56 protein-coding genes and 1 pseudogene (1 of these 57 only partly in view) are annotated in these 55,122 nt (G+C 62.6%); 31 read left to right on the forward strand and 26 right to left on the reverse strand.

Annotation, left to right across the window (positions count from 1 at the left end; genetic code table 11):
- The 9 genes and pseudogenes from ACF8ME_RS24280 to ACF8ME_RS24320 form a co-directional block, all read left to right on the forward strand.
- Nucleotides 1–378 (forward strand): annotated as a pseudogene (locus ACF8ME_RS24280) (hypothetical protein); the annotation flags it as partial.
- Between the two features lie 7 nt (nt 379–385).
- The gene (locus tag ACF8ME_RS24285) at nt 386–457 is read left to right on the forward strand and encodes a hypothetical protein (protein WP_392418623.1); all 72 of its coding nucleotides are present in this window, start codon (nt 386–388) and stop codon (nt 455–457) included.
- Nucleotides 454–642 carry a hypothetical protein gene (locus ACF8ME_RS24290; RefSeq protein ID WP_392418510.1) on the forward strand — a complete coding sequence of 63 codons (189 nt, stop codon included), beginning with the start codon at nt 454–456 and terminating at the stop codon, nt 640–642. Before ACF8ME_RS24285 ends, ACF8ME_RS24290 begins: the two co-directional genes overlap by 4 nt.
- Nucleotides 643–645: 3 nt before the next feature.
- A complete protein-coding gene (locus tag ACF8ME_RS24295) occupies nt 646–948 on the forward strand; it encodes an ankyrin repeat domain-containing protein (protein ID WP_392418625.1) in 303 nt (100 codons plus the stop codon).
- Nucleotides 949–1,272: 324 nt separating this feature from the next.
- The gene (locus ACF8ME_RS24300; RefSeq protein WP_392418512.1) at nt 1,273–1,896 is read left to right on the forward strand and encodes a hypothetical protein; all 624 of its coding nucleotides are present in this window, start codon (nt 1,273–1,275) and stop codon (nt 1,894–1,896) included.
- Nucleotides 1,897–1,906: 10 nt separating this feature from the next.
- The gene (locus ACF8ME_RS24305; protein WP_392418513.1) at nt 1,907–2,485 is read left to right on the forward strand and encodes a hypothetical protein; all 579 of its coding nucleotides are present in this window, start codon (nt 1,907–1,909) and stop codon (nt 2,483–2,485) included.
- 60 nt (nt 2,486–2,545) lie between these two features.
- Nucleotides 2,546–2,965 carry a hypothetical protein gene (locus ACF8ME_RS24310; RefSeq protein WP_392418514.1) on the forward strand — a complete coding sequence of 140 codons (420 nt, stop codon included), beginning with the start codon at nt 2,546–2,548 and terminating at the stop codon, nt 2,963–2,965.
- Between the two features lie 14 nt (nt 2,966–2,979).
- Complete coding sequence (locus tag ACF8ME_RS24315; RefSeq protein WP_392418516.1) at nt 2,980–3,852, forward strand: hypothetical protein; 873 nt, start codon at nt 2,980–2,982, stop codon at nt 3,850–3,852.
- Nucleotides 3,853–3,969: 117 nt separating this feature from the next.
- The gene (locus ACF8ME_RS24320; RefSeq protein ID WP_392418518.1) at nt 3,970–4,683 is read left to right on the forward strand and encodes a hypothetical protein; all 714 of its coding nucleotides are present in this window, start codon (nt 3,970–3,972) and stop codon (nt 4,681–4,683) included.
- A 46-nt stretch (nt 4,684–4,729) separates the two neighbouring features.
- On the opposite strand, the gene ACF8ME_RS24325 is transcribed toward ACF8ME_RS24320, so the two are convergent.
- From ACF8ME_RS24325 to ACF8ME_RS24345, 5 genes are all read right to left on the reverse strand, one after another.
- A complete protein-coding gene (locus tag ACF8ME_RS24325; protein WP_392418519.1) occupies nt 4,730–5,395 on the reverse strand; it encodes a molybdate ABC transporter permease subunit in 666 nt (221 codons plus the stop codon).
- Between the two features lie 35 nt (nt 5,396–5,430).
- Nucleotides 5,431–6,171, reverse strand: a complete 741-nt coding sequence (gene modA / locus ACF8ME_RS24330; protein WP_392418521.1) for a molybdate ABC transporter substrate-binding protein — start codon at nt 6,169–6,171, stop codon at nt 5,431–5,433.
- A gap of 195 nt (nt 6,172–6,366) precedes the next feature.
- A complete protein-coding gene (locus ACF8ME_RS24335) occupies nt 6,367–7,095 on the reverse strand; it encodes a DUF4198 domain-containing protein (protein ID WP_392418522.1) in 729 nt (242 codons plus the stop codon).
- A gap of 194 nt (nt 7,096–7,289) precedes the next feature.
- Complete coding sequence (locus ACF8ME_RS24340) at nt 7,290–9,206, reverse strand: AMP-binding protein (protein WP_392418524.1); 1,917 nt, start codon at nt 9,204–9,206, stop codon at nt 7,290–7,292.
- Nucleotides 9,207–9,210: 4 nt separating this feature from the next.
- A complete protein-coding gene (locus ACF8ME_RS24345) occupies nt 9,211–10,227 on the reverse strand; it encodes a Bug family tripartite tricarboxylate transporter substrate binding protein (protein ID WP_392418525.1) in 1,017 nt (338 codons plus the stop codon).
- Between the two features lie 123 nt (nt 10,228–10,350).
- On the opposite strand from ACF8ME_RS24345, the gene ACF8ME_RS24350 reads away from it, so the two are divergent.
- The 7 genes from ACF8ME_RS24350 (at nt 10,351) to ACF8ME_RS24380 (ending at nt 17,378) form a co-directional block, all read left to right on the forward strand.
- Nucleotides 10,351–11,319 (forward strand): LysR family transcriptional regulator, encoded by a 969-nt coding sequence (locus ACF8ME_RS24350; protein ID WP_047219795.1) that lies wholly within the window; start codon nt 10,351–10,353, stop codon nt 11,317–11,319.
- 35 nt (nt 11,320–11,354) lie between these two features.
- Nucleotides 11,355–11,936 carry a TetR/AcrR family transcriptional regulator gene (locus ACF8ME_RS24355; RefSeq protein WP_016447017.1) on the forward strand — a complete coding sequence of 194 codons (582 nt, stop codon included), beginning with the start codon at nt 11,355–11,357 and terminating at the stop codon, nt 11,934–11,936.
- 115 nt (nt 11,937–12,051) lie between these two features.
- Nucleotides 12,052–13,152 carry an alkene reductase gene (locus ACF8ME_RS24360; RefSeq protein ID WP_047327287.1) on the forward strand — a complete coding sequence of 367 codons (1,101 nt, stop codon included), beginning with the start codon at nt 12,052–12,054 and terminating at the stop codon, nt 13,150–13,152.
- Nucleotides 13,153–13,370: 218 nt separating this feature from the next.
- Nucleotides 13,371–14,003: an NAD-dependent dehydratase gene (locus ACF8ME_RS24365; protein WP_392418527.1), complete on the forward strand. Its 633-nt coding sequence runs from the start codon at nt 13,371–13,373 to the stop codon at nt 14,001–14,003.
- A 47-nt stretch (nt 14,004–14,050) separates the two neighbouring features.
- Nucleotides 14,051–14,635, forward strand: a complete 585-nt coding sequence (locus ACF8ME_RS24370; RefSeq protein WP_016453351.1) for a flavin reductase family protein — start codon at nt 14,051–14,053, stop codon at nt 14,633–14,635.
- A gap of 158 nt (nt 14,636–14,793) precedes the next feature.
- The gene (locus ACF8ME_RS24375; RefSeq protein WP_139223832.1) at nt 14,794–15,561 is read left to right on the forward strand and encodes a hypothetical protein; all 768 of its coding nucleotides are present in this window, start codon (nt 14,794–14,796) and stop codon (nt 15,559–15,561) included.
- A gap of 320 nt (nt 15,562–15,881) precedes the next feature.
- Nucleotides 15,882–17,378 (forward strand): hypothetical protein, encoded by a 1,497-nt coding sequence (locus ACF8ME_RS24380; protein WP_392418529.1) that lies wholly within the window; start codon nt 15,882–15,884, stop codon nt 17,376–17,378.
- Nucleotides 17,379–17,450: 72 nt separating this feature from the next.
- Here the strand turns inward: ACF8ME_RS24380 and ACF8ME_RS24385 are convergent, their stop codons facing one another.
- Entirely contained in the window at nt 17,451–18,572 is a 1,122-nt protein-coding gene (locus ACF8ME_RS24385; RefSeq protein ID WP_047327290.1) for a helix-turn-helix transcriptional regulator, read from the reverse strand.
- A 4-nt stretch (nt 18,573–18,576) separates the two neighbouring features.
- Nucleotides 18,577–19,716: a helix-turn-helix transcriptional regulator gene (locus tag ACF8ME_RS24390; protein ID WP_392418531.1), complete on the reverse strand. Its 1,140-nt coding sequence runs from the start codon at nt 19,714–19,716 to the stop codon at nt 18,577–18,579.
- Nucleotides 19,717–19,834: 118 nt separating this feature from the next.
- Here ACF8ME_RS24390 and ACF8ME_RS24395 point away from each other — a divergent pair, with 118 nt between their 5' ends.
- A complete protein-coding gene (locus ACF8ME_RS24395; protein ID WP_046239085.1) occupies nt 19,835–20,635 on the forward strand; it encodes a SprT-like domain-containing protein in 801 nt (266 codons plus the stop codon).
- A 66-nt stretch (nt 20,636–20,701) separates the two neighbouring features.
- Here the strand turns inward: ACF8ME_RS24395 and ACF8ME_RS24400 are convergent, their stop codons facing one another.
- From ACF8ME_RS24400 to ACF8ME_RS24430, 7 genes are all read right to left on the reverse strand, one after another.
- Nucleotides 20,702–21,139, reverse strand: coding sequence for an OsmC family protein (locus tag ACF8ME_RS24400; RefSeq protein ID WP_016447025.1), 438 nt, complete (start codon nt 21,137–21,139; stop codon nt 20,702–20,704).
- 243 nt (nt 21,140–21,382) lie between these two features.
- The gene (locus ACF8ME_RS24405; RefSeq protein ID WP_392418532.1) at nt 21,383–21,703 is read right to left on the reverse strand and encodes a type II toxin-antitoxin system RelE/ParE family toxin; all 321 of its coding nucleotides are present in this window, start codon (nt 21,701–21,703) and stop codon (nt 21,383–21,385) included.
- On the reverse strand, nt 21,675–21,938 hold the full coding sequence (locus tag ACF8ME_RS24410; RefSeq protein ID WP_192366814.1) for a plasmid stabilization protein: 264 nt from the start codon (nt 21,936–21,938) through the stop codon (nt 21,675–21,677). The genes ACF8ME_RS24405 and ACF8ME_RS24410 overlap by 29 nt, the downstream gene beginning before the upstream one ends.
- 243 nt (nt 21,939–22,181) lie before the next feature.
- Nucleotides 22,182–23,585, reverse strand: coding sequence for an MFS transporter (locus tag ACF8ME_RS24415; RefSeq protein ID WP_392418534.1), 1,404 nt, complete (start codon nt 23,583–23,585; stop codon nt 22,182–22,184).
- A gap of 120 nt (nt 23,586–23,705) precedes the next feature.
- Nucleotides 23,706–25,004, reverse strand: a complete 1,299-nt coding sequence (locus ACF8ME_RS24420; RefSeq protein WP_392418535.1) for an RICIN domain-containing protein — start codon at nt 25,002–25,004, stop codon at nt 23,706–23,708.
- Nucleotides 25,001–27,454, reverse strand: a complete 2,454-nt coding sequence (locus ACF8ME_RS24425; RefSeq protein ID WP_392418537.1) for a hypothetical protein — start codon at nt 27,452–27,454, stop codon at nt 25,001–25,003. Before ACF8ME_RS24425 ends, ACF8ME_RS24420 begins: the two co-directional genes overlap by 4 nt.
- A gap of 65 nt (nt 27,455–27,519) precedes the next feature.
- Nucleotides 27,520–28,851, reverse strand: a complete 1,332-nt coding sequence (locus ACF8ME_RS24430) for an alpha-xenorhabdolysin family binary toxin subunit A (RefSeq protein ID WP_392418539.1) — start codon at nt 28,849–28,851, stop codon at nt 27,520–27,522.
- Between the two features lie 292 nt (nt 28,852–29,143).
- Between ACF8ME_RS24430 and ACF8ME_RS24435 the strand changes: the two genes are divergently transcribed.
- From ACF8ME_RS24435 to ACF8ME_RS24450, 4 genes are all read left to right on the forward strand, one after another.
- Nucleotides 29,144–29,581, forward strand: a complete 438-nt coding sequence (locus ACF8ME_RS24435; protein WP_392418540.1) for a hypothetical protein — start codon at nt 29,144–29,146, stop codon at nt 29,579–29,581.
- A gap of 85 nt (nt 29,582–29,666) precedes the next feature.
- Nucleotides 29,667–30,059 carry an Ltp family lipoprotein gene (locus ACF8ME_RS24440; RefSeq protein ID WP_198821566.1) on the forward strand — a complete coding sequence of 131 codons (393 nt, stop codon included), beginning with the start codon at nt 29,667–29,669 and terminating at the stop codon, nt 30,057–30,059.
- 128 nt (nt 30,060–30,187) lie between these two features.
- Nucleotides 30,188–30,520, forward strand: coding sequence for a restriction endonuclease (locus tag ACF8ME_RS24445; protein ID WP_392418542.1), 333 nt, complete (start codon nt 30,188–30,190; stop codon nt 30,518–30,520).
- A 208-nt stretch (nt 30,521–30,728) separates the two neighbouring features.
- Nucleotides 30,729–31,241 (forward strand): hypothetical protein, encoded by a 513-nt coding sequence (locus tag ACF8ME_RS24450; RefSeq protein ID WP_198821568.1) that lies wholly within the window; start codon nt 30,729–30,731, stop codon nt 31,239–31,241.
- Nucleotides 31,242–31,449: 208 nt separating this feature from the next.
- Here ACF8ME_RS24450 and ACF8ME_RS24455 read toward each other — a convergent pair whose 3' ends face one another.
- The 3 genes from ACF8ME_RS24455 to ACF8ME_RS24465 form a co-directional block, all read right to left on the reverse strand.
- Complete coding sequence (locus tag ACF8ME_RS24455; protein WP_392418543.1) at nt 31,450–31,671, reverse strand: hypothetical protein; 222 nt, start codon at nt 31,669–31,671, stop codon at nt 31,450–31,452.
- A gap of 285 nt (nt 31,672–31,956) precedes the next feature.
- Nucleotides 31,957–32,355 carry a YkvA family protein gene (locus ACF8ME_RS24460; RefSeq protein WP_392418545.1) on the reverse strand — a complete coding sequence of 133 codons (399 nt, stop codon included), beginning with the start codon at nt 32,353–32,355 and terminating at the stop codon, nt 31,957–31,959.
- Nucleotides 32,352–32,492 (reverse strand): hypothetical protein, encoded by a 141-nt coding sequence (locus ACF8ME_RS24465; protein ID WP_279495333.1) that lies wholly within the window; start codon nt 32,490–32,492, stop codon nt 32,352–32,354. The genes ACF8ME_RS24460 and ACF8ME_RS24465 overlap by 4 nt, the downstream gene beginning before the upstream one ends.
- A 449-nt stretch (nt 32,493–32,941) precedes the next feature.
- On the opposite strand from ACF8ME_RS24465, the gene ACF8ME_RS24470 reads away from it, so the two are divergent.
- The 3 genes from ACF8ME_RS24470 (at nt 32,942) to ACF8ME_RS24480 (ending at nt 35,183) form a co-directional block, all read left to right on the forward strand.
- Nucleotides 32,942–33,883 (forward strand): hypothetical protein, encoded by a 942-nt coding sequence (locus ACF8ME_RS24470; RefSeq protein WP_392418546.1) that lies wholly within the window; start codon nt 32,942–32,944, stop codon nt 33,881–33,883.
- Nucleotides 33,884–33,894: 11 nt separating this feature from the next.
- Nucleotides 33,895–34,404, forward strand: coding sequence for a hypothetical protein (locus tag ACF8ME_RS24475; protein ID WP_392418548.1), 510 nt, complete (start codon nt 33,895–33,897; stop codon nt 34,402–34,404).
- A 266-nt stretch (nt 34,405–34,670) separates the two neighbouring features.
- Nucleotides 34,671–35,183: a hypothetical protein gene (locus tag ACF8ME_RS24480; RefSeq protein ID WP_392418550.1), complete on the forward strand. Its 513-nt coding sequence runs from the start codon at nt 34,671–34,673 to the stop codon at nt 35,181–35,183.
- 170 nt (nt 35,184–35,353) lie between these two features.
- Here the strand turns inward: ACF8ME_RS24480 and ACF8ME_RS24485 are convergent, their stop codons facing one another.
- The 5 genes from ACF8ME_RS24485 to ACF8ME_RS24505 form a co-directional block, all read right to left on the reverse strand.
- Nucleotides 35,354–35,662: a hypothetical protein gene (locus ACF8ME_RS24485; RefSeq protein ID WP_392418552.1), complete on the reverse strand. Its 309-nt coding sequence runs from the start codon at nt 35,660–35,662 to the stop codon at nt 35,354–35,356.
- A gap of 229 nt (nt 35,663–35,891) precedes the next feature.
- The gene (locus tag ACF8ME_RS24490) at nt 35,892–37,334 is read right to left on the reverse strand and encodes an iron-containing redox enzyme family protein (RefSeq protein ID WP_392418553.1); all 1,443 of its coding nucleotides are present in this window, start codon (nt 37,332–37,334) and stop codon (nt 35,892–35,894) included.
- Between the two features lie 298 nt (nt 37,335–37,632).
- A complete protein-coding gene (locus ACF8ME_RS24495; RefSeq protein WP_392418555.1) occupies nt 37,633–37,920 on the reverse strand; it encodes a type II toxin-antitoxin system RelE/ParE family toxin in 288 nt (95 codons plus the stop codon).
- Nucleotides 37,913–38,155 carry a type II toxin-antitoxin system ParD family antitoxin gene (locus tag ACF8ME_RS24500; RefSeq protein ID WP_047219915.1) on the reverse strand — a complete coding sequence of 81 codons (243 nt, stop codon included), beginning with the start codon at nt 38,153–38,155 and terminating at the stop codon, nt 37,913–37,915. The genes ACF8ME_RS24495 and ACF8ME_RS24500 overlap by 8 nt, the downstream gene beginning before the upstream one ends.
- A 118-nt stretch (nt 38,156–38,273) precedes the next feature.
- The gene (locus ACF8ME_RS24505; protein WP_392418556.1) at nt 38,274–39,308 is read right to left on the reverse strand and encodes a LacI family DNA-binding transcriptional regulator; all 1,035 of its coding nucleotides are present in this window, start codon (nt 39,306–39,308) and stop codon (nt 38,274–38,276) included.
- A 169-nt stretch (nt 39,309–39,477) separates the two neighbouring features.
- On the opposite strand from ACF8ME_RS24505, the gene ACF8ME_RS24510 reads away from it, so the two are divergent.
- The 4 genes from ACF8ME_RS24510 to ACF8ME_RS24525 all read left to right on the forward strand — a co-directional run bounded on the left by ACF8ME_RS24510 (nt 39,478) and on the right by ACF8ME_RS24525 (nt 44,297).
- Nucleotides 39,478–40,443: a Bug family tripartite tricarboxylate transporter substrate binding protein gene (locus ACF8ME_RS24510; RefSeq protein WP_392418558.1), complete on the forward strand. Its 966-nt coding sequence runs from the start codon at nt 39,478–39,480 to the stop codon at nt 40,441–40,443.
- A gap of 59 nt (nt 40,444–40,502) precedes the next feature.
- Entirely contained in the window at nt 40,503–41,342 is an 840-nt protein-coding gene (locus ACF8ME_RS24515) for an HpcH/HpaI aldolase/citrate lyase family protein (RefSeq protein ID WP_392418560.1), read from the forward strand.
- Between the two features lie 14 nt (nt 41,343–41,356).
- Nucleotides 41,357–43,084, forward strand: coding sequence for an L-arabinonate dehydratase (gene araD, locus ACF8ME_RS24520; RefSeq protein WP_392418562.1), 1,728 nt, complete (start codon nt 41,357–41,359; stop codon nt 43,082–43,084).
- Nucleotides 43,085–43,184: 100 nt separating this feature from the next.
- Nucleotides 43,185–44,297: a glycerophosphodiester phosphodiesterase family protein gene (locus ACF8ME_RS24525; protein WP_392418563.1), complete on the forward strand. Its 1,113-nt coding sequence runs from the start codon at nt 43,185–43,187 to the stop codon at nt 44,295–44,297.
- Here ACF8ME_RS24525 and ACF8ME_RS24530 read toward each other — a convergent pair.
- A complete protein-coding gene (locus ACF8ME_RS24530) occupies nt 44,287–45,411 on the reverse strand; it encodes a phosphatase PAP2 family protein (protein WP_392418565.1) in 1,125 nt (374 codons plus the stop codon). The two genes, ACF8ME_RS24525 and ACF8ME_RS24530, sit on opposite strands and share 11 nt — an antisense overlap.
- A gap of 617 nt (nt 45,412–46,028) precedes the next feature.
- Between ACF8ME_RS24530 and aspT the strand changes: the two genes are divergently transcribed.
- Together aspT and ACF8ME_RS24540 are read left to right on the forward strand one after the other, a co-directional pair.
- Entirely contained in the window at nt 46,029–47,720 is a 1,692-nt protein-coding gene (gene aspT, locus ACF8ME_RS24535; RefSeq protein ID WP_034398603.1) for an aspartate-alanine antiporter, read from the forward strand.
- 64 nt (nt 47,721–47,784) lie between these two features.
- The gene (locus ACF8ME_RS24540; RefSeq protein WP_047327311.1) at nt 47,785–49,380 is read left to right on the forward strand and encodes a bifunctional aspartate transaminase/aspartate 4-decarboxylase; all 1,596 of its coding nucleotides are present in this window, start codon (nt 47,785–47,787) and stop codon (nt 49,378–49,380) included.
- Between the two features lie 41 nt (nt 49,381–49,421).
- Here the strand turns inward: ACF8ME_RS24540 and ACF8ME_RS24545 are convergent, their stop codons facing one another.
- Nucleotides 49,422–50,360 carry a DMT family transporter gene (locus tag ACF8ME_RS24545; protein ID WP_392418567.1) on the reverse strand — a complete coding sequence of 313 codons (939 nt, stop codon included), beginning with the start codon at nt 50,358–50,360 and terminating at the stop codon, nt 49,422–49,424.
- A 75-nt stretch (nt 50,361–50,435) separates the two neighbouring features.
- Here ACF8ME_RS24545 and ACF8ME_RS24550 point away from each other — a divergent pair, with 75 nt between their 5' ends.
- Entirely contained in the window at nt 50,436–51,338 is a 903-nt protein-coding gene (locus tag ACF8ME_RS24550) for a LysR family transcriptional regulator (protein ID WP_392418569.1), read from the forward strand.
- A 29-nt stretch (nt 51,339–51,367) separates the two neighbouring features.
- Here ACF8ME_RS24550 and ACF8ME_RS24555 read toward each other — a convergent pair whose 3' ends face one another.
- Together ACF8ME_RS24555 and ACF8ME_RS24560 are read right to left on the reverse strand one after the other, a co-directional pair.
- Entirely contained in the window at nt 51,368–52,636 is a 1,269-nt protein-coding gene (locus ACF8ME_RS24555) for a TolC family protein (protein ID WP_209669114.1), read from the reverse strand.
- Between the two features lie 77 nt (nt 52,637–52,713).
- Nucleotides 52,714–55,122, reverse strand: partial view of an efflux RND transporter permease subunit gene (locus tag ACF8ME_RS24560; protein WP_392418571.1) — the 3' portion only. It continues 708 nt past the right edge of the window; only the last 2,409 of its 3,117 coding nucleotides appear in the window; the start codon falls outside the window, past its right edge — the gene reads right to left on this strand; it ends in the stop codon at nt 52,714–52,716.

Consider the following 55,122-nt stretch of genomic DNA (forward strand, 5'->3'; position numbering starts at 1 on the left):
GGGTTTGTCCATCAAGACCCAATTGGGTTGGAAGGAGGATTGAATTTATTTAGATTTGCACCAAACCCTCTTATTTTCCTTGATCCACTTGGATTGCATTGGACATCACAAGACAGAAAATCAAATGGGCAATTTGGAAATAAGCCTAGATGCGAGTGTGATGATTCTTGTCCTACACTACACAGGCCTTACATTAGAGCAGATGTAAGGGCAACCGTTGAGATGAAAGCCGCCAAAAATGCAGCAGGAGAGTTTTTAGATGCAAACGAGCTGACGCCAATTAAAGGAGCTTATCATCTAGGTCATAAACGCGGCCATGAATTTTGGAGAGAGAAGGCGGCAGCAGAAAAAAAAATGCATGAGTCAAGCCCTGTTTAATGATCATATGAACAACGCCAACTTCTATCAAATAGAAGATCCTAAACTAAATATGAACCACAAATACGAACTGCCATGAAAAATAGTACCAAAATTCACTCAGAAATGATGGATGCATTTGTTTCAGATGATTTTGAAGCAATGAAGAAACTAATATCATCAGGTTTGGCAAGTGTAAATTCTGCCGATCCAAGGAGAAATTGTCAGACAACGCCCTTAATGCGCGCAGCCATGAGTGATGAGAATAATAATTTTCTTAAATAGCTCATAGCTAATGGTGCCAACGTCAATCAAAAGGACAGTGCCAACTGGACGGCTCTGCATTTTAGTTGCGAATACAAATGCAAGAGAAATATAGAATTTCTCATCCAATCTGGGGCTTCCGTAAACGAAAAAAATAGCACTGGAGCAACTCCACTCCTAAGATTGCTCGCTCAAAATACGTCAGATAATTTCGAACTGGCAAAAATTCTTATAATTAATGGAGCCGATCCATTTCTACAAAACAATGCTGGAGTTTCTCCAAATGACGTTAATCCGGACCTAATAAAAAGCCTGATTAATAATTGAGCAAAATATTAGCCACTGAAGCTTGGTGTAATAATTTTCGAGGTTATTCTCATAATAATTCTTGAGCAAAATACAATCTATTATTAAAAACTTTTTAACAATTTCAAACCAATATTAAACATAAACCGTTTACTTATGATATTAAGTTAGCTCTACCGTAGCATACGGCTGACTCCTACGCGGCCGCAGGACTTCCGCTACGGCTCCACGGGCCGCATCCTAGCCAGCCTGCCCGCACAAGGCAGCCCGCTGGCCCGCGAACTGTTTGCCTTCGACCCCGCCGGCAACCTGCTGGACTCCCTACCCGGCAAAGACGGCTAACCCGTGGACACCACCCTGGGCGTGGTCGGCGACAATCGCCTGCGCTTCTACCAGGACCTGCATTTCGAATACGACGTGCACGGCAACGTCACCCGCCGCACCCGGGGCAACCAGAAGGCCGGCAGCCAGGAAGTGCTAGACCTGACCTGGAACGCAGACCACCAGCTCATCGAATCGAACACCACGCGCCACGGCGTCACCCAGGCCACCCGCTACGCCTACGACCCCACGGGCCGATGTGTCGCCAAAAGCGATGCCTTCTGCAGTACCCACTACCTTTGGGATGGCGACCTCATGGTGCACAGCCAGCGAGGTACAAGGCAGGCGCTCTATATTTACGAGCCGGGGGAGCTTTGTGCCACTGGCCACCATTCAGGGAGCGGGCGAGGAACACAGCACCTACTGGTACCAGTGCGACCAGATTGGCGCGCCACTGGATCACCGCCGAACAGGGCCAAGGGGTCTGGGCAGCACCACGGCCTACTCTTGGTCTACTGGTCGTGGCATCTCACTGTGGGACGGAACATCTTAAGAATCAGAGCCAATTGCCTGACCTTCTTTGCCGCCACACGATACCCTTTGCAAAAGGCAAATGCATTATTGAAGTCCATACAATTGGATACATAGCCCCTCCATTATGACAATCGATTACCCAAATATAAGAATTATTTTAAACAAATATTTATTTGGAGAAATATGTCTGAATGTTGAAACATCAGCAACGGTGCCAGAAAGCATAGAAGACCTGGCATCCACGGGGTTTTCCAGAGAGGGAGATCCGGATGACCATGAATTATTCGAGAAATATTATTCCATAGTGAATAAAAACCAGGGAATCAACTTCAAGATATACACGTTCAAAGGGAAAATATGGAGCAGCGGCCTTGATTTCCATGGATTCAGGTTATCCACCATCCTTAAGATGATTAATAAGCCAGCCAACATGAGATTGTTCCTTGACAACAAAAAATCCGATGGTGCACTCATCATTAATGATCTATGCGTTTGTAGATTTTCATACCACAAGGAAAACCCTCTAGCCCTTACATTTGAAACCAATGCCGCAATGATCGATGATATGAAAAATAGAAAAATCTCCACCAAGACTGTTGAAAATGACTTCACTGAAATATCTGAAGTACTGGCAAGAAGGAATAACAGGAAGCTTAGAAAAATAAAGCAAATATTGGTAGCCACGGGTCATATATTGAAATAATTTCCACCAATGGCTCTACAATCTTTATTTAAGATCCAGACATGGCAGCTGCCCATTCATATGAATACAACCCCAAATCTTCACACACTCAACCTGGAGACCGCAGAGAAATCCATCCGCTTGCTGGCGACCGCATTCTTTCACCAAGATCTGAAAACCCTTGAAGCCCACTTCGGCATCAGCCCACTGCAAGTGGATGAGGCTTTTGAAGCATTGGAAAATTATCTCGGCAAAGACGATTTCACCTCGCTTGCACCTCCTCCAATAGGTAGCCAGATCATTCTGGAAGAAGATGAAATTTGTGCCGACGATGAAAATTCTTCAATCAGGGTCTATCGATTGAATTACGGAGGCTGGGGCTACGAGATGGATGTTTTCATGCAAGACAAGAGGTGCGATCTGACCATGCGCGGCGAACTGCCTGGAGATTTCGGCAAAAATCCGCACAGCATCAAATTTCATCTGTTTGAAGTCATGTGATTTTTGTCCCGACCATGCACACCATCCCTGAACTCGCCAGCCCCCAATCCTGGCAATCCACACTGCCCTCCCGCCGCGCAGAGATTGCCCAAGCCATTCTGGAGGGGCTGCCGCGCGGCTTCGAGTTCGCCAAACCATTCGTCTCTACGGAACCTGCTGAGGGCGCGGCATGGGAGGTTCCTTGCTTTTACGACGCGCAGCATGAGTCAACGCTGACCCTGGTCCTGGGCGGCGATTTCACCTACGGGGCAACGGCGCAGCGGCTGGATAAGCTGCGCGATTCGATCCCTGCTGAGGACTGGTCCTTGATTGCGCCAGTGGTCCATGCTGCGCAGGAGCCGGGTCCCGTGCATGTGCCCGCGTTTCTGATGGGCCGCTTTCCCACGTTCGAGTGGGTGATTGAAGAGCATGTGGAGTTGTGCGATGGGCTGGAGCGGCCTGATTTCTCCAGCGAGGACGGGCCGTTTCCCGCCTATGTCACGCAAGGGGAAGCGCAGCGCTTTTTGGCCGCCACGGGCTATCGCCTGCCTTGGGACCATGAGTGGGAGTACGTTGCGAAGGCAGGCACGGAGCGGCTGTATGTGTGCGGGGACGCAGTTCCCCAGCGCGATCTGTCCGGGGATGTGTGCCTGACGCAGTTTGGCGATGGTCGGCTCAACCGCGCGGCCGCCAATCCCTGGGGAATGGCGGCGTTGGCGGTGGCCACGTTCACCCGGCTGCAGGCCAGTCCGCACGAGTGGCGCATCCGTGGCGGTGCGGCGGCGTTCTATCCGTTTCAGCATCCCATGCAGCAGGCCATGCTGCTGACGGAGCTTCAGCTGCCGCTGGCCAACATGCCCGGGCAGATGGCGGGTCTGCGTCTGTGCCTCGATGTGCCAGCCATATAAGGGCATATAGGGTCATATGGGGCCATATGGGGCAAATCCGTGCACAGCCGTTGTTGTGGCGCGCCTGGCACAGCAATGTTCTGGTGGCGTCATTTTTCGGCTTTAGGATGGCGGGCCATGCGCAATTCCCACTCCCTTTGGACGGCAGCAGCCCTGGGCCTGGCAGCGGCCCTAGGTAGCGGCCCGGCTTACGCGGCTCGCCCCATGATCACGGACGATGCCCGCATCGTCGATGCCAAGTCCTGCCAGCTGGAAAGCTGGGTCAAGTCCAAAAAGGACAGCACGGAGTTCTGGGCGCAGCCGGCCTGCAATTTCACGGGCAATCTGGAGCTGACGCTGGGCGCGGCACGGACGCGCGAGGATGGCAGCAGCCGTACCACGGATGTGGTGATCCAGGGCAAGACCCTGTTCAAGGAACTGCAGCCCAATGGCTGGGGCTGGGGCCTGGCCGTGGGCAATGCGCGGCATCCGAATGACGAGGGCCAGGGCCGGGGGGATCTGTACGCCTATGTGCCCGTCACGTTCTCGCTGCGCGATGACCGGCTGTTCTTCCACACCAACGTGGGCTGGCTGCGCACGGCGCAGACGCATCGCAACCTCATGACCTGGGGCCTGGCCACCGAGGCCCAATTGAGCCAGAGCACCTGGCTGATTGCCGAGACATTCGGCCAGAACCAGGGCAAGCCGTTCTACCAGATGGGCCTGCGCTACTGGCTGGTGCCTGGACATGTGCAGATCGATGCCACCTACGGCAATCGCGCAGGCAGCAGCACGCAGGAGCGGTGGTTTTCCATCGGCCTGCGGCTGCTGTCTTCGCCGTTCCTGCCCTGAGTCCTTTCCAGCTTGAGCTTGCGCCCTGCCCGGCCCTGCCCGCTGCTTACAGCGCGCCAAACCGCCTGAGCACCATGAAGGCCGCCATGGCCAGCACGCCCAGCATCAGAGAGAGCTGATTGGCGCAGGCCAGATTACCGTCCAGCACGTTGTTGTAGATGGCCAGTGACAGGGTTTCCGTCCGGCCGATGATGTTGCCGCCCAGCATGAGCGACAGGCCGATCTCGCCCAGCGCACGGCCCCCCGACAGAATCAGGCCGGCCGCAATGCCGCGCCGGGCCAGCGGCAGCTCGATGCGCCAGAACACCGACCAGGGGCGGTGCCCCAGCATGGCCGCCGCCTCCAGCAGGCGTGGCGAAGTGCCTGCAAAGGCGGCCTGCGTGGGCTTGACCATGAGCGGCAACCCGGCAATGAAGGCCGCAATGACCAGGCCCGTTTGCGAAAACACGACGTCGGGCCGCAGCACATCGGGCAGCAGTTGGGTGAGCAGCCCTTGCCGGCCCAGCAGCACCAGCAGGCCATAGCCCAGCACGATGGGCGGAAACACCAGCGGCAGGCTGACCAGTGCATCGACCAGCTGGCGCCCCGCAAACCGGCGCCGTGCCAGCAGCCAGCCCAGGCCTGCGCCCACCAGCAATTGCAGCATCAGGCTCCAGGCAATGACATGCGCGGTCAGGGCCAGCGGCGCCTGGGCGCAAACGGAGTCGGTCATGGACTGTCAGTTGCCAGCAGGGATTGGGTGGCCCATCAAAGGCCGTGCCGCTCCAGCACCTGGCGGGCCTGCGGCGTGGCGATGAAGTCCAGCAGCGCCTGCAGTTGCGGCGATGAGGCGCGGCCCTTCAGCACGGCCAGGCTCAGTTCGATGGGCGGATGGCAGCTGGCCGCCACCGGCACGCTGGCGCCCACGCGGTCTTTCAGGGCCAGGGCCTCGGTCTTGTTGAGAAAGCCTGCGTCCACCTCGCCGGTGGTCACATAGGCGCTGACCTGGGGCACCGTGGCCACTTCGACCAGGCGTTCGCCCAGCGTCTGCGCCAGGCCCAGGCGCTCCAGGCAGATGCGCGCCGCGTTGCCGTACACGGCCTTGCTGCGGTCGGCGATGGCAATGCGCTTGAATTCGGGCCTGGCCAGGTCCTGCACGCTTTCCAGGCGCTGGCCGCGCGCGGCGACCAGCACCAGCTGGCCCTGGCCCAGCGTGATGTAGCGCTCGGCCAGTTGCATGGGCTCGACAAAGGCGCGGTCGCCAATCAGCACGGCGATCTCGGGGTTCTGGCGGGCCTGGGTCTCGATCTGCTTCATGTTGCCAAAGCTGGCCTCGGCGCGAATGCCCGTGGCCTGGCTGAAGGCATGCAGCAGTTCCAGCACGGGCTTGCGGTAGCCGGCGCCAGCGGCCAGCAGCAGGCCTTCATCGGCATGGGCCAGGCTGGCCGAGCCAGCCAACAACAGCGCCAGGAGCGGCGCCAGGCCGCGGGACAGAATGCGTTTGAACATGGATTTCCTCCTCTAGAACGCGGCGTTGAAGCCCACGCCCCTCTCTTTACGAAATATTTAATCGTATACGACGAATCCCGCACCCACCCACGTGTTCCTACTGCAGCGCCCATAAAAAAAACCTCCATGCATGAGGCATGGAGGCCGGCAGGCATGGCTGCCTGCGTGTCGGGCCAAGCTGTCTGGCCGCAGCGCTTACTTGTTGGGCTTGGCCGCAGGGCCGGCAGCGATGGGCGCCACGCCTTCGGGCTTGACGTAGGTGACCGAGGTCACGTAGTGCACACCGTCGTATTTTTCTGCGCCGTTCGGGCCGGTGCGCTCGCCGCCGCTGCGCTCGTCGTGCGTGGCTTCGGCCACGTAGGTGCCCTTCCAGGGCATGTCGAACTGCACCAGGCCCTGCTCGTCGGCATGGGCTTCCTTGCTCCAGCCCGATTGCACGGTCAGCACGACCTTGGCCTTGGGCAGGGGCTGGCCCTTGTAGATGACCTTGAACTCGCCGGCCTGGCCCGAGGGCACGACATCCAGCGTCAGGCGCGGGGCCTGGGCGGCAAAGCCGGTGATCAGGCGCGCAGCCGGGTGGTACCAGTTGCGCAGTTCCTGCTCGCCCTTCTTGCTGGTGTACAGCGGATACCCGGCATCCTCGGCCACGATGCTGTCGCCCTGGCCGGCCTTGAAGGGCAGCGCAAAGCCGGTGCCGGTCTTGCGGCCATCGGCCGCCTTCTCGCCCTGAGCAGAGACCAGGGTGGCCACGGGCTTGCCGAATTTGTCGAGCAGGCCCGGCGATGTCTCGCGCAGGTTGTCGCCAAACTCGCCAAAGCGGATCACGGCGGTTTCGCCGGCCGGCTGCTCCAGCCAGATCTGGTGGGCCTGGCTGGCGCCGCTGGCGGCCAGGAGTGCGGAGACAAGAATCCAGTGTTTCTTCATTGCAGCTTCCTCAAAGGACAAAAAAACAGCCATCGGCGCCACAACGGGCCGACGGCATGAACGTGCTTGGGGAGTGGGGTGCGGCCGCATGGCGCCGCATTGATTATTGAATGCGAATGGTTTGCATTCTATGCGCATTGCACACCGCTCCGGCGCAGTTCACCAGGTGGCTGCAATGGGGTCCGGCCCAGCGCTCAGGCGGCATCCTCGATGCGCACCGGCTCGCCCGTGAAGGCCAGCGCCTCGGCGGCCTGCTCCCAAGGGCTCCGGTCAGCCGCCCTGGCCGGGCGCAGCACAAAGCCCTCGCCCTCCGCATGCGTGGTGCTGGCCGCGGGCGGCAGCGGCAGGCCCATGCGCTCATGCGCCTGGGCCACCAGGGTGCGGGCGTAGATTTCAGCAGCCATGCTGCGCAGGCGCGGCTTGTAGACCTTGCCCACGTTGGTGGTGGGCAGCGCATCGATGATGCGCACATAGCGCGGGCGCGCAGGCGCTTCGTCCACGCCGGCTGCGGCAAAGGCCAGCAGTTCGGTCTCATCGGCCTGGGCGCCGGGGTGGAGCGCGACAAAGGCCACAGGCACCTCGCCCGCATAGGCATCGGGTGCGCCCACGGCGGCGCAGGCCTTGACGGCGGGATGGCGCTCCAGCGCCTGCTCTATCACCTGCGGATCGATGTTATGGCCGCTGCGGATGATCACGTCCTTGGAACGCCCGCGCAGCCGCAGCAGGCCATCGGCGCCCACCGAACCCAGGTCGCCCGTGATCAGCCAGCCGTCATCGGTGAGGTAGCTGGACGGCTCGATGCCGCCCAGGTAGCCGGAAAACAGGTTGGGCGACTGGAACACCACCATGCCGGTTTCGCCGGGCGCCGCTTCCTGGTCCGATGGCCTGCCGTCAGGCCCCATGCGGCGCACGGCCAGGCGCGCAAACGGCAGGCGCAGGCCCACATGGCCGGCCGCCGCGTGCAGGCCGGGCGGCGTGATGGTGGAGATGCCCGTCATCTCGGTCATGCCCAGGCTCTCGTGCACATGGAAGCCGCTGTGCGCCTTGAAGCGCGCCGCCACCTCGGGCGACAGCGGCGCGGCGCCTGTGCGGAAGTAGCGGATGGAGGACACATCAGCCCCCAGCAGCGGCACCTCCACCAGCGCGGCCAGCACCGTGGGCACGGCCGACATCAGCGTGGGCTTCCACTGTGCCGCCATGCGCCAGAAGCCGGCAATCACGGCCTTGTTGCGAAACAGCCCCGTGGTCGGAATGATGACGTGGGCTCCGGCCGAGAAGCAGGCCAGCGAGCCCGGCAGCACGCCCGCCACATGGAACAGCGGGTAGCCGTTGATGGTGCGGTCGGCCGTGTTCAGGCCCTGCATCTGCACGCTGGCCCAGGCGGTGTAGACCTGGGCGCCATGCGTTTGCACGGCAATCTTGGGCGCGCCCGTGGTGCCGCCGGTATGAAAGTAGGCCGCCACGTCGCCGGCCTGGGGCTGGCGCCCGCTCACCAGCCGGTCGGAGGGCTGGGCGGCCAGGGCGGCATGCAGATCGCTGGCGGGCCAGCGCTGTCCATCCCCCTGGAGAGCCCGGCCTTCATGCGAGACCCAGAGCACATGCGCCAGGTCCGCATCCAGCGACGCCACCTTGTCCCGGATGCCGGCATCGTCCTCGTCCGCCCAGGCGATCAGAAAGCGCGCGCCCGTGGTCCGCATCAGGGCAGAGATCTTCTCGGCAGTCAGCAAAGGATTGATGGGCTGCACAATGCCCGCCGCCTCGCCGCCCCACAGCGCAAAGTGGCACTCCATGCAGCCGGGTAGCAGGATGGCCACCGTGTCGCTGGGGCCCATGCCCAGCGCATGCAGGGCGTTGGCCGTCTGGTGGATCTTGCCCAGCAGTTCGGCATAGCTCAGGTGCCGGGCGTCATCCACGCTGCCGGCCTGGGGCAGAAAGCTCAGCGCCCTGCCCTGGCCGTGCTCGCGCGCGGAGTTGCAAAAGAGGTCGTAGACCGTTTGCGCCGTGATCAGCCCGGCCATGGGCTGGCTTTCGATGGCCTCCACATCGGCCAGGGAACGCACGGCCCGCAGGGGCCGGAACATGGATTGCGCAGGAATAGGACTGATGGCCATGGGCTCACTCCGCGCCCAAGCCGTTGGTGCGCACCACCTCGCCCCAGCGCGTGTAGTCGCTGCGGATCAGGCCCTCGGTGTCCTGGGGGTTGAGGTAGGCGGCCGTCACGCCGATCTTCTCGAAGCGGTCGCGCACCTCGTCGGTGGCCAGCAGCTGGCGCGAGGTGGCGCTGAGTTTGTCGATGATGGCGCGCGGCGTGTCCCTGGGTGCCACCAGGCCGCCCCAGGACGATGCCTCATAGCCGCCAAAGCCCTGCTCGGCCATGGTCTGCACGCCGTCCAGCGCCTTCACGCGCTGCGGCGTGCCCACCGCCAGCGCCTTCAGCCGGCCACTGCGGATATGGGGCAGCGCAGACACCATGTCCGCATAGATCACCGGCACCACGCCGCCCAGCGTGTCGTTCATGGCGGGCGCGCTGCCCTTGTAGGCCACGTGCTGCATGGTGTGCAGCCTGGCGGATTTCATCAGCTCCATGCTCAGGTGGCCCGAGCTGCCCGCCCCGGAGCTGGTGTAGTCCAGCGTGGCGGGCTGCGCCTTGGCGTACTGGAACAGCGATTTGAGGTCGGTCACCTTGGGCAGCGACTGCGCATTGACCGCAATCACATTGGGCAAGTCATAGATCTTGGTGACCGGGGCGAAATCCGTGGCCGGGTGGAACTTGACGTTCTTGAAGAAATGCGGCGCCATGATGGTGGGCGTGACCATCATCATCAGCGTATAGCCGTCAGGCGCAGCCGTGCGGAACTGGCCTGCCGCCACCGCGCCCGATGCGCCGGGCTTGTTCTCTATCACCACGGGCTGGCCCAGCTGGCGCGCCAGCGCCTCGGCGTAGACGCGCGCCGCGCCATCGGTGGGCCCGCCCGGCGGGAAGGGAACGACCAGGCGAATCGGCCTGTCGGGCCAGGCACCGGTATCGGTATTGGCCTGCGCCGCGCCACACAGCGATGCGATCGCAGCCACGCCGATGGCGCCCAGCGCCATGCCCTTGGCCAACGCCTGTCTTTTTGTGATGCCTGCCATCTTGTCTCCTTGAATGCTTATGTGTTCTGGCTGGCCCATTCTGCCCAGCGCACCCTCTTTGACAATGGCGGCGGCGGTTGACATCATGTCAAACAATATTGACACCCCCTTGGACTGCAGCGCATGGATCTCCTGGCATTCAACATCCTTGTCCAGATCATCGAACACGGAAACCTGAGCCAGGCGGCAAAGTTCTTGAACATGTCGCGGGCCAACGTGAGCTACCACCTGGCCCGGCTGGAGAAGTCCCTGGGCGCATCGCTGCTGCGCAGAACGCCCCAGGGCGTGGAGGCCACCGAGGTCGGCCAGCGCATCTATCGTCATGCGCGCAACATCCTCAACGAGACCGAGCTGGTGCGCGAACTGGCCCAAAGCAGCACGGACGACATCTCGGGAAAGATCGGGCTGAGCGTGCCCACCGGCTACGGCCATCTGGTCATGGCGCCGTGGCTGATCGAGTTCAAGCGCGCCCATCCGCAGGTGGTGCTGGACATCCGCCTGGAGAACTTCATAGACAACCTGCTCAAGGACAGCGTGGACATCGCCATCCGCGTCATGTCCGACCCGCCGCCCATGCTGGTGGCGCGCGACATGGGGCCGGTGCGCTACAGCCTGTGCGCCTCCAGCGACTGGCTGCGCAGCCACCGCCTGCCGGAGACCCCGTCCGAGCTGTCGCGCACGCCGCTCATCACATCGGGCGGCGAAAGCGGCAAGGTGCGCCTGCAGATTGCGCGGAACGGCCAGCCGCTGGAGGAGCTGGACATCACGCCCACGCTGATGTCGCGCAGCTACCCTTTCCTGTGCGACTGCATCACCGGCGGCCTGGGCGTGGGGCTGGTGCCCGACTACATGGTGCGCCGCCAGGTGGAAGATGGCCGCGTCGTGCTGGCCATGCAGGACTACGAATTCAGCATCAACCAGGGCCGCATGTTCATGCTGTACATGCCCAACCGCTTCCAGTCCGGCGCCGCCCGGGCCTTGATCGACTTTCTGAGCGACAGGATGGGCCTTGCGCGCGTCATCCGGCCGGGTCACTTGCCCGACGGCACAGGCGTTGCGACCGCCGGAATGACGCTGGAACAAAGTTTGTAGACGACTGGTCGGTTTTTGCGTTAGACTTCGATCCCATGAAGAAACCCGCACAGGAAACACGCCAGCACATCCTTGATGTGGCCAAGGCGTTGATGACCCAGAAAGGCTACACGGCCGTCGGCCTGGCCGAGGTCGTCGCGGCCGCGGGCGTGCCCAAGGGCTCCTTCTACTACTACTTCAAGTCCAAGGAAGAGTTCGGCCAGGCCCTGCTGCAGGAGTACTTCGACGAGTACCTGGCCAAGATTGATGCGCTCATGGAGACGCCCGATCCGGCCATCTCCCGGCTGATGACCTACTTCCGCCATTGGACACAGAAACAATGCTCGGCCCATGCAGGAGGCCAGTGCCTGGTGGTCAAGCTGGGCCCCGAGGTCTGCGACCTGTCCGACGACATGCGCTCGGTGCTGCGCACCGGCACCGACGCCATCATCACCCGCCTGACCGACTGCGTGCGCGCAGGCCAGGCCGACGGCTCCATCACCTCCACCATGGATGCCCCCACGCTGGCCGAATCGCTGTACCAGTTGTGGCTGGGTGCCTCCCTGCTGTCCAAGCTGGGCCGGCATGAGGAGCCCTTTGCCGCAGCCCTTGTTTCCACGAAGCGGCTGCTGGGCTGAGCAGGCCTGGCCGCTGCTTTTTATTTGTCTTGTTTGTAGACGACTGGTCAACTTCAAACCTCTCACCCTTCGCCCATCCCTCCTCCTTTTTGTTCAACCACCACCACTGCACACCATGACCGACCACAGCCTTCACACCGATCTGTTCTCTCCCACCCAACTGGGCGGCCTGTCGCTCGCCAACCGCTTCGTCATGGCCCCGCTGACCCGCAGCCGCGCCGGTGACGACGGCGTGCCCACCGAACTGCACGCCACCTACTACGCCCAGCGTGCCAGCGCAGGCCTGTTGATCAGCGAAGCCGTCAACATCTCGGCCCAGGGCCGCGGCTACAACCTGACCCCCGGCATCTGGACCGAGGAGCAGGTCGCCGGCTGGAAGAAGGTCACCGACGCCGTACATGCGGCCGGCGGCAAGATCGTGGCCCAGCTGTGGCACGTGGGCCGCTACTCGCACGTAGACCTGCAGCCCGGTGGCGTGGCCCCTGTCGCCCCCTCTGCCATCAAGGCCGAAGGCGTCACCTTCACGCCCAACGGCGTAGCCGAGGTGTCCATGCCCCGCGCCCTGGAAACCAGCGAAATCCCCGGCATCGTCGAGCAATACCGCCATGCGGCCGAATGCGCCAAGCGTGCAGGCTTTGACGGCGTGGAAGTGCACTCGGCCAACGGCTACCTGCTCGACCAGTTCCTGCGCGACTCCACCAACCACCGCAGCGACGCCTACGGCGGCAGCATCGAAAACCGCGCCCGCCTGACGCTGGAAGTCACCGACACCGTGGCCAAGGTCTGGGGCGCCGACCGCGTGGGCATCCGCCTGTCTCCCGTCACTCCCAACGCCGGCAACACGCCGCTGGACAGCGACGTGATGGCCCTCTACGGCTACCTCATCCCCCAGCTCAACCGCTTCGGCCTGGCCTACCTGCACGTCGTGGAAGGCGCCACCGGCGGCTCGCGCGAACTGCCGCCCGGCGTGGACCTGGACGCGCTGCGCAAGCTCTTTGACGGCGCCTACATGGGCAACAACGGCTATGACCTGGAACTGGCCATGGACCGCCGCGCCAAGGGCCTTATCGACACCGTGGCCATCGGCCGCCCCTTCATCGCCAACCCCGATCTGGTGGCCCGCCTGCGCCACGGCAAGGAACTGGCCGTGGCCCCGCACGAGGCCTACTACGGCGGCGGCGCCCAGGGCTACATCGACTGGCCTGCATTGGCGTAACTCCCCCTGAGCGGCTTACGCCGCTTCCCCCGTTGCACGGCGCCCTCTCTCGCTTCGCGGGAGGGGGCGTCCGGGCAGCCGGCGACACCCTCGGTGCGGGGCGGCGCTGCCGGCGTAGGCCCTTCCTCGGTGTCCCTTGCCTTGGGCTGCACCAGTTTTATGCGCCACGCCATCTACGGCACACTGGCTGATCCGTGTCCCCATCGAAAGACCAAGCCATGCAACTGCTGATCGTAGGCGCCACGGGGCTGGTGGGCAGCCAGGTGCTGCAACAGGCCCTGGCCGACAGCCGCATCACCCGCGTCGTGGCCCCGGTACGCCGGGCGCTGCCGGCGCATCCCAGGCTGCTCGCCCCCATCGTCGATTTCGAGCACCTGCCCGAAGATGCCGACTGGTGGAGCGCCGATGCCCTGGTCTGCACTCTGGGCACCACCATCATGACAGCCGGCAGCCAGCCGGCTTTTCAGCGCGTGGACCATGACTATCCGCTGCTGGCCGCACAGCTGGCGCGGCGCCACGGCACGCCCACCTATGTGCTGAACTCGGCCATGGGCGCCGACGCCGGCTCGCGCATCTTCTACAACCGCGTCAAGGGCGAACTCGAGCGTGACCTGCAGGCGCAAGGCTTTGCCTCCCTCACCTTCGTGCGCCCCGGCCTGATCAGCGGCCCGCGCACCGAGCACCGGGCGGGCGAGCGCGCCATGGTCGGCGTTCTTGGCGCCCTGGGCCCGCTGCTGCCCCGGCGCTGGCGGCTCAACCCCGCACACCGCATCGCCCATGCCTTGATAGAGGCAGCTGTCAACGCCAGGCCCGGTGTCCATATCGTGGGTTCCGAGGCGCTGGCCGAATGAGCCCGGCGCCTGCACGCGCAAAAACAGAACCCTTCAGGAACCATTGCATGAACCCGCATATTGCCCCGGTCGATCTCGCCAAGTCCTACCGACTGATCAACCACGGCCCCACCGTCCTGGTCTCGGCACGCCACGGCGGCGTGGACAACGTCATGGCCGCAGCCTGGTGCTGCGCGCTGGACTTTGCGCCCCCGAAGCTCACCGTGGTGCTGGACAAGGCCACGGCCACGCGCGCCTTGGTCGAGCACAGCGGCATGTTCGTGATCCAGGTGCCTACGGCCGCCCAGTTGCAGCTCACGCACCAGGTCGGCACGCTCAGCCTGTCCACCGATGCCGGCAAGCTCGCCACCAGCGGCGTTCAGCTGTTCGGCATGGACGGGTTCGACCTGCCCTTCGTGGACGGCTGCGCCGGCTGGCTGGCCTGCAGGCTGATCCCCGAGCCCCACAACCAGCAGGCCTACGACCTGTTCATCGGCGAGATCGTGGGCGCCTGGTCCGACACCCGCGTGTTCAGCGGCGGCCACTGGCACTTCGAGGACGCCGACCCCGCGCTGCGCAGCCTGCACTACGTGGCGGGTGGGCAGTTCTATGCGATTGGGCAGGCGTTGAGGGTGCAGGAAAGCAAAGAATAGTTTCTTTTTCCATTTCAGAAATCTGGCAGTACTTCTACTGCAATGCTTGCTGCGTCCTGAAGATCAATACCGCATCTGCGGTATATTTTCACTGGGACAAACAATTCATTATTCCTTCCCGCGGGTGTTATTTTTCACATCAACTGAAGGGAATCAAAATGGAATGGAACTCAACAAGAAACCAGTGGACGCGTCAGCTTGTCTTTTCCTTGATCGCGTGTCCCATCGCGGTCTTGATGACAGGGTGCAGTGGTGCAGAGGAAGTCTTGGATGCCATCGCAGTCGCCACAGGAGATGGTGGCAAGCGTGTCAAGCTCACCGGTCCTATCATGGGCGATCAGCGCATGATCTGCATTGATAGTCCACCACGCGTGGCACCGGCCGAATTGCAAAGAGAAATTGACAAATACCTGTTCAAGTCCATCCGTTGGGATAGTGGCACACCCGACAAGAAAACGACTGTCAACAAGGAAATCGAGGACAACCGGTCATGCAGCTATCGGATATCACCTTACGAAACCATTTCCTGGGACCAGTTCGTTTCTGACGCCATCAATCAGCAATTGGCAGATTGGGGGAATTTCAGCGCAAATACAAATATGGCAGGCCAAAAATATATCGATGTCTGCATAAAAGACAATGAATGCGAGGATGGAGATATTCTAGCCATCACATTGAATGAAAGGGAAGTTGCTCGTTCCGAACTTTTCAACCAGCCAAGTTGTTTTGAGGTGCCCGTCAGCTCAGGAGTCAGCTATCTTGGCATACGGGCCATCAATGGCAGCGGCAACAAGGGAGCGTGCTCCTATGCGGATCGAAATACAGGGGAAGTGACGGTAAGCGGGGCCACAGGCGCGGGACGCACGCAGCTCTATAGCGTGCGTGGCGGCCAGGGCTCCTATGGATCACTCACCATCGTCAATTAGTTTTCGCATCCTGGAAGAGGATATGACCGCATATTGACCAGCTCAATAAAAAATTCGTTCGATGAACTCCTGGGTGCTGCAACAGTCCTGCGGGCTTTGATGTTTACAAAGGGCCAATCGCAAAATAAAGCGAATAGTGCCTGCAGCTCCTGAAAACTCCGCTCAAAAAATATTTCATCCCAGAGCCGGTGCCGAAGCCATCCCGCAAATGCGGTATGGCCTTGCGCACCATGGCTGGGAAGACTGCTGTCTAGGCGGATGAGGGAAACCATCGAATCCTTGCGCCGCCCATTCCCAATCGTTTGAAAGGCAGATACCCAATGACCAAGCAGACCCCCAAATTGCGCCCCACTCTCATCGCCGGTGCCGTGCTCGCGCTTACGGCTTGCGGAGGTGGCAGTGGCGGTGGCGGAGACAACGAAGTGACGCCACCGGTTGCACCACCAACACAAACGACCCAGGAGTTGGTGCAGAAGTACATGGATGCCAGACAGGCTCTGACCGCCACCCAGTTGCCCGCCAAAGGCACCGAGCGCTTTGCGCATCTCGACGACTGCTACCTGGGCAACGGCAGCAGCAAGGAGCGTCTGATCACCCATTGGGATGAAAACCAGACCCAGGTCCAGACCTCCAATGCCTACCAGATTGGGCGGAGCTTCGAAAATCTGCAAATCCTGGCAGAGCGCAAAGCCACCAATGCCGACGGATCCGCACGGCATGAGGTGGATATCAGCTACGACGAAAAATTCACGGACGGGACCAGCACAAGGGACCAGCGCGAAACACTGATCGCAGGAAGCAGCAGCGGCACCTGCGCCACTCCCCGCAATGCAGCCGAGATGCGCAGCCTGGGCAATCAGCGCGTGGTAAGCGTGGGACTGGTGTCGCGCAACCGCGCCAATGTGGTACGCCAGCTGTCCGACGGCGAACCGTCCGCCAGTCCGTTCCACTTGCGGCGCGAGGTGCAGTTTGGCATTTCCGATCCTGCTCGGCTGGCAACTTACGCCATTGTCAGTTGGCCGTCGGCGCAGGCAGGCGGCGCGCGCAACTCGCTCAAGCTGCTGTCGCCACGCATCATGCGCGATGCACCCGAAATGCAAGGCGTGCGGGGCAACGCCAGCTATGCGGATACCAACAACTTCCGGCAGTGTCGATCGAACGCCAGCAACGACGTGGCCAACGCCGGCACGGCAGATTGCACCAACGCGCAACTGGGTGTGGCCAACGACTCTTGGGGCTCCACCGTGCGCAGCGGGTTCGATGCTGCCGCCATGGCAGACGGTGACAACCGTTTCGCAGCGCTGGGCCTGGCAGCGGGAACCGAGGTGCGCTTCGATATCCATGCCGACGATGGCTGGAAAGCCGTCAACGGACAGCAAGGCAAAACACCCATCGCCACCTATCATGTCACGCTGAAGAGCGGGTCTTATCCGTTTGCACAGATACCTGTCAATGCCTATCCCCAGTTCAACACCATCTCGCCCTCAGAGGGCGAGATCGTGGCCGGCTTCAAGGCCGGCGGCGGCAGCGCGCAGGTTGTCTGGTCGGCTGCGCAACCGCCAGCGGGCAGCATGCCCATGGCACTTTCAGTACTCAGTTCCTACCGGCAGGGCGCTGCGGCGGCGTCTGCCTCCGGCCTGCCCACGGTACGCACGCCCAACCTGACCGTGCCTGTTCCCAAAGGAGCCACCTCGGCCACCATACCTTTTGGAGGCAAGCCGGACGGTGCATCGGCCACGAACTATGCCGAGTTCCTCCTCATCTACGCCGACCGCAACGGCAGGGAGATGTACTACAACCTGCAATACGCCCCCTGAAGCAAGGGCTGCGTGACCAGCGCCCAATCCATCGCCCAGCCCGCAAGGCGCTGCGCGATGGGCAGGGACTGTTCACACCATTCCCCACCCCTGCAGCAGTTGCACCAATTCCACCTGCCGATGGCAGCCCGTCTTGCGCATCAGGTTCTTCATGTGGGTGCGCGCCGTATGCCAACTGCATCCTTCCATCAAGGCATAGTCCTTCACGGTCTTTCCGCCTGCCAGAAGCAACAGAAGGCGGGTTTCGCTGGGTGACAGGCCCAGCATCTCGCCCACCAGGCCTTGATTCTGCAAAACCATGGAGCCGGGCAACGTCAGAAAGATCAGGGCCAGGGGCTGTTGCCACGGCGCAGCAAACGCATGGTTGGCCGCCAGAGGCAACGCGGTCAGCCTGAGCCGGGACTGGCTGGGCCGGCTGCCTTGGAGCTCCAAGGCAGCCGCCTTTGCGGGATTGGCGCAAGCGGCGGAGACCAAGCTCTGCAAGCGTGCATGCGCCTCGCCCGATGTGCATCGCAGCCCGCCGTGCACACATTGCAACGTGCCGAATGTTGCGAGCAGGCGCTCTGCCGCCGGATTGGAATGCTGCAGCCGGCACCGAGCATCCACGACGAGCAGTGCCTGCGCCAGCGCATCCAGTGCCGCGAGTCCCAATGCTGCCTGGCCGCATAGCTGGCCCATGCGCGCGCGCAAGCGGCCGGCCCGCTCGATGTGCGGCATCAAATGCTCTAGGAATGCCTTGTCCTGTGCACCATAGACGCCGGCATCCCTGGGGCGCATGAAACTGATGAAATCACGCGCATTGCCTTCCACGCGAACGGCGGCAGCGGCGGTATGCCGCAGTCCCAGCGGAACCAGCCAATCCGTATAGACGCTGTTCTGTGACGCCTGCCTGGCACTGATGTGCTCATGGTCCAGCATGACCTGGGCCACGGGCAGCCGCTGCACGGTTGCCATCCGCAGGTCGTTGTGCGCGTGGTGTGTCTCGTACTCATGCATCAAGCCGTGATGCAGACCGAAGCTTTCCAGATTGCTTGCGCTTTGCGGAACGGCTGCCTCGCCAGCATTCAGCGTGAAATAGTGAAAGACGCCCGCCTGCAATTGCGCGCACATTCCCGCGAGCGCCTCGCTCCAGGCCTGGGGAGCGAGCACCCCCTCATACAGCTGACCGGCGATGGCATCAATGCGTTGTTGCACGGACTCACCTCGGCTGCAGGGATTGCAGCAGCCCCACCAATTCCACCTGCCGGTGGCAACCTGTCTTGCGCATCAGGTTCTTCATGTGGGTGCGCGCCGTATGCCAGCTGCACCCCTCTATCCGGGCGTAGTCCTTGACGGTCCTGCCCGTGGCAAGCAGCACCGCCAGACGCGCTTCCGAGGGCGACAAACCCAGCGCCTCCTGCACGAGTCCGGGACTCGGGCCAGAAAATGGCGTACCGGCATCCGCCATTACCAGCAAAGCCATGGGCCGCTGGCGGAACGCAGCGGCATGGCTGGGCTTGAGCGGCAGGACCGTCACCATCAACCGTAACGCAGAGCCTGCCGTCAGGCACAGAGCCCCGGCCAGGCCCTGTGCATGATGGCCGCAAGCCTGGGCCACAAGACGCAGCAGTTGCGCCTGGGCCTGCCCGTCAACGCAGCGCAGCAGGCCGTGGCGCACAGACAAGGCTTCGCAAAAAGCTGCCAGCAGGCAGTCGGCCGAGGGGTTGCAGTAGTGGATGCGGCAATTTGAATCCACAAGTGCGATGCCTTGTGGCAAGTTGCCCAGGGCGGTGAGTCCCAAAGCCGCCTGCCGCGCCAGTCCTCCCATGTGCATGCGCAGGCGGGCGGCACGCGCCAGATCGGGCATCCACTGCTGCATGAAGACCCGCTCCTGTGCGCCATAGGTTCCACGATCCGTGGGACGCATGAAACCCAGGAAGTCCTGCGTCCCCCCCTCGTCGCGCACCTTGACACCCAGCGTGTTGCGAAGTCCGTGGGGCGCCAGCACATCGACGTAGACCGCATTGCGCGACATCTCCCATGCGCTGAAGTGCTCATGGTCGAGCATGAACTGGCCCTGGGGCAGGCTCGTCACGACGGACATGCGCAGGTCCTCGCCAACGTAGTGGGTTTCGTATTCACGCAATTTATCGGCATCGATGCCCGCCAGGTCGTGGTTGTGCACGCTCTCGACCACCCCGCCACCAGTGCTGCCCAGCGTGAAGAAATGGAAAACGGACGCGCCCAGCGCCTGCCGCATGGCGTCCAGCGCAGACTGCCAGTCCTCAGCTGAAAGTACTCCGTCGTACAGCAGTCCCGGTATATGGCAACTGGCACCCTGTCGATCAATAAATTTCATGGAAATGAATTATTGATTCTTTATGGCTATTTTCAATCAGACAGCTCTGAATTTCGATACCGGTCTTGCCAAGTCGATTTGGGGCAATGTTCACATGGTTGTAATGCACAATCCATCAATGCCCGCCGCCCCCGTCCGCTCCGCACCCACGCGCGAAACCTATTCCGAACTGCAGCAGGCCTACGAGCACTTCAACCAGCGCCTTTTTGACGATGCCCTGCCCCATTGCCTGATCACGCTGCAGCGCGAGAAACGCACCTGCGGTTATTTCTCTGCCGCGCGCTTTGCCTCGCTGGACGGCAGCACCACCGACGAGATCGCGCTCAACCCCGCCTACTTCGCGGCGGTGCCCATCATCGAGACGCTGCAGACCCTGGTGCATGAGATGACGCACCTGTGGCAGCACCACTTCGGCAAGCCGGGCCGTGCGCGGTATCACAACGAGGAATGGGCGGACAAGCTGGAATCGCTGGGCCTCATGCCCTCGTCCACGGGCCGGCCCGGCGGGCGGCGCACGGGCGACATGATGGCCGACTACGCCGTGGCGGGCGGCCCCTTCCTGGCGGCCTGCGATGCCTTGCTGACCACGCGCTTCCAGCTGAGCTGGTACGACCGCTTCCCGGCCATCGAGCATGTGGTCACGGGCCAGTGGAGCATGGCCACGCAGCTCCAGGGCATGCAGGGCACCCAGCCGCCCATGTCATCCGTGCCCGCCCTGGCCGAAGCCGTGCGGCCCGTGGGCACCTCGGTGGCGGTGCCGGGCTCCACCACCGGCGAGACCACCGTGCAGCCCGTCAACAAGTCCCTGCGCGTCAAATACCGGTGCGGCGGTTGCGCGGCGCCCGTCAATGTCTGGGGCAAGCCGGGGCTGAACCTGATCTGCGGCGATTGCGGCAAAGGCTTCACAGCCCAGGATTGAGCGCCCGGCAAGCCAGAGTGCTTCACCTGCCCCGCCCCACCTCCCGGCACAAGCGCCTGTGCGGACTCAATGCAGCAGCGTGGCCACCAGGGTCACCTCGGGCACGCCTGCCAGCGCCTTGGATAGCGGGCACTGGGACTTGGCCTCCTGTGCGATTTTCTGGAACTGCGCATCGTCGATACCAGGCACCTTGGCCTGCAGCGTGAGCGCGATGCGGTCGATCTTGAAGCCCTCGCCATCCTTGGCAAGCCGGACCTTGGCCGTGGTGTCCAGCATCTCGGTGGCGATGCCCGCCTTCTCGCAGGCAAAGGCAAAAGCCATCGTGAAACACGCCGCATGCGCGGCGCCCACGATCTCCTCGGGATTCGTTCCCTTGCGGTCATCCCCGAAGCGGCTGCCGAACCCGTAGGGATGGTCCTTGAGCGCGCCGGTCTCCGTGCTGATGCGGCCCTGGCCGGTCTTGCCTGCACCTTCCCAATGGACGGAAGCGGTTTTCTCGGACATGTGTTTCTCCTGTGCGTTGGTTGGACAAGCCGCCATCACAGCACAGGCGCCGCAGGGCAAGGCGTGGTCCCGGGGCGCGCGCGCCCCTGCGCGCAAGTCCTACAGAGACAGAATCGACGACCCTGTCCCGGGCATTACTCCCTATTCGACACGAACAAGGCCATCTTCAAATTGCGGTGAGGAGACGGGGCGGAGGGATGCGGCATCAAGTCGGTCGGATGCATTGCCGACCCGCTCGGGCGATCAGCACTTCTTCAGCCGAGGTTGCTGGCGTTGCCCAACTACGGCGAGGATATTGACAGTTTGCGCCTGGTCATCCACTTCATACAAAAGGTTCTGACCGGCAACACTGACGCGGCGGACACCATCGCCATAGCGCGGATCGGCTTCATACAAGCGCGGAAACTCGGCAAGGCGGTCTGTGGAGCGCAGCACTTGCTCCGTGACGTTCTCGGCGTCCCACAGCGAAGCATGCTCGAGCAAATATTCAAAAAGCGTCCGCATATCCTCAATTGCAGGCGGACGCCAGTCGACCCTATGCGCCACCACGCAACTCCTCGGCACGATCCTGCAGGAGTTGCCGCACCTGATCCGTACTCATCCCGGTCTGTTTGTCCGAACGGGCGGCCGCCACCTTCGCGCGCACCCAATCGTCATATTCCGCCTGGGCCAGTTCCTCATCCGCCAGGCGCTGCAGCAGCTCCATCTTGTCGGAGCCACTGGTGGGGAGGATACGTGGCAGGTTCTCCGCAAGTTCACGCAGAAAATTGGCGTTCTCATAGTGCGTAGTGGTGGTCATAGCCGCTCTCCAGACGTTGCAAGCCGCACTGCCAGCGCAACAGACGGCTGTTACGCGGATGGACCTGACGGATGATGATAGCCCACGGTTTGTCGCTCCTTCTGCCGCTCCATCGCGTGAGCAATCGGCACCCCGTCCGCGCAGCGGTGCCTGCGCCAAACCCGAGCCCAGGCCCCGCCCACCCCATGGCACTAAAAAGACTGTGGATACCCCCGCCTGCGGCTGGATCAGCCTCCTGCCAACTCACCCCACAAACACCTGCCGCGTATCCGTTCGCCCCACGATCACCGCCGCCAGCACCGCCGCCCCGGCCGCAACCCCAAAATTCGCCAGATAGGCCGCCTGGGCCGAAGTCTCCAGCAAGGCCGCGAACAGCGATCCGCCAATGGCCAGGGTGGCCGCCACGGCAATGGCCTCGCACAGCTGCAGGGCCGAGCTGTTGGCGCCCTGCTCGCCGGGTGCGGACATGGACAGCGTGAGCACCGACAGGCTTGCCGACAGCAGGCCCATGCCCAGCCCCGACACGATCCAGCCCGCCACCGCCACCCACACGGGCACAGCCGGCCAGGCCACCGATGCCGTCAGCAGCACGCCCGCCAGCACCGCGCTGGTGCCCACACGCAGGAAGCGGTGGCGGCTCCAGCCGTTGCGGCTGTGTCCCTGGTACCAGGAAGCGGAACACCAGCCCAGCGCACCCGCGCTCAGCACCAGCCCCGCCATGGGCGCTGACAGCCCGTGCTCGCGCGCCAGCACCAGCGGCAGGAACGCCTCGGCCCCGAAGAATGCTGCAAACACCAGCCCGCGCAAGGCGATCACGCTGGGCAGCCCGCGCCCGGCGCGCAGCGTGCCGGCCGGCAAGAGCTTCCAGGTGCAGACCAGCGACAAGGCCGCGGCCACCGCCACCGCCCCCAAGGCGCCCGCCGATTGCCTCTGCCCGCCCACATACAGAAGACAGATGCCCGTGGCCGCACCCAGGGCCCACAGCCCGCGCCGCACACCGCCCTGCATGCCCCGGCCATGGCCGCCCAGGCCCTGGAGCGCCGGGCGCAGCATCGCCCCGGCCGGCAAGGCCAGCAGGGGCACGCCCAGGAACACCCAGCGCCAGCCCAGGTGCTCCACCACCAGGCCGCTCAACGCCGGCCCCACCAGTGCGGGCACCACCCAGGCCGTGGCAAACGCCGCAAAAATGCGCCGCCGCAGTGCCTCGGGATACCGCCGGCCCACCAGCACGTACAGCGCCACCGACATGCCACCCGCCCCCAGCCCCTGAACCAGCCGCCCCGCCAGAAACACCGGCATGGAAGGCGCAAAGCCCGCCAGCAGCAACCCCGCCACAAAACACGCCATGCCAGACCACAGCGGCGCCGCCGGCCCGCGCGCGTCGCACCAGCCGCCGGCCACCGTCATGCCCACCACGCTGGTGGCCAGGGTCACGCCAAAGGCAACCGCATACAGCGGCACCCCATCGAGCGCGCGGGCCACCGCTGGCATGGCGGTGGCCACGGCCAGGGCCTCAAAGGCAATCAAGGCCACCAGCGAGACGATGCCGATCGTCGTCAGGCGGTAGGGGGAGGACAGGATGGACCAGCTCTCGGCGGTCGTCGGCCGGACCTGATCGTCCAGCGTGAGGGAATCTTGATGGGGCATGGATGCTTCTTGGTTGCAGGGTCTGCGACGGCCATGGCGCAGTGCCATGGCGACGAGAAGCCTGGAGCATGCAACCTCAAGTGCGGTTGAGATCAAGGGGGTCCTGCGCCCTGGCACCTCTTACCGCTCGATCACACGCCAATACTGGCCAGAGGAGCGGCTGGTGGCCGGCAGCATGACGGCAATGCCATTGTTATTGGCCGTGTCCAGCACGACGGCATCCGACAGGAAGCGGTTGTAGAGATGGAACTGGCCCGGCAGGTCGCTGGGCGCACAGCGCCATTGCTGGCCGCTGAAGCGTGGGGCGTCTCCCGCCGACGCCGTCATCTTCAGTTCAAGATGCGGTTTCCCGGCCACGCTGGTGACATCGAGCGCCATGGTGCCCGGTCCGAACGCCGCATTCTGGACAAGCCAGTAGCCCTTGCCGGTGCGCAGGAACCTCCATCTGTCGGCGCCCAGAATCATTGCCGGGAAGGAAATCTGCCATGGCTCGAAGTTGTACAGCCCGGGGGGAGACACAAGCCCCGAGCCCTGCAGCAGCGCTACCGCGTTGCGCCTTTCGCTCCAATACAGGTTCTGCAGCCCGACCCATTGGCGGTCCTTGAGCATGGGGCATTGGTCGTACAGGTAGTCGCCCGTCTCGTAGCGCCGAAAATCCGCATCGCTGAGCCGCTGGGCCGAGAGTGCGTGTGCCTCAGCGGAGATCCGTGCCAGTTCCCGCATGGCGGCCGTCATGGCGATCAAGGGCGCGGATGAGCCGCGCACCGGCCTCACCGGCAAGATGCGGCGAGCATTTGCAAGGTCGGAGGCCACGGCCCGCCAGCGCAATGCCAGGGTGCTGAATTCCGTTGCCATCGCCTGCGGCGCGGGCCCAAGGCGGACCACCGCGTTTGCCGGTGGCGGCTGCCGGGCATGATGCGCGGCGGCCACGCGAAGCAGCGAGGCATGACTTTCCAGTTGCGCCACGACGGGTGCAGCCGCCGCAATGGCCGCATCCATCTCCGTCTCGACGGCTGCGACACCCGCATTCCATCGGGCCTCGTCCAGCGGTGCGTCGGGGGTCAGCGAAACGGCATCCAGTTGGTCGCACAGCTGCTGCAAACGCCCGACGGCCTGCCCCAGCTTTTGCACCGTATCGGCCAGCCCGTCGATACGGGCACGCAGCGTGCCCCAAGCGGCCGATGCCGCCTTCAGCGCAGGGAACGACTGCATGCTCTCCAGATTCCTTACCAGCGTCATGCGGCCGCTGGCATCGTCCAGATCAAGCCCGGTCAGGAACGAGAACTCGGCGATATCGGTCCATACCTGCCGTGCGACTGGCTCACGCGCGGGCTCGGCTTCGACGCGGCAGCTCGCTGCCATGGCGCCACCGCAGCACAGCGCCGTGGCAGCGGCGGGCAGCCACAGAAGCCGGCTCATCTGGCGGCAGTGCCGGCCATCAACAGGCGCAGGGCCCGAGGCGCTGCCGGCATCTGTCGGGGCTCCAGCACTTCGATCAGCCAGGTCGTGAACGGCGTCGGGCAGACGTCTCCCAGATGCTGCGAGAACTCGATCTGGTCGCCGGCGTAGGTGAAGTTGATCTTCAGGGGCGAGCAGAAAAGCCTCTCGTCCCCGTTGCCCGTGCTGTCGTGAAAGTCGCTGCCGGTCACCATGTCGATATCGATGCGCTGGGCCGAGGCATCGGCAAACTCCAGCCAGGCCTGCACCGACGAAAGGCGGATGCGGCGGTAGCTGGCCAGTGCCGGATGGCTGGTGGCAATGGACAGGCTGATGGGCTGCCCATGCGCCAGCTGCTGCAGCAGCGCGGCGTCAGTGACCCGCAATTCCCGCCGCAAATCCCCTTGGGTCCTCGCATTGGCCGCCTGCGCGCTGGCGTGGTCTGCCAGCAGGGTGGCGTGTGCATCTGCCATGGCAGCGGCCGTGCCCGGCATCGAAAGACGGTGGCCTGGCTGCTTGCCGGTCTCGTAGGCCTGTGCGGCGCGGACCCCGAAACAGTCCACGAAGAAGCCGCGGCGCGCACTTTCTGCCCTGAGGGTGATTTCGCCCTGCAGCCGCGCGCTGCGCTCCAGCTCTGTCAGCGCCTGCTGCTCCAGCGCCTGCAGGCGCTTGCGCTTGCCGATCACCGCAACGTATTCCAGCTTGAGCGTGGCAAGCTCACGGGCAATGGCATTCTTGGATGCGCTTTGCTCAGCCAGCAGGCGGCCATAGACGGCCACCTTCTGCACCTGTGTCTTGAGGGTGTTGGCGGCGTTGCGCACGGCCGCCTCGGTGCCTTCCGTGGCAAGCACCAGATCCAGCCGGTTGACTGCATCGTTTTCCAGCACCGTCCAGGCGGCCTTGGCTTCATTGGCATCCGGCATGAGCGCAAGTGCACGCATGGTGTCGCCCAGCTCCCGGGAAATCCCCTCGACATCCAGCCCGCCCAGCGGCCCACGGATCACCGGCAGCACCGCATTCAATGCGCCCTTGGCGGGATCCACCAGATTCTTGAGCGTGCTGGAGTTGTGCCTGGCCCATTGCAGTGGAATGGCAAACGACTGGCCCAGGGCCTTCAGCGCCTTGAGTGGGCCGTCTATGCTGCCGCCTAGCGTCTTGGCCTGCCCGTACAAATCCTTCAGGCCGAGCACGCCTTTCTGACCGGTCTCGGTCAACGCCTTCGGGTCGGGCGGCACGCCCACGCACAGGGCGGCCACACTGCCCGCGACTGCGATGACGCCAAAGGCGATTTCCAGGCTCATCTTCACGGTGCGCACGATCTGGGCAACGTCGCTCGCCAGCTTCAGCCGCATGGCGGCAAGTTCCGCTTCAAGCTCCTCCTGGCGCACCGTGCGTGCGGCGCGGTCCAGGGCCTCGATCTGCTGAATCAACCGCTGCTCCAGCTCGGTGCAACGTGCCTCCAGCGTCTTGAGGTCCAAGGTATCCCGGTCGGCAAACGCCTGCGCGACGCTGCCCACGGCACCTGCCAGCTCGCCGCTGGCGCGCAGGCTGCGCAGGTGGGCCTCCATGGCCGCCATCACCTCCTGCCGTGCCTTGGCCAGTGACAGATAGCTGCCGGCGCTCAGATCAGGAATCGGCCTGGCCAGCCCGTCAACACCCATGACCGGCAGCAGACGCTGCAGCGAACCCGCCGCCTGGATCAACTCGCCAAACCCGGACTCGACCCCTGACCAGCGCGTGATCCACGCCAGCGCCTCATGGCACAACGCCAACTCGGCCGCGCTGTGGTCGCTATGGCCGGGCCTGCCCGCCATGCCGGCGCTCAGGGCAAACAGCGCGGCCAGCACCCTGTGCATCGGCTCGCCATGCTCCAGCAGGCCGGGCGGCACGGGGGTGTGCTTCACCACAGCCCGGTTGTCCTGCCACAGGAAATTGCTGAACTGCGGCCGCGTCACCGTGTCCCAGGCCCCCTCCAGCGCATAAGGGGTGTCGCGCGTGGGGCCGCCGTACAGCGTGAACCGGCCCTCCACGGCTTCCACGAAAATGCGCACCCTGCTGAGCTCGTTGTCCGCGTCATGCAGCATGCGCAGCACCGTCGTGCCTTCGGAAACAATGCGGCGGGCAACCACCGTCAGCCGCCGCACCGCGCCGTCAAGCCGCCTGTCGAACCCCTCGGGCACCACCACGGTATCGGCATGGATGTCCAGCGCCTGCAGGCCGGCCGCGTCGGCCTCGTCCAGCAACACCTTCAGGTCCACCACCAGGTCGGCCACGATGCCGAAGGGATTGAAGCTGCCGTCCGGCGCCCGGCCACCGCTGCAGACCAGCGGCCCTGGCGGCACCAGGCCCTCGGCACGGTAGCGATCGATCAGGGTTCGCAATTCAATGGGAGTCATCGCGGCAGTGAGCGCGGGAGTCATTGCTGAAGTCATGGCGGGTGGTTCCAGGTAAGGCACTGCACCTGTGCAGCGGTGGGACAAAGGCCGGAGCAGATCGCTCAGGCTGCCTTCTTGCTGGCAAGCTCCACCAGTTGATCCACGCTTTGCGCCTTTTTCGGCGTGCCGCCGAAACGGCGGAAATGGTCTGCCTGTCCGGCAACACGCGCCCAGCCCTTCTTGGCCGTGCCCAGCACCACCGTCAGGCTGAACCAGTTTTCCCCCTGCAGGGACTTGCGGCCGGTGGTGCTCAAGACCTTGTGTATGTTGCCCAGATCGGCAGAAATCGCGCGCCATGCCTCGCCCAGCGTCTTGAGCTTGGGGCCCAGGTCTTCGATGCTCTTGCTGATGCTGTCAAAGCGATCATTGCTTCGGTTGTAGTAGCCGATGAAGCGCTCGTTCGTGGCCATCGTGGCCTGGATGGTTCTCACCTCATCCACCTTCTCGGCAATCTTCCTGCGCGTGACCGCAAGGTCCGCACCCACGCCGATATCCACCCCCGCCAGAATCAGCGGCCCGAAAAGGGGAATGGCCAGATAGGCTGGAGACGTGGACAGCACGATGACTTCATCCTTTTCCTTGCGGCGCAGGGCCTTCAAGTCGTTCTCCAGCTTCTCCACGGCGGCCTTCAGCTTCTGGTTGGCAGCACCCTCGGCGCCCAGAGTGGTCGTGAACTTCTGCTTTTGTCCATTGAATGCGGTCTTGCAGGCATTCAGGCGCATCAGTATTCCGTTGCCGTTGTCAAGAATGGAGTTCTGCAGCGCGAAGGCACGTACCGAACGCGCATTGGCGTCTTCAATCAACTGCTCCAGCGCGCTGCTGAAATTGCGCTTGATCTGCTCCGAACGCCCGCTGGGCGTATCGCTTTCCCAAACCTTGACCAGGGCCTTCCATTTCGCTTCCACGGCCGGCTCCGCCGATGGGGTGGGAGCCCCCTCCAGATCGAAACGGTCCACCAGCTCGATCAGCCGCTCATAGGTGGTTGCCGCCACATCGTTGTACTGAACGATATCGTCGGCCAGCGTCAGCATCTTGTCCTGCACATCGGCCTTGAACTTCTGGCCGACACCCTTGAGCGTGACGAACAGCTCCACTGCTTCGGAAAACTCCGGCCGAAACGCATCCTGCTTCTGCATGCCCAGCATGGCGCGCATCAGCTCCGTGGTGGTCGGGTTGTCGGTGACTGCAGACTCGAAGAACGTCGTTAGTCCGATCCATTCCTCTGAACTGAGAACGGAGATTCCCTTGTAGATATCGGCAGACGGAGTGAAGGCATTCGTTGAATTTGCAGCGTCGGACATGGCGAAGGCTCCTGATGGTGAAAGGCCGGATTCGGCCTCGAATCGGTGTGCAAACAAGCGGCGGCGTTGAAGAAATGACCGCACCGCAGTCATCGCCCGCCCTACTTTTGCGCTCCAGTCGACCGGATGCTAGGTAGCCACCATGGCCCTGTATATCCCCCAAACAAGTGACACAAATTCATACAGCACTGGGGATAAGGACAGCAGCCGGACAGCTCTCTCACACCCCAAGGAGCCTGTCCCCTGCGCGACCCATGGCAATGAGCACGATCAATCCATTGCCCCAAATGACAAGGCAAGGAATTTCGTAGACCAGGCATACACCACCTGCTATGCAATCAATAGCGCATTGCACACATTCATCGCCAGCCAGAAGACATCGTGAATGTCAATTTCTCTTGATTTCACCGCACCCATTGGCACAGGAATTCGCCTCGCCCATAAATGTTGCAAAATGTTTGGCAATTTGATCGATGGAGGAGCGGGAGTGGCAAGAAAACGAAAGACCAGCACGGCAGAAGACCTCATGGATCTGGTCGCCATGCTGCCCTGGTGGGCCGGCATCGCATTGGCGCTCACCAGCTACATGGTGCTGCACTCCATTGCCATCCGTCCCCTGCCTGCAGCACAAAGCGCGCAGCAAATCGGCCAATTGGCCACAACAGCCATCTGGCAGGGCTTGGCTACCGGTGGCCAGTACATCCTGCCCATCATCTGCCTGGCCGGCGCGGCCATTTCCGCCGTGCGCAAGCGCCGCCGCAGCCGGTTGTTCGAAACCACCTCGGCCAGCTCCAGCGCGGATGCGCTGCAGAACATGTCATAGAGAGAAATCGAACAGCCGCTCAATGAAGGTATCCGCGTTTGCCGTCTCAAGAAGTTTCATTTATCTGCTCTGAAAAATATCAATCATGAAAAATATCTCCTATCGCATCAACACGTCGCTCATCGCGCTTGCCCTGATTGGCGCAACGCCTGCATGGGCGCAAAGCCTCACTGCCCCGCAGAAAAATGCTGTTCGCTCTGCCAATCAATACCTGAGCGTGCAAGGTTTCTCTCGCAATGGACTGATTGAGCAACTGTCTTCGGAGGCCGGAGATGGTTATAAACGCGCAGATGCAACGGCGGCCGTGGACAGCCTCAATGTGGATTGGGAAAAACAGGCTGCGAGGTCCGCAAAGCAGTATCTCAGTTTGATGGGATTTTCTTGCAAAGGTCTGATCGCACAGCTCTCATCAAGCGCAGGGGATAAATACACCAAAAACCAGGCAACTGCGGGTGCACGCGAAGCCGGTGCTTGCTAAATAAACAGCGCGCATATTGGGAAAAATGACAGCCGAATTTTTATTAGAGCAGCACGGCAAAAGACCTCATAGATCTGGTCGCCCTGCTGCCTTGGTGGGCTGGGACTGCATTGGCACTTGCCAGCTACATGACGCTGCACTCCATTGCAATCCGTCCCCTGCCTGCGCACAAAGCCCGCAGCAAATCGGCCAATTGGCCACCACCGCCATCCGGCAAGGCCTGGCTATCGGGGGCCAATACATCCTGCCCCTCATCTACCTGGCCGGTGCGGCCATTTTCGCAGTGCGCCAGCGCGGATGCGCTGCAGAACATGTCATGGCAGCAATTCGAAACGCTGGTAGGTGAGGGATTTCGGCGGCGCGGCTACAGCGTCAAGGAAACTGGTGGCGGCGGGCCTGATGGTGGCGTGGACCTGGTGCTCTCGAAGGATGGCGAAAAGACACTGGTGCAATGCAAGTAGTGGAAAGCCTTCAAGGTGGGCGTTTCCGGTGCGATCTTCGGCCTAGTCGGACTCATCGCTGGTCGCACATCCACAGGAAAATCCGATTGAAGGCAAACCCTTCCATCGAGAGGATGTCCAACGGGTTACACCCGTCGGCCATCTCTAATCTCAGACATTAGAGCGATTAATTTCACTCTCCAATCATCCAATACCATTTTCAACAAAAATGAAGAACTCCGATAATCTTGGGTTTTCATTCTACGCTACAGAGCTAATGGTTTTCCTATCGCAGGTCGCCGTCATATTCTTGGTAGCCTTCTTTACAACTGATTTACTTCGCAATGAAACAAGGCTCGCTGAGTTCGCTGCCGCGAAGATCAACGGGAGCACAATGGGGGAAATTGGACTTACCTTGGTCGCCATCACTTTATGGCTCGGGGTTCTCACGGTCTTTAAGGAATTCGTGGAATCTCCGTTGCTGGCGAAGATTTTCACCGAGGTACTTGCCGAACTTCCGAGAACCATCTATTTCTTTGGCAGCAGTATTTCGGCAGTGGTGCTTGCTATAGCCGTTTACACAGTGAGCCATCCTGAGTCTTCCTCGAAGCCGGCATATGGATATTTTTCTATTGCAGGCTGGCTAGCTTTGACCGCATTCATATACGGTTGCGGGCTGAAGGCTCTCCTGACGTCAAAGGCGAGACGGCAACAAGTCGCTTCAGCAGGAAGCAAGGTCTAACCTCTCCATCAAGGGGATTCGTAACCGGCTACGCCAGTCGTCACCGCTCATGTCAAACATTGAGCGCCCTCTTTCGTTTGCGGTGACCGGTTGAATTCACAGCCGAGAACGGCCCCGAATACACTCCATTCAGTATGCCCCGCCCCCTGACCCAACCACCCAGAAAGGCCACGCAAATCATGCGTGGCCTCCCAATACAGCACCCCAGTCAATCCATCCTCCGCACCACCCCGCGCTCACTCAATCCCCCCATCACCCCCTCAAGCGCCTCTTCCTGCGCCTGAATAAATGCAAGCAATTGCCCAGGAGTCACCGGCTCCAAGGCATGCCCCGGATAAGCACCAATAATCAAACTGGAAATCAGCCCCAACTGATCCTGCACGCGCCGGAGGCTGTTGTACTCCGGCTCGGAAAGTTGAAAGTACAGCATGGCAACTCCTCAATGAGCGCGCTTGGCGACTGAAGCAAAGGAATGCCCATGCGCTAGAAGCACGGGGCCATGCAAAGGACTGGGAGAGGGTTCGGGCATTGATACGCCCGCAAGGAAAGCAGCCATAAGGCCTCCTGTGAGTACGTCCAACTGCTTTCGGGAGTGTGGCGGGACCGCCTGTGAAGGTGTGTTCAGCACCTAGGCGAGATGATACAGCGCTCAGGCACAGCTCCCGCATCCTTGTGTTGCGCGCCCGCCGCCGCTCAGCCCTGCAAGGCTCCGCGCTCAAAGACCCCAGCGCCCTCGGAACGCAAGGAAGGCCCCCACGCAAACGCATAGCCAGATGCCCACCACCAGGGCGACTCCGGCACGGCTTCGGGGCTTGCGGCCCTGGGCCTGCATCCAGGCCTCGGCCTGCTGGCGGCTGTCAGCCAGCACGGCAGGGGGAAGCTGCCGCACGGTGAGCCAGATCAGCGCGGGCAGCAGCAGGACGTCATCCACATAGCCCAGCACGGGGATAAAGTCGGGGATCAGGTCGATGGGGCTCAGGGCGTAGGCGACCACGAAGGCGCCCAAGGCCTTGGCATACCAGGGCGTCTGCGGGCTCCTGCAGGCAAACCACAGGGTGACGCCATCGCGCTTGATGCGTCGTGCCCAGGCCTTCAATCTTTCACTGGCTGTCATGAATATACGAGGTTGTGACCGGGCTGGATGATGGCGGCCGGCTGTTGCCGTTGGGGCTGCGCCGCCAGGCCCGCGCAGCACTCGATGATATGGAACGCCAGCCCGCTGCGCGCGGTGTACTTGTACCGGGTCTTCATGACCGCATCACCACGGTGCCGTGCCTGTGGCCGCAAAGGCCTGCAGCACGGCGGTGTCGGCTGGCCTGGGCCCACCAGGGCACATGGGTGCACTGACTGGCAAAGCCTTGTCACCGCCCTCTTCCCCATTCCAAATCCATATCGACTGCACTCAAGGCGTGCATCTCGTATATGCATCTAGGAATAATCTGAAAATAATCAGCCACCAGCCTTTCTGCTTGACTTCCAGATACCCAAGAAATCAAATAGCCGGACTCCCACAACGGAATTCCCAGGCCATTGATTGCCATCGGCCTTGGGAATGATTGCGAACGCGCAATTCCCACTCTCACACCTTGATCGGACCTGATTTCTCACAGGACCGAGGGTAGGCCTGCGTTTGTGATTTTTCTGGCATTTGGCAAACCACCATTTCCTTATTCATTCCATTAACCATTCGCTTGCAGGCCATGGCAACATCCACCGATCTCACCCGCCCGTATATCAGCTATGAAAAGGCCTTCAACAGGCAGATCACCCGTGCCATGGACAGCCAGCAGGTGGACGTGGTGGTACTCACGCCGCGAGAGTTCCTAGGCGTCCTGCAAGACAGGTCGCGCAATGACCCGCGCCTGGAGGCCAGCCTGCGCGCCATCCTGGCCCAAAGCGCCTTGGGCAAGTATTGGACGCAGACGGCCAGCCCCAATGCCGGCAAACCCTGGACCATCCCCGCCTCCATGCTGGCCAATGACGCGTACCTGTTCACCAGAACGCTGATTGCATTGCGCCTTGCCGGTGCGCGCACCTATGTCAAGGCGACGCCCAAAGGCACCTATATCATCATCACAGGCCGAGCCGGGTTTCGCGGCAATCTGCTGCAGGGCACGCGCTTTCTCACCACCAATCCCCGCATGGTCCAGATGGGTCTGGGCATGCGCGGCCTTCAGGGCGTGGCCAGAGGGGGCTTCATCTTGAGCTTGGTCGTTGGCATCGGCGTGGAGACATTGGACTTCATCTTCAACGACGAGAAAACCATGCATGACCTTGTGGGAGGGATTGGAGTGGAAGCGGTCAAGGCGGGGTTGGCGACGATGGTTGGCTTGGGTGTCGGTATGGGACTGATAGCTACGGGCGTGACAACCATTGCCATTTGGCCTTTAAGCGCCATGGCGGTGATGGTACTTCTTACCGGAGCTACTTTAAATAAAATTGATGAAGCTTTGGAAATAAAAAAGAAAGTAATTGCTGCACTAAAAATCACAACAAACAGCACAAACAATGGTATATATCGCGTAAATTTCAATACCGTTGCCGCGCAAGAGTTACGCCACAACATTGAAGCAGAAACAAAAGGAACTGAGCCCTCAGGAGAGCCGGTCAATCTGCTATACCCTATTCACCGAAAAAATTGACGAATATTCAAATGGAATATAAAAGCTTAAATCTAATACGTAAATCTTTGATATGGAGTATCCCGTCTTTTTTATTAATGCTGATCATATCAATTTGGAGCATAAAATATTCTCTTCTTGAAACAATATATGACTTGAGAAATCTATCCCCAACAATAAGAATAACGCCATCCGATTTGGTTGCACTATGCGCACCAATCATTTCAGTTTCAGGAATTACCATCATGATACAAAAGGCAATTCCATGCAAGGTAGGCATAACAAAAATTCCGGAGCGGATTTTAACAACTTCTATATTTGCCGGTATTTTTCTTATACTCTTTTGTCTTTTTATTATTACTCCTTTGCAGCACTATGCCATGCCAAAACTAGGCTATACCCGTTGCAATATATTAAAAGGCCACCCAAATATTTATTATTCAGATTGGGTGAAAAATCCTGACTGGTGCGTGCGTGGCAAAAGCCGAGAGTGGGTAAAACAGCAAGCCCGACTAGCCGGTAGCACTGAGTCAAATCCATAAATAAAAGGCACAGACCACAAGGCACGCAGTATTCTTTGCCTATCCCGCATAGTTTGACTCCCTATGTACTAGAAAGACTCCTCGCAGGCTCCCCGCAGGTCCTTCGAGTTTCCTTAGACATTAAGCCAAGCACTTGAATCTGATCATTCGTCACAGCATAGGTAGCGAATGAAGATCAGATCATCCCATACTGACCAATGACGTGTACCTGTTCACCCTAATCTATCAATAGGCTAGCGCCTATTAGAAAATTAACAGGAACTTAAATGCAAGCAACAGACATAGCCCAAATCAGAAAATCTCTAATATGGAGTATTCCATCATTTTTACTGATTTTGGCTCTATCAATCTGGAGCATCAAATACTCCTTTCTCAACACCATCATTGACCTAAAGAGTTCTTCTGCGTCAGTGAGAATTACACCACTTCATCTGGCAATTTTATATTTCCCAGTAATTGCAGTCACAGGAATTATTGCCATGATACAAAAATCAATTCCCTGCAAAGAGCCCACTTTAAAAATAGCGGAGCGTATCTTTGCCTTCTCAGTATTCACAGGGACTGGCGTTGTGCTTCTTTGTTTCTTTGTCATCACCCCTCTGCAATACTATGCCATGCCAAAGCTTGGCTATACGCGGTGCAACATTCTGAAAGATCATCCCACCATATATTTCACTGACTGGGTCAAAAATCCCGATTGGTGTGTGCGAGGCAAAAGCGGGGAATGGGTCAATGAGCAAGCTCGCCTGCCCAATGATTCAGACCATGGATCTCGGTGAAATGTCGTCAAGGCGTATCCACCTGAGTGGTGGTATGACAAAGGAAAATCAGAGATGGCGCCATCAACCTGAGAGAGTTAAGCAACAGAAGTAAAAGAAGAAAAACAAAGACAAACGCTCGGTACAGCCCAGCAATCTGCTGGCACCTATTAATCGAAAAATATGGATATTTAAGTGGAAGAAAATAATCTGACCGAGTTCAGAAAATCTTTAATCCATGGAATTCCTTCCCTTCTATTGGTCTCAGCACTATCAATATGGAGTACAAAATATTCATTCCTAAACACAATAATTGATCTGAAAAATTCCGCTCCATCCGCAAGAATTACACCATCCAGTTTGCTAGTGGCGTATTTCCCTATAATTTCAATCACAGGAATTATTTTTCTTGTACAAAAATCAATTCCTTGCAGATCAAGTATCCTGAAAATCTCAGAGCGCATTTTCACGATTACCACAATCACGGGAGTAGTGATCATGATTACTTGTCTTCTTGTAATAACTCCTTTGCAATACTATGCCATGCCAAAATTAGGCTATACACGCTGCAATATTCTGGAAGACCACCCCACCATTTATTTCACAGACTGGGTAAAGAATCCCGCCTGGTGTGTGCGTGGCAAAAGCCGGGAATGGGTCAAAGAGCAAGCCCGTCTTGCCCAATGACCAGATGATTTTCCCCGGGTAAGCAAAGAGGGGTCGAATGGCCTACCGGCCCAGGAACAGGCGGGTAGCGCGCAGGCCCAGGGGCGTCCAGTGCAGGCCCGGTGACATGGCCTGTACCAGCAACTCATGCTGGGCCGCTGGATCGAGCGTGGGGTAGCGCTGCTCGAAGAGCATCAGATCGGTGTCCAGTTCCTGCGCGCTGCGGCCCGGGTCCGGTCGCGCGCCAAGGGATGTGCGCAGGCGTTCGGCCACGCGAAAGCTCATGCGCCGCGCCGGTTTGCCGGGCTCGGCCACGGATTCGAAGGAGGCGCCATCCGCACTGGCCGGCCCACGCAGCCAGTCATGAATGACTTGCAGCTCATAGGGGGAGAAAACACCAAACATCTCTGCCCGCTCGCCCTGCAGCAGCTGCCAGAAGCGGCTTTCCTCCGCAGGCCGGTTGCGTTGTATCCAGCGTGCCTGCTCCAGCGCGGCCAGGAAGGCAGGCATGTCCTGCGGACGGGACAGCCAGTCATTGACGCTGCGGCCGGCCACCTTGCAGAAGTCCGAGTGCGCGCCATGCCCGGAAGGCGATTTGCGCGCCAGGATGCGCACCACCTCAGCTTCGATGTCGAACGACCGGATCACGTCCAGCGTGCTGGTGCCCGTGTCTGCCAGCCGGGCGCCCGCGCGTACGCGGCGCCAGTATTCGCCGCCATCGTCAATGCGCGGCGCGTTCTCCCAGGCGGCAATGCAGGCGCGCCGGGCATGGCCGGTGTCGCCGTTGTCCACGGTGACATGCAGCGTGAAGTAGTAGGGATCTATCCCCAGTTCATTGAGTTCGTAGGCGGTGATGAGCAGGTGCAGCGGCAATTGCTCATAGCCCAGGTTGAATCCCACGATCTCGGGCAGGAACTGCTGCGCATTCCAGCCCAGCGCCAGCTGTACCAGCCCCTGCCGGTACAGCTCATCGGGCAGGTCCTCCACGGGATCAAGGCCATACCTGGCCAGGAGTTCCCGGTAGAGCTTGACGTGGTTCTTGTCAGCCATGCCGTCGCCCAGTTCTTCCACATAGGTGGTGACCAGGTCCGACATGCGTGAGTTGCCCGCATGCGCGCACAGGCCGTAAAGCCAGGAACCGTCCACCAACTTGGTAGGGGCCACATTGCGCAGGAAGTACAACGCATGGGCGCGGTTGCCGAAGTAGCGGCGTGCCGCACCCGCCTTGCGCTCTGCCAGGTAGGCCTGGTACTGGGCGTGCACTTTCTCGACATTGGCACGCATCCAGTCGGTCAGGTGCTCCGGGTTGTCCGGCAGGCCATCGGCATCGGCAGAGGTCTCGGCGATCACGCCGTGCAGGAAGTCCGCAGCAGCCTGGCGCTCCTGTTCGGTGGGCAGATGGTTGGCCAGGCGCTCGTAGAGCGGCACATGCAGGAAAGAAGGCTCAAGCGTGCCTGCGCCAGCGGCCGGTTCGGTACGTGGGGATTCCAGCAGTTCTGTGTTCATGGTGGGGCTTTGGTCCGTAACGCCTTCAGGATGCGGTGTGGCCCTCGGTACAGCCATCGGGCCAACGCCTTCCTGTGCGTCGTAATACGCCTACCCTTGGCGCAGGCGCCCGGGCCGGACCGCCGTCGCCCTGGCGCCCGCGCTCATGGCAGGGGAACAGGATCCGGCCCGGCCTTGCCGGCGAGCATTGGCTGGTACTGGGCGCCGGCCTGCTGGGCCCGGTTATCGACAAGCGCGGGGCCTTGCTAACACTGAGATAAAGCCGGTTGCCACAACGTGTTCAGCCTGAAGACCGGCTCTAGAGGTGCAGCTCCGCATCCTGCCGTTGATGCAGGACGCGGATAACGTCAAGGTGGTCTGCGTAGTCCATGAAATACACCACATGCGAACCGCAGAGGTATTTCTGCAAGTCCGGCAGGACGGAGGGACGACCATGCTTCGTGCTCTTGGCCAATCCCTCGAATGTCTCCACAAGGTTGCGAAGGTAGGAGTCTGCCTGCTCAACCGACCAGTGCCTGAGCGTGTAGAGCCAGATTTCCTCCAGATCGGCTTCGGCCAGCGGCGACAGTCGGTAGGGCTTAGCCATGCTTTGCGTGCATGCGGCTCAAAAACGCTTCGCTGTCAAACGGGCGCGGCTCGCCGGACTGACGGCCAGCGTTCAGAGCCTCTTGCAATGCCTTCACCCTGATTTCGTGCTCTTCCAGCAGCCGCAACCCGGCTCTGACCACATCACTGGCGGTGCCATAGCGCCCGCCTTGGACTTGGGCATCAATGAATTCCGTGAAGTGCGGCCCCAGGGCCACGGATGTGTTTCGGCTCATGGCGTTCTCCAGACGATGTACCAATATATCCAAAATATTGGTACATCGTCATCGCAACAGTCGTCGTCGTTTTCACCGTGCTTCCTGTCACTGCCCGGCCATTGGCTCACGCTGGCGTTCAGCGCGCATCTTCGTGCCCCCGCGTACTCCCCCTCCCCACCACCTCAAACCCCACATCCTGCGCTGCCGCCGCCACGCCACCGGCCATGCGCGCAATCAGCGCCTCTGCGCCCAGGCGGCCGATGGCGGCGCCGTCCACGCGCACGGTGGACAGGGCGGGCCAGGCGTCCAGCGCCAGGGCCTGGTCGCCAAAGCCCAGCACGCCGAATTCCTCTGGCATGTGCAGGCCCAGTGCGTGGGCGTGGGAGAGCACGCCTTGCGCCAGCGCATCGGAGCTGCAGAAGACGGCATCGGCCTCCGGTACCTGGGCGCGCAGGGCGCTCAGGGCATCACGGCCACGGCCGGATTGGGGGATGGCTTCCGAGAAGACGATTTGCGCGGGAACCGGGGCACCGGCTTCCGCGGCGGCGCGGGTGAAGCCCAGGGCGCGGCGGGCGGCGCGGCTGTCATCGGCGCGCAGGATGGCCGGGCGCCGGTAGCCGCAGGCGGCCAGGTGGCGGAAGGCGGCGCGGCCCGCGTCTTCCTGCGAGAAGCCGACCACCATGTCCAGCGGATGGGGCTGGTAGTCCCAGAGTTCGACCACGGGCACGTCGGCATTGACCAGCAGGCGCCGCGTGCGGGCCGTGTGCTCGGTGCCGGTGAGCACGATGCCGTCCGGGCGGCGGCTGAGCATGGCGGCCAGCCAGGTTTCCTCATGCTCCGGGTCATAGCTGGAGATGCCCAGCGTGGTTTCATAGCGCTGCGCGGCCAGGGTGTGGATGAGCGCATCGAGCATGTCGGAAAACAGCGAGTGCCCCACCGAGGGCACGATGGCCGCCACCAGCCGCGTCTGGCGCGAGGTCAGCCCGCCCGCCAGGGAGTTGGGCACGTAGCCCGATTGCTCCACGGCCTGCGCCACGCGCAGCCGCGTGGCCTCGGCCACCAGTTCAGGCCGGTGCAGCGCGCGAGAGGCGGTGATGGGCGACACGCCGGCAATGCGGGCCAGGTCCTTGAGCGTGGGCGCATTGGCGTTGCGCGGGGTGCGGAGGGTCATGCGAGGCCTTTGCCTGGAATGGCGATGGAGAGGCGGCTTGAGGATGATTGCGTGGTCATGTTAACGATGATGTCCATCAGCACGGTCTGATTGTTTCCCCTCGTACGTCCGAATGGAGAGCGCTGCCTTTGCTTGAAATGATTGCGCAATCATTCAAGAGGAGACCACCATGCGCCCTTCGTTCTCCAACCGCCGCAGCGCCATGGCGCGGCTGCTTGCTGCGGCCCTGGCTCCGGCATCGATGCTGGCCCAGGCACACGCCCAGGCCCAGGCTGCCTGGCCCATCAGGCCGATCACGCTGGTGATTCCCTTCCCTCCCGGTGGCCAGACCGATGTGGTGGGCCGGCTGGTGGGAGAGCGCCTGTCGCAGCGCCTGGGCCAGCCCGTGGTGGTGGAGAACCGGCCCGGCGTGAATGGCTCGCTGGCCTCCGACGCCGTGGCGCGCGCGCGGGCCGATGGCTACACGCTGGTGATTGGCGGGCCGGGCACACATGCCATCAACCAGCTGGTCAATCCCAACGTGAAGTACGACGCGCGGCGGGATTTCACGCACATTGCCATGCTGGGGCGCGTGCCCATGCTGCTGCTGGCCTCGCCCAGGCTGAAGGTCGCTTCGGTGGCCGATGTGGTGGCCCTGGCCCGGGCCAGCCCCGGTACGGTGAATGTGGCGCTGACGGGCATTGGCTCGTCCAGCCATGTGACGACGGAGCTGCTGCGCCAGGCGGCCGGCGTGAGCTTCAACAACGTTCCCTACAAGGGCGATGTGCCCGCCATGACCGATGTGATGGGCGGCCAGGCCGACCTGCTGTTCGTGCCCGCCACCTCGGCCGTGGGCTTTGCGCAGGCGGGCAAGCTGCGTGCGCTGGCCGTGGCAGGCGAGCGGCGTCTGGCGGCCCTGCCCGATGTGCCCACCATGGCCGAGGCCGGCCAGCCGCAGGTCGTCAACTATTCATGGACCAGCCTGGCGGGGCCGCCGGGCATGCCGGCCGATGTGGTGGAGCGGCTCAACCAGGCCTGCCAGTCCCTCCTGGCCGAGCCCGAGGTGGTGGCCCGGCTGGCCGCCATGAGCAACGAGCCCACGCCGGGCACGCCCGCCCAGGCCGCCAGCTTCATCGCCGCCGAGGTGGCGCGCTGAAGCGAGGTGGTGCGCAAGGGAAACATCCAGGTCCAGTGAACAGCTTCAGGAGAGTCCCCATGAGCATGCTGCCCGCCAATACGTTCAAGCGCGCGCTGCGCGAAGGCCGCCCGCAGATCGGCCTGTGGTCCGCCATTCCCTCCCCCTTTGTCTGCGAGATGATCGGCGGCGCTGGCTACGACTGGGTGCTGCTCGATACCGAGCACACGCCCACCGACGTGCCGCTGATGCTGGGCCAGCTGCAGGCCGTGGCCGCCGCCCTGCCCGCACCGGGCGCCCTGCCCGCGCATGCCGTGGTGCGGCCCGCCTGCAACGATGCGGTGCTGATCAAGCGCTACCTGGACCTGGGCGCCCAGTCCCTGCTGCTGCCCTTTGTGCAGAACGCGCAGCAAGCGCGGGATGCCGTGCGCGCCATGCGCTATGCACCCCAGGGCATGCGCGGCATGGGCGGTTCCACCCGCGCGGCCAACTTCGGGCGCACGGCCGACTATGTGGCATGTGCGGCCGACGAGCTGTGCCTGCTGGTGCAGGTGGAGACGGCCGAGGCGCTGGAACAGATCGAGGCGATTGCGGCCGTCGATGGCGTGGACGGCATCTTCATCGGCCCCGCCGACCTGTCGGCCAGCCTGGGCTATCCGGGCCAGGCGCGCCACCCTGTGGTGAACCGGGCCATCGACCAGGCCATCGCCCGCATCCGCGCCTGCGGCAAGGCGCCGGGGATCCTGATGGTGGACGAGGCACGGGCGCGCGAATGCCTGGAGCTGGGCGCGCAGTTCGTGGCCGTGGCGCTGGACACGCTCTTGCTGCGCGACGGCCTGGATGCGGCGGCGGCGCGCTTCAGGAAAGGGCCGCTGGCCGCGAACCCGCCAGGGCCCGCATTCACTGCCGGCAGCTACTGAGGAGCCCCACAACCATGACACGTTCCCCCGAATCCCTGCGCAGCGCACGCTGGTTTGCTCCCGATGATTTCCGCTCCTTCGGCCACCGCTCGCGCGTGCTGCAGATGGGCTATGGCTACGAGGACTGGATGGGAAAGCCCGTGATCGCCATCGTCAACACCTGGAGCGATGCCAACCAGTGCCATGCCCACTTTCGGCAGCGCGTGGAAGACGTCAAGCGCGGCGTGCTGCAGGCGGGCGGCTTTCCGCTGGAGCTGCCGGCCATCTCGCTGTCGGAAAGCATGGTCAAGCCCACCACCATGGTCTATCGCAACTTCCTGGCCATGGAGACGGAGGAGCTGCTGCGCAGCCACCCGGTGGATGGCGCCGTGCTCATGGGCGGCTGCGACAAGACCACGCCGGGGCTGGCCATGGGGGCGATCTCCATGGGCATTCCCTTCATCTACCTGCCGGCCGGCCCCATGCTGCGCGGCAACTGGAAGGGGCAGGTGCTGGGCTCGGGCTCGGACGCCTTCAAGTTCTGGGACGAACGCCGCGCCGGCCTCCTGGACGAGCAGGCCTGGCGCGAGATGGAAGCCGGCATTGCCCGCAGCCACGGCACCTGCATGACCATGGGCACGGCGGCCACCATGATGGGCATTGCCGAGGCCGTGGGCCTGGCGCTGCCGGGCGCTTCGTCCATTCCGGCCGCCGACGCCAACCACATCCGCATGAGCGCCGAGTGCGGCCGCCGCATCGTGCAGATGGTGTGGGAAGACCTCACGCCCGCCCGCATGCTCACGCGTGCGCATTTCGAGAACGGCATTGCCTGCGCCATGGCCATGGGCTGCTCCACCAACGCCATCATTCACCTGATCGCCATGTCGCGGCGCGCGGGCCATCCGGTCAGCCTCGATGACTTCGACGCCTTCAGCCGCCGCGTGCCCGTGATCGCCAACATCCGGCCCAGCGGCGACCGCTATCTGATGGAGGACTTCTTCTATGCAGGCGGCCTGCGCGCCCTGCTGGAACGTATCCGCCCGCATCTGGACACCGGGGCCATGACGGTCAACGGCAAGACCCTGGGCGAGAACATTGCGGGCAGCCAGGTCCACCAGGACGACGTGATCCGCCCCCTGTCCAGCCCCATCTACGCCGAAGGTGCGCTGGCCGTGCTGCGCGGCAACCTGGCGCCGGACGGCGTGGTCATCAAGCCCAGCGCCTGCGCCCCGCACCTGCTGCGCCACACGGGCCGCGCCCTGGTGTTCGACGACTACCCCAGCCTCAAGCAGGCCGTGGACGACCCCCATCTCGATGTGAACGGCGAAGACATCCTGGTGCTGCGCAACGCCGGCCCCAAGGGCTCAGGCATGCCCGAATGGGGCATGCTGCCCATTCCCACCAGGCTGCTCAAGCAAGGCGTGAAAGACATGCTGCGCCTGTCCGACGCCCGCATGAGCGGCACCAGCTACGGCGGCTGCCTGCTGCACTGCTCACCCGAGTCCGCCGTGGGCGGGCCGCTGGCCCTGGTGCGCACGGGCGACCGCATCACGGTGGACGTGCCCGCCCGCCGCATCCACCTGGAAGTCAGCGACTCAGAACTCGCCACCCGCCGCGCCGCATGGACGCCCCCGCCCGCGCGCTACGAGCGCGGCTATGGCTGGCTGTTCGGCCGCCATATCCTGCAGGCCAATGAGGGATGCGATTTTGATTTTCTGGAGACGGGCTTTGGGCGGGCTGTGCCGGAGCCGGATATTTTTTGAGAATTCCCCGAGCAAAGAGTCCCCGGTAGGTTTGGCGGCTTTCTAGGCAAACATTTTTCGTTACTGCATGATGAAGAAATGTCTTCTACAGAGACCCCACATGCCTCATCGACTGCGCCGCCATCTCCACACCATCACAGTTATCGCCGGCCTGCTCGCCACCACACAGCTTGCACAGGCTTCGCCCCCGGCCTGGCCCCCTGTTCCGGCACTCATAGCGCACCGAGGCTCTTCGGCCCTGAAGCCGGAGATGTCCCAGCCAGCCTTCGAACAAGCCATGCACGATGGCGCCGATCTGCTGGAGCTGGATGTTGTGCTCAGCAAGGACGGAGTCTTGCTCGTTCGTCACGATGCAGCACTTGCTGCAATGGAGGTGAATGGCGAGCCACCCTTTTTGACAACCGACGTGGCAACGCACGCCGAATTCTCGACACGGAAAACCACCAAGTTGGTGGATGGCAAAAAAGAGACGGGATGGTTCGCTGAAGACTTCACATTGCAGGAACTCAAAAGCCTGAGGGCCATTGAGCGCTTTCCCCAGCTACGCCCTTCCAGTGCCAAACTGGACGGCAAGTTTCCACTCCTGACGCTGCAGGAAGTGGCCGACCTTGCAAAGGCCTACACTGCGAAGACCAACCGAAAGGTTGGGCTTCTGGTCGAAATCAAGCACGCCGCCTATCTGAAGGCCCAGGGCCAAGACATAGGCCAGGCCGTATTGAAGTTTCTACAGCACAACCATTGGAGCAGCGCACAGGCTCCGGTTTTCGTCATGTCTTTCGAAGTGGAAGTGCTCAAGCAATTGCGTTCTGCCAGTCCGGTGCGTATTCTGCAGTTAATGCGCATTGGAGATGGGCCACCAGACTTGGCTCAGCAGGGAGTTTCCTACGTGCAGATGAGATCTTCCGAAGGACTTGCCAAGGTTGCCCAATATGCTCAGGGTGTAGCTCTCGCACGGGAAATGGTCATGGAAACAGACCGTGGTCGCTGGATCAGCCTGTCCAGAGTGACGCGCAACGCAAAGGCCGCAGGCCTCTCGGTGCATGTATGGACTCTGCGCCCGGAAAATCTGCACCTGCCCAGCGCTTATCGGAGAGGCAGCGAGCCTGCCGGCCGTGGCGATGCTCTGGAGGAGGCCAGAGCTTTTCTGGGAGCGGGAGTGGATGGCGTGATTACGGACGACCCCGGCGCCATTCGCAGCCTGTTCAAGCGCTGACGGTTGCTGCACTCGAAGTGGTCTTTTTATTTATCAGGCCGATGAAGACTCTGGCTACTCCTACAGATATGAGCGACAGCAGTACTCCAGCAATCAGGTCCAAGAAGTAGTGCATTCCCGTGGCCAAGGTTGCCACCGTAGTCACCGCCGCTATCAAGATCCCAGGAACAAGCAGCCTGGGATTTTTTATATTGCACAAGCAGTATATCGCGGGCAACGCCAAGTGAAAAGAAGGCATTGCAGCCACAAACGCATACGGCGAGATTCTGGAGAAATCATAATCTGAATTCGCTATTTTTTGGGAGTTATTGAATATGAATTTCTGTATCCCAACTATCGGGTGATTCACATCAAACCAACCTAATCCATTGAAGAAGCCGAAATCATAAGCATATGGACCCCAAGCCGGAAAGACGAAATAACTGCCAGCCCCCAGGGTATACAGTGTGAAAAGCGATATCTTGTATCGCTGATAGCTTGCACTCTCAGAAAATAGCGCGCAAGAAATCAATTGACCGAAAATAATGGGATGTATGAGAAGGTAGAAATCTGAAAGAAACTTCTGCAAGCCCGGCTGACTTGCCACCAGAGCCGCGACCTTTCTATGAGGGAGACCAAACAAGTATTCATCCAATGCGAAGATGCTCTGATCAAAAAATTCTGTCTCAACAAATGAGTTTGCCTTGATGACGGTAAACAAATACCCCACAGCAACAAACAGAATCAAGAACAATCCCACACTCGTTACCAAAGCAATTGGCCTGTCTTTTTTAACAGCTGCCAGATATACCAGAAAAACCAATGAGACTATATCCAAAACATCAAAAGGGAATCCTATGACTGAAATAAAAATTGCGGCATATAGAAAAGCTCTTTGATGCACGCCAACAGTATTTTCAGAAAAAACACGCCCCTTGGAAAAAAGTATTGGAAGAAAACATATCACAACCATCAGAGGAAGCGCCATCGGCTGCAATAAATCCTCCTTTATTAAAACGAACGCTGCAGAAAAATCATAAACCCCATTAACCTTTCCCACCTCATTGAGAAAAAATGCAACAAATAAAGTCAACAACGTTGCAAATATGGCTCCATATTTTTCCAGGTAGAGCAATTTTGTCCTTCTATTAAATTCAATTCAAAATTTGCTTCAATCTCTAGCGCTTACTGTTTAATTAGATATTTCCAACAGTTGCAAGTACCAGCGCAGATCATGAAAAACGACAAGTATGATACATTTTTTCTATGAAAAAAAGATTCTCAATAAAACACAAATTATTTGCGCTAAACGTGTTTTGGTAATGGCGTACTGTAAGAAATTGCAAAAATTCTACCAATTTTCTTTTGGACAACTCTTAGCCTCAGTTGCCATTGATCGCCCAAGATATGCCGTCCAGGCAGATTCATCTGAAGGGTGAACTGTCCTAAATCGATTTCAACATCGGCATCAGCTGCCTCTCGCGTGACGGCGCAGTCCTACGCAGGAACTCATATTTGTAATGAATAGTGGACTTGCAACCCAAGAAAATATAAAAATACAATGAAACATGCGCATGTGATTGAGAATTTCTTAATCATGCGTGCTCAATCAGTATTTCTCAATAGATATTTCCCAATAGAAATCGTCGTTCCCCCCCAAGTCCGCGCGCACGCAAGCCCCTGCTCTCCCCTGGCAGCCGTTCCCCGCTGCCTTGCACCGCCGTGGACCTCAACCCAGAAGCAGAGGTGGCTGTGGACTTTCTCAGAAGCATCTTTCATCAGGCTCCGGAAATCGCGCTGTTCGCGGCCTTGGCGCTCGGTTACTGGGTGGGCAAGTTCAGGTTCGGGTCGTTCCAGCTGGGGGGCGTGGCGGGGTCGCTGCTGGCGGCGGTGCTGATCAGCCAAGTGGGGGTGACTATTGATTCGGGCATCAAGGCGGTGCTGTTCGCGCTGTTCATCTATGCCGTGGGTTTCGAGAGCGGGCCGCAGTTTTTCCGCTCGCTGGGTCGGCAGTCGGTCAAGGAGATCCTGATGGCCCTGGTGGTGGCCGTGTCGGGGCTGGTCACGGTGGTGGTGATCGCCCGGGTGTTCCATCTGGACAAGGGGCTGGCAGCGGGGCTGGCAGCGGGCGGGCTGACGCAGTCGGCCATCATCGGCACGGCGGGCTCGGCCATCGAGAAGCTGGGACTGGCGCCCGACGAGGTGCAGCGCATGCAGGCCAATGTGGCCATCGGCTATGCGGTGACCTATATCTTCGGCTCCTTCGGCGCCATCATCATGTGCGTGAACGTGCTGCAGTGGCTGACGGGCCGCAAGATCCGCGAGGACGCGATCCAGGCCGAGCAGGAGCTGCTCAAGGGCGTGCGCGTGTACGGAACCGGCGAGTCACCGGCCGTGCCGGATCTGGTGGGGCGCATTTTCCGCGTGGGACAGGCAGGCCGCACCGTGGCGGAGCTGGAGGCCAGCGCCACCGCCAACGGCGGCACGGTGACGGTGGAGCGCATACAGCGCAGGAACGCGATGGTGGGCGTGGACGGCAGCCTGGCGCTGGAGGCCGGCGACATCATCTTGCTGGTGGGCCGGCGCGCGGCCGTGGTGGCGCTGGGCGCCTCGGTGGGCGAGGAGCTGCAGGGCGCCGAGGGCATGGACGTGGTGATGGTGCGGCGCGACGTGGCCATCTCCAACAACCAGTACCTGAACCGCAGCGTGAAGGACATCCTGGACAGCCTGTCGCAGGAGTTCAAGCACGGCGTGTACGCAGTGGCGCTGATGCGCGCGGGCACGCCGGTGCCGATTGCGCCGGCCACCATGGTCATGCCGGGCGATGTGGTGACGCTGTTCGGCACGCCGCAGGATGTGCAAAAGGCTGCGCAGTCGGTGGGCCCCATCATCGTGCCCAGCGACAAGACGGACTTTGTCTTCCACGGCCTGGGCATCACGGTGGGCCTGCTGATCGGGCTGCTGGTGCTGCGCCTGGGCTCCATTCCCATCACGCTGGGCAGCGGCGGCGGCGCCCTGCTCGCCGGCCTGCTGTTCGGCTGGTGGCGCAGCCGCAAGCACACCTTCGGCAACATGCCCACGGCCGCTTCCACGCTGCTGCGTGACCTGGGCCTGGCCGGCTTCGTGGCCATGGTGGGCCTGCAGTCAGGCCAGCAGGCCGTGACCACGGTGATGCAGCAGGGCCTGACGCTGTTCCTGCTGGGCGTGGTGGTGACCATTGTGCCGCTGCTGATCGCCATGCTGTTCGGCAAGTACGTGCTGCGCTATGACAACGTGGCCGTGTTCGCGGGCTCGCTGTCGGGGGCGCGCAGCGCCAACCCGGCGTTTGGCGAGATTCTGGACAAGGCCGGCAACTCGATTCCCACGGCACCGTTTGCGATCACCTATGCGCTGGCCAATGTGTTCCTCACATTGCTGGGCCCGCTGGTCATCGCCTTTGCCTGATCACCCCTGATCACCCCTGACCGATCCCCAAGGACCACCAAGGACCATCACAAGGAGCTGCGCAATGAGCAAGGATTATCGGAGTCTGGCGAATTTGAGCCCGTTCGAACTCAAGGACGAACTGATCAAGGTGGCCTCGGGCAAGGCCAACCGCCTCATGCTCAATGCGGGGCGCGGCAATCCCAACTTCCTGGCGACCACGCCGCGCCGGGCGTTCTTCCGGCTGGGGCTGTTCGCGGCGGCGGAGTCGGAGCTGTCGTACTCCTACATGACGGTGGGCGTGGGCGGGCTGGCCAAGCTCGACGGCATCGAGGGGCGCTTCGAGCGCTTCATCGCGGAGCACCGCGACCAGGAGGGCGTGAAGTTCCTGGGCAAGTCGCTGAGCTATGTGCGCGACCAGCTGGGGCTGGACCCCGCCGCCTTCCTGCACGAGATGGTGGACGGCATCCTGGGCTGCAACTACCCCGTGCCGCCGCGCATGCTCACCGTGAGCGAGCAGGTCGTGCGCCAGTACATCGTCCGCGAGATGGCCGGCGGCGCCGTGCCACCCGAGTCGGTGGACCTGTTCGCCGTCGAGGGCGGCACGGCGGCCATGGCCTATATCTTCGAGAGCCTTCGCATCAGCGGCCTGCTCAAGGCCGGCGACAAGGTGGCCATCGGCATGCCGGTGTTCACGCCGTATATCGAGATTCCCGAACTGGCCCAGTACGACCTCAAGGAAGTGCCCATCCACGCCGACCCCGACAACGGCTGGCAGTACTCCGACGCCGAGCTGGACAAGCTCAAGGACCCGGACGTCAAGATCTTCTTCTGCGTGAACCCCAGCAACCCGCCGTCCGTGAAGATGGACCAGCGCAGCCTGGACCGCGTGCGCGCCATCGTGGCCGAGCAGCGGCCCGACCTGCTGATCCTCACCGACGATGTCTACGGCACCTTTGCCGATGAATTCCAGTCCCTGTTCTCGGTCTGCCCCCGGAACACGCTGCTGGTGTATTCGTTCTCCAAGTATTTCGGTGCCACTGGCTGGCGCCTGGGCGTGATCGCGGCGCACAAGGACAACGTGTTCGACCATGCGCTGGCGCAGTTGCCCGAGTCCGCCAAGAAGGCGCTGGACCACCGCTACCGCTCGCTGCTGCCCGATGTGCGCTCGCTCAAGTTCATCGACCGCCTGGTGGCCGACAGCCGCGTGGTGGCGCTGAACCACACGGCCGGCCTGTCCACGCCGCAGCAGGTGCAGATGGTGCTGTTCTCGCTGTTTGCGCTCATGGATGAAGCGGACGCCTACAAGCAGGCCCTCAAGCAGCTGATCCGCCGCCGCGAGGCCACGCTGTACCGCGAGCTGGGCATGCCCCCGCTGGAAAATCCCAACTCGGTCAACTACTACACGCTGATCGACCTGCAGAACGTGACCTGCCGGCTCTATGGCGAGGCCTTCTCGCAATGGGCCGTGCAGCAGTCGTCCACGGGCGACATGCTGTTCCGCGTGGCGGATGAGACCGGCATCGTGCTGCTGCCGGGCCGGGGCTTCGGGTCCGACCGCCCCTCGGGCCGCGCCTCGCTGGCCAACCTCAACGAGTACGAGTACGCCGCCATAGGCCGCGCCCTGCGCCGGCTGGCCGACGAGCTGTACGAACAGTACAAGGCGCTGGGCAAGGAGTAGGCCCTGCGCACAAGGCCCGCACGGCTCATCGCCCGCACGGCTCATCGCAGCTGTCGGGCCTTGACCACCAACAGCGCCCCGGCCATCAGGCCCACACCGGCCAGTTGCGCGGCGCCCAGCGCACGCCCGTAGACGGCCCAGTCCAGCACGATGGCTGTCAACGGATAGACGTACTGCAGCACGGCAATGCGGCCCAGCGTGAGGCGCGCCATGCCCGCAAAGAGAATGGCGTAGGCCAGGCCGGTGTGCAGCACGCCCAGCCCGACCAGCCACGCCCAGGACGACGGCGCCTGCGGCCAGCCATGAACCAGCGGCACCCACAGCAGCAGCACGGTGCCGACCGCGCACTGCCACCAGGCCAGCGCAAACGGCGTGACCACTTTCTCGGTCTTGGCCAGGATGGTCACGGCCGCATAGCACAGCGAGCCGGCCAAGCACATCAGCAGGCCGGACACATGGTCCGATCCCCAGGCCGCCGCATCGTCACCCAGCAGCCCCGTGGTCAACACCAGTCCCAGCAACGCCGCCAGCATGGCCGCCACCTGCCGTGGCGCCACGGCCTCGCGCAGCACCAGGGTGCCGAACAGCATGATCCACACCGGCTGGATGTGGAACACGATGGTGGCCACGCCAATGGAGGTGCGCGGTATGGCCGCAAAGAACAGCGCCCAGTTCAGCACCATCAGGACGCCGGTGGCCGCCACCACCGGCCAGCTCCTGCCGCGCACGCGCAACTCCCGCACGCGGCCCGTGGCCAGCCCCCAGGCCAGCAGCGCCAGCGCGCCGAAGGCGCAGCGAAACAGCACAGTGACCAGCGGATGCTGTCCGGCCTCCTGCACGAACACGCCCACGGTGCCCAGCAGCACGCCGCCCGCGATCATCAGCCACTGGCCGCGTGTCTCCTGCGCTGTGGGAGCGGCTTGTGCGGTCGCGGCGGAGGCTAGGGATGCGGCCTGTAAGGAATGGCTTCTGTCTTGCATGGCCACGATCGTCTCGTGGCAGCAAATTCTCGTAAAGCAAATAGTTTGCAGGTTTAGTATTCGATATTCGAATCCATGGAGCATGCCGTGAACCACCCCGACCTGCAGATCGACTGGCTCCGCGCCCTGGTGGCCGTGGTGGATGCGGGCTCGCTGTCGGCTGCCGCGCCGCTGCTGCACCGATCACAGGCCGCCGTGAGCATGCAGATCAAGAAGCTGGAGACCGCCCTGGGCCGGCCCGTGCTGCTGCGCGGCCCGCGCCATCTGCAGCTCACGCCCGCAGGCGCCGAGCTGCTGGGCTATGCGCGGCGCATGCTGGAGCTGCAGGCCCAGGCGCAGGCGGCCCTGTTCGGCCCCGACCTGTCCGGGCGCGTGCGGCTGGGCGTGCCGGACGACTACGCATCCACCTATCTGACGCCCGTGCTGCGCAGCTTTGCAGGCCGCTACCAGGGCGTGGAGATCGAGCTGACCTGCGAGCAGTCCACCGCACTCATCCCGCAGGTGGTGCGCGGCACGCTGGACCTGGCCCTGGTCTCACGCGACAGGCCCCAGCGCGGGCGCCTGCTGTTCCACGAGCCCCTGGTCTGGGTGGGCGCGCCGCAGCACGAGGTGTGGAGGAAGAATCCCCTGCCGATTGCCGTCTACGAGGCCGCCAGCCTGGCGCGCACGGCCGCGCTGTCCAGCTTGGCAGCCCAGCGGCGCGCGCACCGCGTGGTCTATCACAGCTCCAGCCTTGCCGGCCAGCTGGCCGCCGTGGAAAGCGGCCTGGCCGTGGCCGTGTTCACGCGCTGCAGCGTGCCCCCGCACCTGCAGGTGCTGCAGAACCTGCCGGCCGGCTTCGAGCTGCCGCCGCTGGTGTCCATGCAAGTGTCGGCCCTGCGCAGCAAGGCCTCGCAGGGCTCGGCGGCCGTGGATGCCATGTACGGGCAGTTGATTGCGACGCTGGGCCAGGCGCAGAGCAAGTCTGGAGTTGCCTGAGAAATCCGCAGCGGCTTCTGCTCGCTCGCTCAGTCATCAAAATCCCACAGCTCATGCAGATCCAGCCGCAGGCGGCTGTCGCCCTCCAGCGCCTCGCTGCGGGCCAGGCGTTCGGCCAGCAGCGCTTCGGCCAGGGTGCGGCGCACGGCCAGCAGTTCGGTCAGGCCCGATTCGCCGGCGCGGTAGGCGCGCAGTGCGCGGTCGGCGGCGCCCTGCTGCAGCGTGGCGGCGCGGGCCTGGGCCTGGGCAGCGGCACGCTTGCCGGCCAGCAGGCTCCAGAGCACGTCGAACTCCGCGCCCAGGCGGCGCTCGGCCGCCAGGCGGCGGGACAGCGCGGCGTCGGCATCGGCCAGGGCCTGGTCGGCCTGGGCCTGGCGGTGCATCGAGCCCAGGGGCACGGACAGGCTGACGCCCGCAATGCGCTCGCTGCCCCCTCGCTCACTGGTGGCGAACACGCCCACGGTAGGGTCGGGCCGGCGCTCCAGATCGGCACGGCGGGCCTGGCGCAGTGCCAGGGTTTCCTCGGCCTGGGCCAGCAGGTATTCGTGGCTGTGCTCTATGTAGCGCAGGCGCAGCTGGGCCGGTGGCTGCGGTGGCAGATCGGGCAGCGGTGGCAGATCCAGCAGCGGTGGCGCAGCCTCCCCCTCCTTCGTCCGCGCAGCCTCCAGGCCCGGAAAACGCGCCTGCAGGTCGGCCTGGGCCGCCTGGTACGCGGCCTGGGCCGTTGCCAGCGCGGCCTGCATGCGCGCGTGCTCGGCGGCGGCCAGTTCGGCGTCCAGCCTGGCCGCATCGCCTGCACGCAGCCGGCGTTCGGTGACGCGGGCCAGTTCGGCGGCAGCGTCGGCATTGTCCCGGGCGGTCTGCTGCGCCTGGCCTGCGCGCTGTGCGGCAAACCACAGCGCCAGCAACTGGCGTGCGGCTTCGTGCCGCACATCCTGGGCAGCCACGCGCGATGCGGCCTGGGTCGCTTCGGCCAGCTGCGCATCGGACTCGGCCTTGCCACCCAGGCGCAGGGGGCGCTCGACGGCGATCTGCCCCTCGGTAAAGCGCTGGCCCGAGCCGTCGTGCACCCAGCGGCGCTGGCCGCTGGCGCGCACCACGGTTTCATGCGGGCCGGCGCGCAGGGCCTGGGCGCGCGCCGCAGCGCCGCGTTGCGCGGCGTCGGCCGCCTGCACGGCAGGAGAGCGGGCCACGGCCTCGCGCACGGCGGCCTCGGGCGGCAGATGGCTTTGGGCCTGGGCCTGGACAGCGCAGGCACACAGCAAGGCAGCGGCCCAGGCATGCAGCAGGGGTTTCATGGGCATGTTCCTGAAAGAGAGTCCGGCAAGGCCTTGCGCCCTGCAGTGGGGGGAAGTGGTGTGGGTGCGGGTGGCGTTCATGGCCGGGCCTTCCTCTGGCGGCGCGGCAGGCCGAAGCGTTCGAACAGCAAGGGCAGCAGAAGCAGGGTCAGCGCCGTGGAACTGACCAGCCCGCCCGCCACCACGATGGCCAGCGGCCGCTGGATCTCCGAGCCCGGCCCGCTGGCCAGCAGCAGCGGCACCATGCCCAGCGCGGTGATGCAGGCCGTCATCAGCACGGGCCGCAGCCGGTCGCGCACGCCGTGCCGCACCACCTGGGACAGGGGCTGGCCCGCAGCCAGCAGGTTGTTGAAGTGAGAGACCAGGACCACGCCGTTGAGCACCGCAATGCCCAGCAGCGCGATGAAGCCCACGGAGGCAGGCACCGACAGGTACTCGCCCGCCGCACTCAGCGCCGCCATGCCGCCCACCAGCGCGAACGGGATGTTGGCAATGACCAGCAGCGCCTGCCTGGGCGAGCGGAAGGTCAGCACCAGCAGCACGAAGATGGCGCCCAGCGCCAGCGGCACCACCAGCGCCAGCCGCGCGGCGGCGCGCTGCTGGTTCTCGAACTGGCCGCCCCAGACGATGCGCATGTCCTTGAGGCCGGCATCACCGGCGACGGCCGCCTGGGCATCGCGCACAAAGCTGGCCAGGTCGCGCCCTTCGACGTTGACCTGCACCACGGCGAAGCGTGCGCCGTTTTCGTGGTCCACGCGCACGGGGCCGTCGCGGGCCGCCAGCGTGGCCAGGGAGGTCAATGGCCAGCTGCTGCCGTCCGCCGCCGTCACCAGCAGCCCGGCCAGGCCTTCGGGCGACTGGCGCAGCGCCGTGCCGCCGCGCAGGATGAGCGGCGTGCGCGCCACGCCTTCGGGCACGATGCCAATGCGCTCGCCTTCCACCAGGGCGCGCAGTTGCGCCTGCAGGCCATCGCCACTGAGCCCGGACTGGCCCAGCGCCGCGCGGTTGAGCGCCACCTGCAGGTATTGCACGCCGCTGTTGCTGGGCGCGATGACTTCGGAGGCCCCGGCCACCGCGCGCATGCGCGCGGCCACGGCCTGGGCGGCTGTGTCCAGCCGCGCCAGGTCGGGATCGAAGATCTTGATGGCCACGTCGCCGCGCGTGCCGGTCAGCATTTCGGAGACGCGCATTTCTATGGGCTGGGTGAAGCCGTAGATGAGCCCCGGAAAGCCCTGCATGACGTGGCGTATGGCCTCGGCGATGTCTTCCTTGCTGCCGCGCCACTCCTCGCGCGGGCGCAGCACCAGGAAGGTATCGGTCTCGTTCAGGCCCATGGGGTCCAGGCCCAGATCGTCCGAGCCCGTGCGCGCGACGATGGAGCGGATCTCGGGCACCTGCTCCAGCAGCGCGCGCTGCACGCGCCCGTCCATGTCCAGCGAAGCGGCCAGCGAGATGGAGGGCGTCTTTTGCAGCTGCACGATCATGTCGCCCTCATCCATGGTGGGCATGAAGGTCTTGCCCACGGACAGGTAGAGCACGGCTGCCCCGGCCAGCGATGCCCCGGCAATGCCGAAGACCGCAGGCCGGTGGGCCAGGCTCCAGCGCTGCATCCGCTCGAAGCCCCGGGCCACGCGCCGCATCAGCCAGGGTTCATCGCCGCCATGCGAGCGCAGCAGCAGCGAGGCCAGCGCAGGCACCACGGTGACGGCGATGAGTACCGAGGCCCCCAGCGCCAGCACGATGGTCAGCGCCACGGGCGCGAACAGCTTGCCCTCCAGCCCCTGCAGCGTGAGCAGCGGCAGGAACACGATGGCGATGATGGACACGCCGGCCAGCATGGGCACGGAGACCGCCGAGACCGCCTGGCGGATCAGCACGGCCCGGTCCTGCGGCGGGGAGCTGCCTGCCGTTTCGATGGCCGTTCCGCCCGCAGACTCATTCGCCAGCGCGCTTTCTATGTTCTCCACCACCACCACCGCAGCATCCACCAGCATGCCCAGGGCGATGGCCAGGCCGCCCAGGCTCATCAGGTTGGCCGTCAGGCCCGCATGGCGCATCAGCAGGAAGGTGGCCAGCATGGACAGCGGCAGCGTGGCCGCCACCACCAGGGCCGCACGCAGCCCGCCCAGGAACAGGTAGAGCGTGACCAGCACCAGCACGCTGGCCTCGACCAGGGCGCGCACCACGGTGCCCGCCGCGCGCGAGACCAGGTCGCCCCGGTTGTAGAAGACCTGGGTGCTCATGCCCTTGGGCAGCCGGGGAGCCAGTTCGTCCAGCCGCGCCTGCACGGCGTCCACCAGGCTGCGCGCATCCACCCCGCGCAGTCCCAGCACCAGGCCCTGCACGGCTTCGCCACGTCCGTCGCGGCTGACGGCGCCGTTGCGCGTGGCTTCGCCCAGGCGCACGGTGGCCACATCGCCCACGGTGGCGGCAACGCGCCCCTCATGGGCGGGCGCCACGACAATGGCGCGCAGGTCGTCCAGCCC

Origin of the sequence: Delftia sp. WSY_7 (genome assembly GCF_043104845.1) — a bacterium.
Classification (GTDB): Bacteria; Pseudomonadota; Gammaproteobacteria; order Burkholderiales; family Burkholderiaceae_C; genus Comamonas; species Comamonas tsuruhatensis.

Coding starts and splice junctions, on each gene's coding strand:
- ACF8ME_RS24290 (WP_392418510.1), top strand. CDS start 454: ATGAAAAATAGTACCAAAATTCACTCAGAAATGATGGATGCATTTGTT.
- ACF8ME_RS24305 (WP_392418513.1), top strand. CDS start 1,907: ATGACAATCGATTACCCAAATATAAGAATTATTTTAAACAAATATTTA.
- ACF8ME_RS24310 (WP_392418514.1), top strand. CDS start 2,546: ATGAATACAACCCCAAATCTTCACACACTCAACCTGGAGACCGCAGAG.
- ACF8ME_RS24315 (WP_392418516.1), top strand. CDS start 2,980: ATGCACACCATCCCTGAACTCGCCAGCCCCCAATCCTGGCAATCCACA.
- ACF8ME_RS24320 (WP_392418518.1), top strand. CDS start 3,970: ATGCGCAATTCCCACTCCCTTTGGACGGCAGCAGCCCTGGGCCTGGCA.
- ACF8ME_RS24325 (WP_392418519.1), bottom strand. CDS start 5,395: ATGACCGACTCCGTTTGCGCCCAGGCGCCGCTGGCCCTGACCGCGCAT.
- modA (WP_392418521.1), bottom strand. CDS start 6,171: ATGTTCAAACGCATTCTGTCCCGCGGCCTGGCGCCGCTCCTGGCGCTG.
- ACF8ME_RS24335 (WP_392418522.1), bottom strand. CDS start 7,095: ATGAAGAAACACTGGATTCTTGTCTCCGCACTCCTGGCCGCCAGCGGC.
- ACF8ME_RS24340 (WP_392418524.1), bottom strand. CDS start 9,206: ATGGCCATCAGTCCTATTCCTGCGCAATCCATGTTCCGGCCCCTGCGG.
- ACF8ME_RS24345 (WP_392418525.1), bottom strand. CDS start 10,227: ATGGCAGGCATCACAAAAAGACAGGCGTTGGCCAAGGGCATGGCGCTG.
- ACF8ME_RS24350 (WP_047219795.1), top strand. CDS start 10,351: ATGGATCTCCTGGCATTCAACATCCTTGTCCAGATCATCGAACACGGA.
- ACF8ME_RS24355 (WP_016447017.1), top strand. CDS start 11,355: ATGAAGAAACCCGCACAGGAAACACGCCAGCACATCCTTGATGTGGCC.
- ACF8ME_RS24360 (WP_047327287.1), top strand. CDS start 12,052: ATGACCGACCACAGCCTTCACACCGATCTGTTCTCTCCCACCCAACTG.
- ACF8ME_RS24365 (WP_392418527.1), top strand. CDS start 13,371: ATGCAACTGCTGATCGTAGGCGCCACGGGGCTGGTGGGCAGCCAGGTG.
- ACF8ME_RS24370 (WP_016453351.1), top strand. CDS start 14,051: ATGAACCCGCATATTGCCCCGGTCGATCTCGCCAAGTCCTACCGACTG.
- ACF8ME_RS24375 (WP_139223832.1), top strand. CDS start 14,794: ATGGAATGGAACTCAACAAGAAACCAGTGGACGCGTCAGCTTGTCTTT.
- ACF8ME_RS24380 (WP_392418529.1), top strand. CDS start 15,882: ATGACCAAGCAGACCCCCAAATTGCGCCCCACTCTCATCGCCGGTGCC.
- ACF8ME_RS24390 (WP_392418531.1), bottom strand. CDS start 19,716: ATGAAATTTATTGATCGACAGGGTGCCAGTTGCCATATACCGGGACTG.
- ACF8ME_RS24395 (WP_046239085.1), top strand. CDS start 19,835: ATGCCCGCCGCCCCCGTCCGCTCCGCACCCACGCGCGAAACCTATTCC.
- ACF8ME_RS24400 (WP_016447025.1), bottom strand. CDS start 21,139: ATGTCCGAGAAAACCGCTTCCGTCCATTGGGAAGGTGCAGGCAAGACC.
- ACF8ME_RS24410 (WP_192366814.1), bottom strand. CDS start 21,938: ATGACCACCACTACGCACTATGAGAACGCCAATTTTCTGCGTGAACTT.
- ACF8ME_RS24415 (WP_392418534.1), bottom strand. CDS start 23,585: ATGCCCCATCAAGATTCCCTCACGCTGGACGATCAGGTCCGGCCGACG.
- ACF8ME_RS24420 (WP_392418535.1), bottom strand. CDS start 25,004: ATGAGCCGGCTTCTGTGGCTGCCCGCCGCTGCCACGGCGCTGTGCTGC.
- ACF8ME_RS24425 (WP_392418537.1), bottom strand. CDS start 27,454: ATGACTTCAGCAATGACTCCCGCGCTCACTGCCGCGATGACTCCCATT.
- ACF8ME_RS24430 (WP_392418539.1), bottom strand. CDS start 28,851: ATGACTGCGGTGCGGTCATTTCTTCAACGCCGCCGCTTGTTTGCACAC.
- ACF8ME_RS24435 (WP_392418540.1), top strand. CDS start 29,144: ATGTCAATTTCTCTTGATTTCACCGCACCCATTGGCACAGGAATTCGC.
- ACF8ME_RS24440 (WP_198821566.1), top strand. CDS start 29,667: ATGAAAAATATCTCCTATCGCATCAACACGTCGCTCATCGCGCTTGCC.
- ACF8ME_RS24445 (WP_392418542.1), top strand. CDS start 30,188: ATGACGCTGCACTCCATTGCAATCCGTCCCCTGCCTGCGCACAAAGCC.
- ACF8ME_RS24450 (WP_198821568.1), top strand. CDS start 30,729: ATGAAGAACTCCGATAATCTTGGGTTTTCATTCTACGCTACAGAGCTA.
- ACF8ME_RS24455 (WP_392418543.1), bottom strand. CDS start 31,671: ATGCTGTACTTTCAACTTTCCGAGCCGGAGTACAACAGCCTCCGGCGC.
- ACF8ME_RS24460 (WP_392418545.1), bottom strand. CDS start 32,355: ATGACAGCCAGTGAAAGATTGAAGGCCTGGGCACGACGCATCAAGCGC.
- ACF8ME_RS24465 (WP_279495333.1), bottom strand. CDS start 32,492: ATGAAGACCCGGTACAAGTACACCGCGCGCAGCGGGCTGGCGTTCCAT.
- ACF8ME_RS24470 (WP_392418546.1), top strand. CDS start 32,942: ATGGCAACATCCACCGATCTCACCCGCCCGTATATCAGCTATGAAAAG.
- ACF8ME_RS24475 (WP_392418548.1), top strand. CDS start 33,895: ATGGAATATAAAAGCTTAAATCTAATACGTAAATCTTTGATATGGAGT.
- ACF8ME_RS24480 (WP_392418550.1), top strand. CDS start 34,671: ATGCAAGCAACAGACATAGCCCAAATCAGAAAATCTCTAATATGGAGT.
- ACF8ME_RS24485 (WP_392418552.1), bottom strand. CDS start 35,662: ATGATCACTACTCCCGTGATTGTGGTAATCGTGAAAATGCGCTCTGAG.
- ACF8ME_RS24490 (WP_392418553.1), bottom strand. CDS start 37,334: ATGAACACAGAACTGCTGGAATCCCCACGTACCGAACCGGCCGCTGGC.
- ACF8ME_RS24495 (WP_392418555.1), bottom strand. CDS start 37,920: ATGGCTAAGCCCTACCGACTGTCGCCGCTGGCCGAAGCCGATCTGGAG.
- ACF8ME_RS24500 (WP_047219915.1), bottom strand. CDS start 38,155: ATGAGCCGAAACACATCCGTGGCCCTGGGGCCGCACTTCACGGAATTC.
- ACF8ME_RS24505 (WP_392418556.1), bottom strand. CDS start 39,308: ATGACCCTCCGCACCCCGCGCAACGCCAATGCGCCCACGCTCAAGGAC.
- ACF8ME_RS24510 (WP_392418558.1), top strand. CDS start 39,478: ATGCGCCCTTCGTTCTCCAACCGCCGCAGCGCCATGGCGCGGCTGCTT.
- ACF8ME_RS24515 (WP_392418560.1), top strand. CDS start 40,503: ATGAGCATGCTGCCCGCCAATACGTTCAAGCGCGCGCTGCGCGAAGGC.
- araD (WP_392418562.1), top strand. CDS start 41,357: ATGACACGTTCCCCCGAATCCCTGCGCAGCGCACGCTGGTTTGCTCCC.
- ACF8ME_RS24525 (WP_392418563.1), top strand. CDS start 43,185: ATGCCTCATCGACTGCGCCGCCATCTCCACACCATCACAGTTATCGCC.
- ACF8ME_RS24540 (WP_047327311.1), top strand. CDS start 47,785: ATGAGCAAGGATTATCGGAGTCTGGCGAATTTGAGCCCGTTCGAACTC.
- ACF8ME_RS24545 (WP_392418567.1), bottom strand. CDS start 50,360: ATGCAAGACAGAAGCCATTCCTTACAGGCCGCATCCCTAGCCTCCGCC.
- ACF8ME_RS24550 (WP_392418569.1), top strand. CDS start 50,436: ATGGAGCATGCCGTGAACCACCCCGACCTGCAGATCGACTGGCTCCGC.
- ACF8ME_RS24555 (WP_209669114.1), bottom strand. CDS start 52,636: ATGAAACCCCTGCTGCATGCCTGGGCCGCTGCCTTGCTGTGTGCCTGC.